The organism is Arthrobacter sp. 260 (genome assembly GCF_013116745.1).
Classification (GTDB): Bacteria; Actinomycetota; Actinomycetes; order Actinomycetales; family Micrococcaceae; genus Arthrobacter_D.
In genome coordinates this window covers 1-57,158 of sequence record NZ_JABFOE010000009.1, presented here as the reverse complement: position 1 = coordinate 57,158, position 57,158 = coordinate 1, and the positions used below count along the sequence as shown (strand labels likewise).

The 57,158-nt window shown below is 66.1% G+C and carries 56 protein-coding genes and 1 tRNA gene (1 of these 57 running past the window's edge); 46 read left to right on the top strand and 11 right to left on the bottom strand.

The window, feature by feature from the left end; translation table 11 throughout:
- Window positions 1-292, top strand: the 3' portion of a protein-coding gene (locus tag HMI57_RS11495; protein ID WP_171586155.1) for a hypothetical protein. The gene continues 161 nt to the left of window position 1, outside the view; only the last 292 of its 453 coding nucleotides appear in the window; its start codon lies beyond the left edge, outside the window; the stop codon is at window positions 290-292.
- A 93-nt stretch (window positions 293-385) separates the two neighbouring features.
- Window positions 386-1,225, top strand: coding sequence for an aldo/keto reductase (locus tag HMI57_RS11490; RefSeq protein WP_171586154.1), 840 nt, complete (start codon window positions 386-388; stop codon window positions 1,223-1,225).
- Window positions 1,226-1,286: 61 nt separating this feature from the next.
- Here HMI57_RS11490 and HMI57_RS11485 read toward each other — a convergent pair whose 3' ends face one another.
- The 4 genes from HMI57_RS11485 to HMI57_RS11470 are packed head-to-tail and all read right to left on the bottom strand — an operon-like array spanning window position 1,287 to window position 4,495.
- Window positions 1,287-1,715 carry a flagellar assembly protein FliW gene (locus tag HMI57_RS11485; protein ID WP_171586153.1) on the bottom strand — a complete coding sequence of 143 codons (429 nt, stop codon included), beginning with the start codon at window positions 1,713-1,715 and terminating at the stop codon, window positions 1,287-1,289.
- A complete protein-coding gene (flgL, locus tag HMI57_RS11480) occupies window positions 1,712-2,587 on the bottom strand; it encodes a flagellar hook-associated protein FlgL (RefSeq protein WP_171586152.1) in 876 nt (291 codons plus the stop codon). Before flgL ends, HMI57_RS11485 begins: the two co-directional genes overlap by 4 nt.
- 3 nt (window positions 2,588-2,590) lie before the next feature.
- A complete protein-coding gene (gene flgK, locus HMI57_RS11475) occupies window positions 2,591-4,000 on the bottom strand; it encodes a flagellar hook-associated protein FlgK (RefSeq protein ID WP_171586151.1) in 1,410 nt (469 codons plus the stop codon).
- 9 nt (window positions 4,001-4,009) lie between these two features.
- Window positions 4,010-4,495 (bottom strand): flagellar protein FlgN, encoded by a 486-nt coding sequence (locus tag HMI57_RS11470; RefSeq protein WP_171586150.1) that lies wholly within the window; start codon window positions 4,493-4,495, stop codon window positions 4,010-4,012.
- A gap of 180 nt (window positions 4,496-4,675) precedes the next feature.
- Here HMI57_RS11470 and HMI57_RS11465 point away from each other — a divergent pair, with 180 nt between their 5' ends.
- The 30 genes from HMI57_RS11465 (at window position 4,676) to HMI57_RS19555 (ending at window position 30,030) form a co-directional block, all read left to right on the top strand.
- Window positions 4,676-5,494, top strand: coding sequence for a sigma-70 family RNA polymerase sigma factor (locus HMI57_RS11465; RefSeq protein WP_171586149.1), 819 nt, complete (start codon window positions 4,676-4,678; stop codon window positions 5,492-5,494).
- A gap of 127 nt (window positions 5,495-5,621) precedes the next feature.
- Window positions 5,622-6,812 carry a flagellin gene (locus HMI57_RS11460; RefSeq protein ID WP_171586148.1) on the top strand — a complete coding sequence of 397 codons (1,191 nt, stop codon included), beginning with the start codon at window positions 5,622-5,624 and terminating at the stop codon, window positions 6,810-6,812.
- A gap of 161 nt (window positions 6,813-6,973) precedes the next feature.
- Window positions 6,974-8,362, top strand: coding sequence for a flagellar filament capping protein FliD (gene fliD / locus HMI57_RS11455; RefSeq protein ID WP_171586147.1), 1,389 nt, complete (start codon window positions 6,974-6,976; stop codon window positions 8,360-8,362).
- Window positions 8,359-8,787: a flagellar export chaperone FliS gene (gene fliS / locus HMI57_RS11450; protein WP_171586146.1), complete on the top strand. Its 429-nt coding sequence runs from the start codon at window positions 8,359-8,361 to the stop codon at window positions 8,785-8,787. The genes fliD and fliS overlap by 4 nt, the downstream gene beginning before the upstream one ends.
- Window positions 8,780-9,088: a hypothetical protein gene (locus tag HMI57_RS11445; protein WP_171586145.1), complete on the top strand. Its 309-nt coding sequence runs from the start codon at window positions 8,780-8,782 to the stop codon at window positions 9,086-9,088. Before fliS ends, HMI57_RS11445 begins: the two co-directional genes overlap by 8 nt.
- A 139-nt stretch (window positions 9,089-9,227) precedes the next feature.
- On the top strand, window positions 9,228-9,569 hold the full coding sequence (locus HMI57_RS11440) for a flagellar basal body protein (RefSeq protein ID WP_171586259.1): 342 nt from the start codon (window positions 9,228-9,230) through the stop codon (window positions 9,567-9,569).
- Complete coding sequence (locus HMI57_RS11435; protein ID WP_171586144.1) at window positions 9,569-9,961, top strand: flagellar basal body rod C-terminal domain-containing protein; 393 nt, start codon at window positions 9,569-9,571, stop codon at window positions 9,959-9,961. The genes HMI57_RS11440 and HMI57_RS11435 overlap by 1 nt, the downstream gene beginning before the upstream one ends.
- Entirely contained in the window at window positions 9,961-10,275 is a 315-nt protein-coding gene (fliE, locus tag HMI57_RS11430) for a flagellar hook-basal body complex protein FliE (protein ID WP_171586143.1), read from the top strand. Before HMI57_RS11435 ends, fliE begins: the two co-directional genes overlap by 1 nt.
- Window positions 10,275-11,891 carry a flagellar basal-body MS-ring/collar protein FliF gene (fliF, locus tag HMI57_RS11425; protein WP_171586142.1) on the top strand — a complete coding sequence of 539 codons (1,617 nt, stop codon included), beginning with the start codon at window positions 10,275-10,277 and terminating at the stop codon, window positions 11,889-11,891. Before fliE ends, fliF begins: the two co-directional genes overlap by 1 nt.
- A complete protein-coding gene (gene fliG, locus HMI57_RS11420) occupies window positions 11,888-12,928 on the top strand; it encodes a flagellar motor switch protein FliG (protein ID WP_171586141.1) in 1,041 nt (346 codons plus the stop codon). The genes fliF and fliG overlap by 4 nt, the downstream gene beginning before the upstream one ends.
- Window positions 12,918-13,517 (top strand): FliH/SctL family protein, encoded by a 600-nt coding sequence (locus HMI57_RS11415; protein WP_171586140.1) that lies wholly within the window; start codon window positions 12,918-12,920, stop codon window positions 13,515-13,517. The genes fliG and HMI57_RS11415 overlap by 11 nt, the downstream gene beginning before the upstream one ends.
- Complete coding sequence (locus HMI57_RS11410; RefSeq protein ID WP_171586139.1) at window positions 13,514-14,839, top strand: FliI/YscN family ATPase; 1,326 nt, start codon at window positions 13,514-13,516, stop codon at window positions 14,837-14,839. Before HMI57_RS11415 ends, HMI57_RS11410 begins: the two co-directional genes overlap by 4 nt.
- Window positions 14,836-15,267, top strand: coding sequence for a flagellar FliJ family protein (locus HMI57_RS11405; RefSeq protein WP_171586138.1), 432 nt, complete (start codon window positions 14,836-14,838; stop codon window positions 15,265-15,267). The genes HMI57_RS11410 and HMI57_RS11405 overlap by 4 nt, the downstream gene beginning before the upstream one ends.
- Entirely contained in the window at window positions 15,264-16,010 is a 747-nt protein-coding gene (locus HMI57_RS11400) for a C40 family peptidase (protein WP_171586137.1), read from the top strand. Before HMI57_RS11405 ends, HMI57_RS11400 begins: the two co-directional genes overlap by 4 nt.
- Window positions 16,010-17,407, top strand: a complete 1,398-nt coding sequence (locus HMI57_RS11395; RefSeq protein ID WP_171586136.1) for a flagellar hook-length control protein FliK — start codon at window positions 16,010-16,012, stop codon at window positions 17,405-17,407. The genes HMI57_RS11400 and HMI57_RS11395 overlap by 1 nt, the downstream gene beginning before the upstream one ends.
- A gap of 65 nt (window positions 17,408-17,472) precedes the next feature.
- A complete protein-coding gene (locus tag HMI57_RS11390; RefSeq protein WP_171586135.1) occupies window positions 17,473-17,901 on the top strand; it encodes a flagellar hook capping FlgD N-terminal domain-containing protein in 429 nt (142 codons plus the stop codon).
- Window positions 17,902-17,928: 27 nt separating this feature from the next.
- Window positions 17,929-19,113 (top strand): flagellar hook protein FlgE, encoded by a 1,185-nt coding sequence (locus HMI57_RS11385; RefSeq protein ID WP_171586134.1) that lies wholly within the window; start codon window positions 17,929-17,931, stop codon window positions 19,111-19,113.
- 91 nt (window positions 19,114-19,204) lie between these two features.
- Window positions 19,205-19,492 carry a flagellar FlbD family protein gene (locus tag HMI57_RS11380; protein WP_318779226.1) on the top strand — a complete coding sequence of 96 codons (288 nt, stop codon included), beginning with the start codon at window positions 19,205-19,207 and terminating at the stop codon, window positions 19,490-19,492.
- 3 nt (window positions 19,493-19,495) lie between these two features.
- Window positions 19,496-20,287: a MotA/TolQ/ExbB proton channel family protein gene (locus tag HMI57_RS11375; protein ID WP_171586133.1), complete on the top strand. Its 792-nt coding sequence runs from the start codon at window positions 19,496-19,498 to the stop codon at window positions 20,285-20,287.
- Window positions 20,284-21,075, top strand: a complete 792-nt coding sequence (locus HMI57_RS11370; RefSeq protein WP_171586132.1) for a flagellar motor protein MotB — start codon at window positions 20,284-20,286, stop codon at window positions 21,073-21,075. Before HMI57_RS11375 ends, HMI57_RS11370 begins: the two co-directional genes overlap by 4 nt.
- A gap of 229 nt (window positions 21,076-21,304) precedes the next feature.
- Window positions 21,305-22,213 (top strand): flagellar motor switch protein FliM, encoded by a 909-nt coding sequence (locus HMI57_RS19560; protein ID WP_318779227.1) that lies wholly within the window; start codon window positions 21,305-21,307, stop codon window positions 22,211-22,213.
- Window positions 22,210-22,914, top strand: a complete 705-nt coding sequence (gene fliN / locus HMI57_RS11360) for a flagellar motor switch protein FliN (RefSeq protein ID WP_171586131.1) — start codon at window positions 22,210-22,212, stop codon at window positions 22,912-22,914. The genes HMI57_RS19560 and fliN overlap by 4 nt, the downstream gene beginning before the upstream one ends.
- A complete protein-coding gene (locus tag HMI57_RS11355) occupies window positions 22,915-23,550 on the top strand; it encodes a flagellar biosynthetic protein FliO (RefSeq protein ID WP_171586130.1) in 636 nt (211 codons plus the stop codon).
- A gap of 95 nt (window positions 23,551-23,645) precedes the next feature.
- On the top strand, window positions 23,646-24,437 hold the full coding sequence (gene fliP, locus HMI57_RS11350; protein ID WP_346655199.1) for a flagellar type III secretion system pore protein FliP: 792 nt from the start codon (window positions 23,646-23,648) through the stop codon (window positions 24,435-24,437).
- The gene (fliQ, locus tag HMI57_RS11345) at window positions 24,434-24,709 is read left to right on the top strand and encodes a flagellar biosynthesis protein FliQ (protein ID WP_026551948.1); all 276 of its coding nucleotides are present in this window, start codon (window positions 24,434-24,436) and stop codon (window positions 24,707-24,709) included. Before fliP ends, fliQ begins: the two co-directional genes overlap by 4 nt.
- Before the next feature lies 1 nt (window position 24,710).
- Window positions 24,711-25,469 (top strand): flagellar biosynthetic protein FliR, encoded by a 759-nt coding sequence (locus tag HMI57_RS11340; RefSeq protein ID WP_318779228.1) that lies wholly within the window; start codon window positions 24,711-24,713, stop codon window positions 25,467-25,469.
- Window positions 25,469-26,575 carry an EscU/YscU/HrcU family type III secretion system export apparatus switch protein gene (locus HMI57_RS11335; RefSeq protein WP_171586128.1) on the top strand — a complete coding sequence of 369 codons (1,107 nt, stop codon included), beginning with the start codon at window positions 25,469-25,471 and terminating at the stop codon, window positions 26,573-26,575. Before HMI57_RS11340 ends, HMI57_RS11335 begins: the two co-directional genes overlap by 1 nt.
- The gene (locus HMI57_RS11330; protein WP_171586127.1) at window positions 26,575-28,626 is read left to right on the top strand and encodes a flagellar biosynthesis protein FlhA; all 2,052 of its coding nucleotides are present in this window, start codon (window positions 26,575-26,577) and stop codon (window positions 28,624-28,626) included. The genes HMI57_RS11335 and HMI57_RS11330 overlap by 1 nt, the downstream gene beginning before the upstream one ends.
- Complete coding sequence (locus tag HMI57_RS11325) at window positions 28,601-29,641, top strand: hypothetical protein (protein WP_171586126.1); 1,041 nt, start codon at window positions 28,601-28,603, stop codon at window positions 29,639-29,641. Before HMI57_RS11330 ends, HMI57_RS11325 begins: the two co-directional genes overlap by 26 nt.
- A gap of 23 nt (window positions 29,642-29,664) precedes the next feature.
- Window positions 29,665-30,030 (top strand): carbon storage regulator, encoded by a 366-nt coding sequence (locus HMI57_RS19555; protein WP_171586125.1) that lies wholly within the window; start codon window positions 29,665-29,667, stop codon window positions 30,028-30,030.
- 107 nt (window positions 30,031-30,137) lie between these two features.
- On the opposite strand, the gene HMI57_RS11315 is transcribed toward HMI57_RS19555, so the two are convergent.
- From HMI57_RS11315 to tmk, 4 genes are all read right to left on the bottom strand, one after another.
- Window positions 30,138-30,213, bottom strand: a tRNA-Thr gene (locus tag HMI57_RS11315).
- Between the two features lie 132 nt (window positions 30,214-30,345).
- Window positions 30,346-31,902: an alpha/beta fold hydrolase gene (locus HMI57_RS11310; protein ID WP_171586124.1), complete on the bottom strand. Its 1,557-nt coding sequence runs from the start codon at window positions 31,900-31,902 to the stop codon at window positions 30,346-30,348.
- Window positions 31,899-33,062 (bottom strand): DNA polymerase III subunit delta', encoded by a 1,164-nt coding sequence (locus HMI57_RS11305; protein ID WP_171586123.1) that lies wholly within the window; start codon window positions 33,060-33,062, stop codon window positions 31,899-31,901. The genes HMI57_RS11310 and HMI57_RS11305 overlap by 4 nt, the downstream gene beginning before the upstream one ends.
- The gene (gene tmk, locus HMI57_RS11300) at window positions 33,059-33,703 is read right to left on the bottom strand and encodes a dTMP kinase (protein ID WP_171586122.1); all 645 of its coding nucleotides are present in this window, start codon (window positions 33,701-33,703) and stop codon (window positions 33,059-33,061) included. The genes HMI57_RS11305 and tmk overlap by 4 nt, the downstream gene beginning before the upstream one ends.
- 118 nt (window positions 33,704-33,821) lie before the next feature.
- Here tmk and HMI57_RS11295 point away from each other — a divergent pair, with 118 nt between their 5' ends.
- The 3 genes from HMI57_RS11295 to HMI57_RS11285 all read left to right on the top strand — a co-directional run bounded on the left by HMI57_RS11295 (window position 33,822) and on the right by HMI57_RS11285 (window position 36,133).
- Window positions 33,822-34,985, top strand: a complete 1,164-nt coding sequence (locus HMI57_RS11295; RefSeq protein WP_171586121.1) for a PLP-dependent aspartate aminotransferase family protein — start codon at window positions 33,822-33,824, stop codon at window positions 34,983-34,985.
- A gap of 9 nt (window positions 34,986-34,994) precedes the next feature.
- Window positions 34,995-35,318, top strand: a complete 324-nt coding sequence (locus HMI57_RS11290; protein ID WP_171586120.1) for a DUF2516 family protein — start codon at window positions 34,995-34,997, stop codon at window positions 35,316-35,318.
- Between the two features lie 65 nt (window positions 35,319-35,383).
- Window positions 35,384-36,133: a phosphoglyceromutase gene (locus tag HMI57_RS11285; protein WP_171586119.1), complete on the top strand. Its 750-nt coding sequence runs from the start codon at window positions 35,384-35,386 to the stop codon at window positions 36,131-36,133.
- A gap of 96 nt (window positions 36,134-36,229) precedes the next feature.
- Here HMI57_RS11285 and phoU read toward each other — a convergent pair whose 3' ends face one another.
- On the bottom strand, window positions 36,230-36,889 hold the full coding sequence (gene phoU / locus HMI57_RS11280) for a phosphate signaling complex protein PhoU (RefSeq protein WP_171586118.1): 660 nt from the start codon (window positions 36,887-36,889) through the stop codon (window positions 36,230-36,232).
- A gap of 173 nt (window positions 36,890-37,062) precedes the next feature.
- On the opposite strand from phoU, the gene HMI57_RS11275 reads away from it, so the two are divergent.
- Window positions 37,063-38,331, top strand: coding sequence for an ATP-binding protein (locus HMI57_RS11275; RefSeq protein WP_171586117.1), 1,269 nt, complete (start codon window positions 37,063-37,065; stop codon window positions 38,329-38,331).
- On the top strand, window positions 38,328-39,008 hold the full coding sequence (locus HMI57_RS11270; protein WP_171586116.1) for a response regulator transcription factor: 681 nt from the start codon (window positions 38,328-38,330) through the stop codon (window positions 39,006-39,008). The genes HMI57_RS11275 and HMI57_RS11270 overlap by 4 nt, the downstream gene beginning before the upstream one ends.
- Before the next feature lie 3 nt (window positions 39,009-39,011).
- On the opposite strand, the gene HMI57_RS11265 is transcribed toward HMI57_RS11270, so the two are convergent.
- Window positions 39,012-39,557: a hypothetical protein gene (locus HMI57_RS11265; protein WP_171586115.1), complete on the bottom strand. Its 546-nt coding sequence runs from the start codon at window positions 39,555-39,557 to the stop codon at window positions 39,012-39,014.
- Window positions 39,558-39,823: 266 nt separating this feature from the next.
- Between HMI57_RS11265 and HMI57_RS11260 the strand changes: the two genes are divergently transcribed.
- From HMI57_RS11260 to glgX, 6 genes are all read left to right on the top strand, one after another.
- A complete protein-coding gene (locus HMI57_RS11260) occupies window positions 39,824-40,306 on the top strand; it encodes a CarD family transcriptional regulator (protein WP_026551934.1) in 483 nt (160 codons plus the stop codon).
- Window positions 40,307-40,450: 144 nt separating this feature from the next.
- Complete coding sequence (gene ispD, locus HMI57_RS11255) at window positions 40,451-41,140, top strand: 2-C-methyl-D-erythritol 4-phosphate cytidylyltransferase (RefSeq protein WP_171586255.1); 690 nt, start codon at window positions 40,451-40,453, stop codon at window positions 41,138-41,140.
- On the top strand, window positions 41,137-41,658 hold the full coding sequence (gene ispF, locus HMI57_RS11250) for a 2-C-methyl-D-erythritol 2,4-cyclodiphosphate synthase (protein ID WP_171586114.1): 522 nt from the start codon (window positions 41,137-41,139) through the stop codon (window positions 41,656-41,658). Before ispD ends, ispF begins: the two co-directional genes overlap by 4 nt.
- A gap of 32 nt (window positions 41,659-41,690) precedes the next feature.
- Window positions 41,691-43,145, top strand: a complete 1,455-nt coding sequence (gene cysS / locus HMI57_RS11245; RefSeq protein ID WP_171586113.1) for a cysteine--tRNA ligase — start codon at window positions 41,691-41,693, stop codon at window positions 43,143-43,145.
- A 92-nt stretch (window positions 43,146-43,237) separates the two neighbouring features.
- Complete coding sequence (gene rlmB / locus HMI57_RS11240; RefSeq protein WP_171586112.1) at window positions 43,238-44,224, top strand: 23S rRNA (guanosine(2251)-2'-O)-methyltransferase RlmB; 987 nt, start codon at window positions 43,238-43,240, stop codon at window positions 44,222-44,224.
- Between the two features lie 19 nt (window positions 44,225-44,243).
- Complete coding sequence (glgX, locus tag HMI57_RS11235) at window positions 44,244-46,316, top strand: glycogen debranching protein GlgX (RefSeq protein ID WP_171586111.1); 2,073 nt, start codon at window positions 44,244-44,246, stop codon at window positions 46,314-46,316.
- A 205-nt stretch (window positions 46,317-46,521) separates the two neighbouring features.
- Here glgX and glgP read toward each other — a convergent pair whose 3' ends face one another.
- Entirely contained in the window at window positions 46,522-49,134 is a 2,613-nt protein-coding gene (gene glgP, locus HMI57_RS11230) for an alpha-glucan family phosphorylase (RefSeq protein WP_171586110.1), read from the bottom strand.
- 166 nt (window positions 49,135-49,300) lie between these two features.
- Here glgP and HMI57_RS11225 point away from each other — a divergent pair, with 166 nt between their 5' ends.
- Genes HMI57_RS11225 through glgB form a run of 3 tightly spaced genes read left to right on the top strand, consistent with a single transcriptional unit; the run spans window position 49,301 to window position 56,834 of the window.
- Window positions 49,301-51,370, top strand: coding sequence for an alpha-1,4-glucan--maltose-1-phosphate maltosyltransferase (locus HMI57_RS11225; RefSeq protein ID WP_346655196.1), 2,070 nt, complete (start codon window positions 49,301-49,303; stop codon window positions 51,368-51,370).
- Window positions 51,370-53,136 carry a maltose alpha-D-glucosyltransferase gene (gene treS / locus HMI57_RS11220; RefSeq protein ID WP_171586109.1) on the top strand — a complete coding sequence of 589 codons (1,767 nt, stop codon included), beginning with the start codon at window positions 51,370-51,372 and terminating at the stop codon, window positions 53,134-53,136. Before HMI57_RS11225 ends, treS begins: the two co-directional genes overlap by 1 nt.
- Window positions 53,136-56,834: a 1,4-alpha-glucan branching protein GlgB gene (glgB, locus tag HMI57_RS11215; protein WP_171586108.1), complete on the top strand. Its 3,699-nt coding sequence runs from the start codon at window positions 53,136-53,138 to the stop codon at window positions 56,832-56,834. Before treS ends, glgB begins: the two co-directional genes overlap by 1 nt.
- Window positions 56,835-57,158 lie beyond the last annotated feature (324 nt).

The following is a 57,158-nucleotide window of genomic DNA, read 5'->3' as shown; positions in this document are numbered from 1 at the left end:
GCTCGCCAACGACCTCGGGCCGCTACTCGAACGGGTACGGGCGGTGTGCGTCACCGCCCAGGCGTCCTCCCCAAGCGAGGGGATGGATATCCCCGGCGCCCTCACCCCCGTGCACCGCGCTCTGTCGAGGGCTGGTAACGCCCTGGCCACCACGGCGGAGGCGGCAGCGATGGCACGGCTCGACGGCGAGCGGTGGGGACTTGCGTCAGCCGGCGTGGAGAACGTCAGGCGCCGGGCCGAGCTGGTGGAGGAAGACATTGCCGAGGCAGAGCGCCAGCTGGCTGCCAGCTAGCGTGAGTGATCAGAAGTAGGCTGACGAAATATTTGGGCGCGGGCGGCGGTTCACTTAATCACAGAGTATTTATTCGCACCGCGAAAGGCATACATGACTACCTCACCAAACCTCACCTTCCATGACGGCGTCACCATCCCCCAGCTGGGTTACGGGGTGTGGCAGGTTGACGACAACACCGCCGAGGACGTCGTCGGACGCGCCTTCAAGGCTGGCTACCGTCACATCGACACGGCTGCCGCCTACCAGAATGAGGCAGGCGTAGGCCGGGCCATCGCAAACTCCGGCCTCGACCGGAGCGAACTGTTCATCACCACGAAGCTGTGGAACGCGGACCAGGGCTATGAAAGCACCCTGAAGGCCTTCGACACTTCGATGGAGAAGCTCGGCCTGGAGAAGCTGGATCTGTACCTGATCCACTGGCTGCAGCCCAAGCAGGGCAAGTACCTCGATACCTGGAAGGCTCTCATCGAGCTGCAGAAGCAGGGGCGGGTGACCTCGATCGGTGTCTCGAACTTCACCGTTGAGGCGCTGCAGGAGATCATTGACGCGACAGGCGTGGTCCCGGTCATCAACCAGGTGGAAACCCACCCGTTCTTCAACCAGGCCCAGCTGCGGGCATTCCACGAGGACAAGGGCATCCTGCACGAGTCCTGGTCGCCCCTGGGTTCCGGCAAGGGACTCCTTGAGGACCCCACGCTGGTGGAGATCGCCGCCAAGCATGACGCCACCCCGGCGCAGGTTGTTCTGGCCTGGCACCTTGCACTCGGCAACGTCGTCATCCCGAAGTCAGTGACCGAATCGCGGATCGTCGAGAACTGGAACGCATTGGATGTCACCCTCGACGCGGGCGACCTCGACGCCATCAGCGCACTCGACAAGGGTGCCGAAGGCCGGATCGGCGCGGACCCGGCAACTGCCGACTTCGCCTAGTCACAGAATCATCAGCAGAAAAGAACAACCGGGTGGGAAAGTTTCCACCCGGTTGTTCTGTTTAAGTCATGGGGTCAGCCGCAACCACTGTGGCGGCGGGCCCGCTACTGGGGGCGTAGTCGGCAAGCTCGGCCCGGACCGGCCAGCCGCCCCGTTCAAGAATCACCTGGGTGCACCGCCCGGTGTCCTGGTTGACCACGATCGGGGCCATCAGGTTCACGGTGGTTCCGCCGTCGCCCGGGTTGGCGACTACCAGGAATGTCAGCTCCTGCGCGTCCGGCAGGTCAAGGGCGTCGGTGTGAGAGGCGGGGATGGCCGGATGGTAGTCCGGCAGGTAAACGGCCGTATCGAGCACATACAGCCGCAGCGACGCGTCATGGCTGGCCTGCAACGCGTACAGCCCGTCCGCTCCGTCGATCTTGTCCAAAGAAAAATCCACCAACGGATCCAGTCCGGGCGGCGGCGAAGTGAAGGTCAGTACCGCACTCACCTCAGGAAATCCATCAGGGTGGGCTGCAGGACCCGTGCCGTGACGGCAAGCGCCGACTGGTAGGTGACTTCCTGCAGCTTCATCTCCAGGATGACCGCTGCCAGGTCGACGTCCTCCACCCGGGCGCGCTGCGCCCCGAGCGACACTGACTTCTCCACATTGACCTCCTCGGAACGCAGGATCTGGGCGTGGCGGGTACCCGCTTCGGCCTGGTGGGAGCGGATCGCCGTGAGCCGGGTGTCCAGTGCTCCCAGATGGCGGGATACCTCGGCTCCCGACCGCAGATCAGCTTCAATGGTATCCAGAAGCTTGAATACCGAGGCGTCGCCGGTGCCGAAGATCGCTGCACCATCCGCGTCCACGCGCACGGTCACACCCGCGTCGATCCGGCGCTCCACCGCGCTGCCACCGGTGTGGTCCAGGTTCTCGGTGAAGGCCACCCCGGCATCGGAGTTGCCGGCAAAAATGGTCCGACCCTGATGCTTGGTGTTGGCCTGGGCAAGCAGTTGGTCCCTCAGGGCCGATACCTCAATGGCGAGCGCTTCGCGACCCGAGGCTGACAGTGATCCGTTGGATCCCTGCACGGTGAGGTCACGGACCTTGTTCAGGGTGGCGCCCGCCATGGTCAGCGAAGCATCGACGGCGGTGAGCCACCCGTCGCCGTCGGCGATGTTCCTGCCGTACTGGTCGACGGCGCGGAGTTCCGCGCGTACCCGGAGCGACTCGGCTGCCGCAGCAGGATTGTCCGACGCACGGGTGAAGGACTTCTGTCCCGATGCCTTGTCCTGCAACTCGGCCATCCGGGCGAGGTTGGTCTGCAGGTTGCGCTGGGCGGTCTGCATCATGGTCTGGTTGGTGACGCGGGTGATCATTGGTTACCTTCCCACTACGCCGGTGCGGTTGATCAGGGTATCGAGCATTTCGTCTATTGCAGTGATGACGCGTGCCGCCCCCTGGTAGGCATGCTGGTAGGCGAGAAGGCTCAGGTTTTCCTCATCCATGTCCACTGATGCGTTGGCTTGCTGGCGGCCAATTGACGACGACGACGCCAGGTCGGCGAGGACCGAGGTCTGCAAAGCCGCTTTCGTCTCCACACCGAGCTGGGTGACGAACCCGGCCCAGGCGGTGTCGGGCGCGTCGGCGCCAGCACCCAGCTGGGAGATCGCGTCGGCGTTCGCTCCGTTGAGACCGCCGGCCCCCGGCGTTCCCGCGGCAATGCCCGATGCGTCCACCGGTACGACTGTGAGGTTCAGTGCGGCGGGATCTCCGCTCACCCTGAAGAAGTCCAGACCGGTGGTCCCGTCCACGGTGGAACCCTGGGAATGGACCGCATTCACCTTGGCTGCCAGGTCTGCAGCAAAGTCGTTGTAGAAGGTGGCTGCCTCGGCGAGGGCGCCACCGCTGGTGGCGGGAGCCAGCGCCGCAAGGGCACCGGCGATCTCCCCGCCGTCGAGTCCCGCGGGGGAGCCAGGCCGGTGACTGAATTCAACTTGCACGGCGTCGGCGCTCGCCAGGTCCAGCCGGTTCGGACCGGAGACCGCAAGGGTGCGCACGGTGTCCCCGGAGACCAGCGGGTTGCCGCTGATCAGGACGTCGACGGTGCCGTCGCCCTGCTGGCGCATGCTGGCCCCGGTGAGCGCCGATATGCCCGCCACCAGGGTGTTGCGCTGGTCGATGAGCTCGTTGGCAGAACCGCCTGCTGCGAGGACCTTCCGCACCTGGTTGTTCAGCTCAGCGACCTGGGTGGCAGCAGTATTCACTTCCGCGACCAGCGTGGTGGCGTCCTGGCGAAGCGGTGACCACTGCCCCTCGACGGCCTTGTAAACCTGGGCCAGCCGGGACGCGAGGTCGGTCGCTTCGTGCAGCAGGACAGCGGTCGGAGCGCCGCCTCCGGCGTCGTTGGACAGGCCCTGCCAAGCGGACCAGAAGCCCTGTAACCGCGCCGAGAGCCCATTGTCGCCCGGCTCGGACAGCGATCCTTCGAGGGTGGAGAGTGTTGCAGCCTGCACCGAGGAGAACCCGGATCCGGCAACGGCGATACGCACCTGCGCATCGAGGTGGGCGTCGCCGAGCCGGGCAATGCCGTTCACCACCACTCCCTGGCCGGCACGGACGCCGGTCGAGAACAGGCCAGCGGCAGGTGCCCCGACCGAGCTGGTAGCAACCCGCTGGCGGGTGTATCCGTCAGTGTTGGCGTTCGAAATATTTTGGCCGACGACGTCGAGGCCGCGGCGTGCGGCGGTCAGGCCACTGAAGGCTGTATTCAGGCCGCTAAAGGTGCTCATGGGGTTGCCTCACAGATCCTTGTCAAAGAGGTGGGCGTTGTCGGACGGCGTATTGGAGGTGCCACGTGAATCGTAGAGTCCGGCGTCCGGGTTGAGCCGCGACAGTGTCTCCTGGGTGGATCGTGCAGCGGCGCGCAGGAACTGCTGGTTGGCATCGCGCAGGGTCCGGATTTCGACGGTCAGCTCGGTCATTGCTGTGAGGTGGGAAGTGAAGATATCGCCCCAGGGCCCGTCGGGTGCCTGGGCGGCGAGCTCGCGGAGGGTCGCATCAGGCTGGGTTCCCCATTCGCCGGCAAGAGCGGCAACCTCGACGGTGCGGGCCAGACCGGCTGCGCGAAGACGCTCAAGTACCGACTCCACCTCGCGGGTAGCGTGCTGCAGCCACCTGGTCTTACCGGTTGTCAGAAGTAACTGTTCTTCCTCCAACTTAAAGACCAATAACTCCAGCAATTCGCGTTCTTGCCAGAGCAGTGCGGACAACTCATGCGCTCCCACACTGCCGCCTTTCCATCCGAATCACGCGTCCAGCGTGGTCGCCTCTAACTATCGGCATTGCCAAACGCAATGTTAGTGGTATCTTTCATCTTGTAACCGTCAGCGCATGGGTAACAGGTTTCATTGCCCCAGTCAAAGTGCGTTGGCGACTCTCGCACGAAAAGAGTTGGGGAACTCGCCATGAATCGGTCTGACCGAAATAAGATTGTCGTGGACAATTTACCACTTGTAGGCTACCTCGTTTCTGAGTTGTGTGCTAAAGCAACTCACCTGTCCAGGGACGATTTGGCTTCCGTCGGTGCTATTGCACTGATCACTTCAGCAGAATCCTTTGATCCGTCACTGGGTGTACCTTTTGGTGCCTACGCACGACGCCGGATCACTGGCGCCTTCGCCGACGAGCTGCGCTCCATCGACTGGGCGCCTAGGTCGGCGCGCCGCCGGATCCGGGAGACCCTCGCGGTGCAGGAGACGCTCACTGCGTCCCTCGCGCGGACTCCCACGGTGGATGAGATCGCGTCCGTCCTCGGGGTCGAGCGCAGCGTCGCTGACGCCGCCCTGAGCGACGCCTCACGCACCGTATCCGCCCTGGATGACACCATGGTCGACCTGCTGGTCGCCGACAGCTCCTCTCCGGAGGCCACCCTGCTGGCGTCCGAGCGCCTGGTCTACCTGCGGGCAGCGGTGGCTTCCCTTCCGGAACGGATGCGCTGGGTGATCGAGCAGATCTACTTCGAGGATCGCTCAGTGAAGGATATTGCCGAGGAACTCGGCTCCACCCATTCGGCAGTTTCGCAGCAGCGGTCGGAAGCCGTGCGGTTGCTGCAGGACGGCTTGAGCACCCACTACGCGGACGAGCCAGCCGTCCGGCACGTACCCCGGTCCCGTATCTCACCCAACCGTAGGACCGCCTACCTCGCGACTCTCGCGGACCAGACAGCGGGCGGGATTACCCGGGCCCATCACCCGGCGCCCCTCCTGGATTCCGCCGCCTCATAAAGTGCAGTGCAGAAAGTCTTAAGTTCTGCTGGATTTTCTCTAACGCCCCCGATTCATCTTCCGATAGCTAAGGTTGCCAGCCCATGGATGGGCCGGCGCTTTATACCCACTCACGGAGGAATACATCATGGGTTTTCAGATCAACACCAACGTCTCGGCAATGAATGCCTACCGCAACCTGTCGATGACACAGAATGACATGTCCAAGTCGTTGGAGAAGCTGTCCAGCGGCCTGCGCATCAACCGGGCAGCTGACGACGCCGCCGGGTTGGCTCTCGCTGAAGGCCTGAAGTCGCAGGTGGGTGGCCTGACCGTTGCCTCCCGCAACGCACAGGACGGCATCGGCGTGGTTCAGACCGCTGAAGGTGCGCTGACCGAGGTCCACTCGATCCTGCAGCGTATGCGTGACCTGGCAGTTCAGGCCGGAAACGACTCGAACAACGCTGAGTCGCGTGGAGCGATCGCGACCGAGGTCGAGGGGCTGACCGCTGAACTGGGCCGCATTGCTGAGAACACCAACTTCAACGGCAACAAGCTGCTCAACGGCTCGACCCAGACCATGAGCTTCCAGGTGGGTGCTGGTGGGGATGAAAGCAGCCAGATCTCGGTCAACCTGTCCGGCGCCAATGTGAAGGCTGTTGCTGACACCCTTGGCGCAGTAGGCGGCGGCGGTACCCGGTTCGATATTGCCGCTTTTGACGGAACGACTGGTGCTCCAACCGATCTGGCCGAGGCTGAGTACAGCTTCAGTTCAGTCAAGGACGGTGTAACCACCACAGTTGCGGTTACCCCGGACGGCGGCACGGATAACGCCTTCACCAGCGTCGAGGAGTTCGCTGCAGCATTGAACGCGGATAGCGATTTTGCCTCCAACTTCACCGCATCGGTTGTGAAGAACGAGAACGGCACCGGTACCGGCATTCTGGTCAAGGCAAATGACGGTGGAGATGTCGATGTGACCGATCCAGCTGGTGGCGGACTCGGTGCAGGCACTGCCATTGCTACGGGAGCGGCCGGCCTCGATTTCTCCACCGCAGAAGGAGCGCGCGCAGCCATTGGCGCCATCGATGCCCAGATCAAGGACATCTCCTCCGCCCGCTCCGAGCTCGGTGCTGTGCAGAACCGTTTCGAATCCACGATCAAGAACGTCAACGTCTCGATCGAAAACCTCTCTGCGGCCGAGTCCCGCATCCGCGACACCGATATGGCGAAGGAAATGGCCGACTACACCCGGTCCAGCATCCTGTCCCAGGCCGGTACCGCGATGCTGGCCCAGGCTAACCAGATGAACCAGGGTGTCCTGCAGCTGCTCGGCTAGTCCGCAGCGCTAAAGGCTAAAGGTGCCGGGCGGTGAGGGGGAACGACTTGGACCTCACACCCTCCCACCGCCCTGCATTCCTTTGCCTGCGCCCTCTTCACCACGTAGAGACCCGCTCACAGAAACCATCACCAACTGCACGTCCAAGGGAGGACTAGACCATGGCACTCGGCATTGACGGCCTCGCCAGCGGCCTGGACACCACCACCCTGATCAATCAGCTCATGCAGCTGGAGGCCCGACCCCAGGCCCTCCTGAAGAACAAGGTCAGCGAATCGCAGACCCTCGTCTCGGCGCTGCAGCAACTGAACACCCGGGTGGCAACACTCGGTTCCGCCGCGGAGAAGGCAGCCCTTCCCGCAGCATTCAACGTTTTCAAAGCCACCAGCAACTCCACCGACGTCACGACGACGGCGGGCAGCACGGCGAGTGCCGGATCCATGGACATCACAGTGGACCGGCTCGCGCAGAACCAGGTCTCCGTCACCGCGGCGATGACAGCCTGGCCGGATTCCCCACCGGTCATCACTGTCACCGGCGCAGACGGCACGGCCACGGAGATCACCGCTGCCACGGCTTCGTTGGACGACATGGTCGCTGCCATCAACTCCTCGGAGTCGGGGGTTACCGCCCTGAAGGTCGCATCAGGGGTGGACGCCAACAACGAGCCGCAGTACCGGCTCCAGCTGTCCTCGGCTGACGCCGGAGCCAGCGGCGCGTTCACCGTGCACCGGGGCACCGCCGCCGACACCGCGGCAGGCACCGCCACGAATCTGCTCACCGTGACTGGGGCGGCAGAAGTCAGGGCGGCGCAGGACGCGCAGGTCACCCTCTGGGCGGGGACGGCCGCGGCTCAGGCCGTGACGTCGTCGTCGAACACGTTCAGCAACCTCTTGCCCGGTGTGGACGTGACGGCGGCCAAGGTTTCCACCGACCCGGTCACCATCACGGTCGGCAGGGACCAGGCAGCCACCACCAAGACCGCCAAGGATCTAGTGGATTCGCTGGCGGGGGTGCTGGGCTACATTGCCACGAACTCGTCGGTGACCACTTCCGAATCCACCGGCAGTTCGGTGGCCCGGGCGGGTCTGTTCACCGGCGACAGCGGGGTCCGCGGCATTTCCGCGCGGATCCTATCGGCCGCCACCGCGCCGGTCGACGGGCGGTCGCCCTCGGAATTCGGTATCACGCTGACCCGCACCGGAAGCGTCGAGTTCGACGCTGACAAGTTCGGGAAGGCACTGGCCGAGGATCCTGTTGCGGTACAGGGCATGCTCTCGGAGATCGCCTCCCGGGTGGCCGGTGTCGCGAAGGAAACCTCAGACAAGTTCGACGGCGCCATCACCTTGCGGATCCAGGGCCAGGAATCCGAGGTCAAGGAACTGAACACCCAGGTTGCTGAATGGGACCGCCGGCTGGAGACCCGGCGGTCAACCCTTGAACGCACCTACACCAACCTTGAGGTTCAGCTATCCCAGCTGCAGTCACAGGGTGACTGGCTGACCTCACAGCTTGCAAACCTGCCACGGATGGAGAGCTCGAAATCGTGATCACCCTAACCAGCGCCTCGGCACAACGGGCAGCCTACAACCGGGATGCCGTCCTGTCGGCGTCGCCCGCCCGGCTGCTGACCATGCTCTACGACCGCCTGATGCTGGACCTGGCCCGGACCGAAACGGCCCAGTTGGCGCAGGACTGGTCCGTCGCGTCGGAGAACCTGATCCACGCGCAGGCGATCATTACCGAGCTCAACCTCTCCCTCGACACCGGCAAATGGGACGGCGCCCACGGGCTGAAGTCCCTGTACTCCTACGTCATGACCACCCTCGTCGAGGCCAACATCAGCCGCGACGTTTCCCGGACCCGCGAGTGCATTGCCCTGCTGGAGCCGGTCCGGCAGGCCTGGCACGAGGCCGCCGCGCAGCTGCCGGTACCCGCACCCGCCGCCGGGACGGGAACCCTCGGCTTTGCCTGACCTCACCCACAACGAGTGGGAGGCTGTCCTTGACACGATGGAGCGGGGCATCGCCACGGCGGCGAACGCCCAGCACGACGACGCCGTGGACGCCTCACCCGGATGGCACCCGCCGTCGGACCCGGGCCCGCTCCCGGCGGACCTCGTGGGCAGGGCCCGCCGAATCCAGGCAGCTCAACGCAGCATCGTCGACCAGCTGCGCTCCGCGGTCCGGGAGAACCGGCAGCACCACGCCCTGCTGGGCGCAGTGAATGCGTCCACCGCACGTCCCGGAGCGGTCTACCTCGACGTTGCCGGATAACCGGCCAAAAACTTTAACCTCCCGTTCCCCTAACCAACTGGATTCGTCCTGCCGATAGTGGCAAATGAGCATGGATCGCTCACCCACCAGGCCATGGACCGGCCGCATTCGCCTCATCTTGATGAAGAGGGTTTCCGCCGTGTTCGATTCCGTGACCTCGGTTGCACTGGGCAGCGCTTTGGACGGGCTGTCCCTGCGACAGCGCGTGACCGCCAACAACATCGCCAACGTCAACACCCCCGGCTACCATGCCCAGCGGGTGAGCTTCGAAGACGCGTTGAAGCGATCGGTGGCGAACGGTGACGGCCGCGTGGTCAGCTCCACCGACCGGTCCCTTGAACCCACCCGTCTCAACGGCAGCAACGTCAACCTGGATACCGAAACGCTGTCCAACATTGACACCGTGCTCCGGTACCAGTTCGCTGCCCGCGCCGTCGAGGGCCAGTTCACCAGTGTGCGTACCGCGATGAGGAGCAACTGATGACCTTCGACGCCATCGGGATCGCCGGTACGGGTCTCACCGTGCACCGCAAATGGCTGGATACCGTTGCCGACAACATGGCCAACGCCAACACCGTCACGTCCACCGACGGCGCCGCCTTCCAGCAGCGCTACGTCACCGCCCAGGAAGGCCAGGGCGTCAGCGGCGTGTACGTGGCGGGAGCCCAGTTCGGTGATGCCGAAGGCCGTGTGGTCCACGAACCGAACCACCCCCTGGCCGATGCCGACGGCAACGTCAGGTATCCGGACATCGACATGGGGGCCCAGATGGGCCACCTCATCCTCGCCCAGCGCGGCTACCAGGCGAATGCCGCCGTCGTCGACCGCGCCAAGGCTACCTACGAAGCTGCACTCCAGATCGGACGCTCCTGATGCCCATTTCCGCCCTTCCCTCAGTGGGCTCCGTCCAACAGGTCACCGGCACCGGATACCTGCCCCAGACCCAGGCGGTCGCCTCGGACCAGGGTGCCGGATTCACCACCGCCCTCACCGGTGCGGTGGAGAACCTCCAGTCCCTCCAGTCGACGTCGAGCGCGCTGGCCGTCCAGGCGGTCACCGGAGACCTGAGTGACATCCACAACGCCACCCTCGCGTCCACCCGCGCCCAGGTGACGCTTGAACTTGTCGCCGCGGTCCGCAACAAGGGCGTCGACGCCTTCAACGAGATCATGAGGATGCAGGCCTGATGCCCCAGTCATTCAGTTCAGTCATGACCCGCCTGGGCGATGCGGTGAAAGCGTTCACCATCGCCCAGCGCACCATCGCGATCATTGGTGTGGCGGTCCTCGCCCTCGGCGTTGCCGCCCTCGTCACATGGTCCATGAAGCCCAGCTACACGCCACTCTTCTCCGGTCTGAACGGCGAGGACGCCTCGATCATTGTCGAGCAGCTGCGCACCGACAACATCCCCTACGAGATCTCCGGGGGCGGCGGCACCATCCTGGTGCCTGAGGAGAGCGTCTACGACCAGCGGCTGAAGGCTGCAGCGGCCGGGCTGCCGTCGTCGTCCACCGCCGGCTATTCACTCCTCGACGACATGGGAGTCACCTCCTCCGAATTCCAGGAGTCGGTGACCTACAAGCGTGCCCTTGAGGGCGAGCTCGCGGCGACCGTCTCCGCGCTGAGCGGCGTGAAGAACGCCTCGGTCCGGCTGGCCATCCCCGAAGAATCGGTTTTCGTCTCCGAGGCAGGCACCCCCACCGCTTCCGTGTTCATCGAAACGGACAGTGGAGTGACGCTCTCCTCCGAGCAGGTCCAGGCGGTTGCCCACCTCACCTCGGCCTCCATCGACGGAATGGTTCCCGAGAACGTGGCAGTGATCGACGCCGACGGCAACGTGCTCTCCGCCGTGGGCGTCGGTGCCACCGGCAGCGTCAACCAGCAGTCCTCCGACTACGAGGAGACAGTGCGCGCCTCGGTGCAGAGCATGCTCGACCGGGTAGTCGGGCCGGGCAACGCGTCGGTAGTGGTCGCGGCCGACATGAACACCGAGTTCGCTGAACGGGTGGAGGAATCCTTCACCACACCCGACGGCGACCCGGCCCTCAACGAATCCACCACCACCGAAGAGTACGAGGGAGCTGGGGGAGCCGCTGCAGGAGTGCTCGGGCCGGACAACATTGCCGGTCCCGACGACACCGGGGGCGAAGGCAACTTCAACTCGGAGACCAGCACCCGCAACAACGCGGTCAACAAGATCACCGAATCCACCACCATTCCCGCGGGCGCCATCAACCGTCAAACCGTTTCAGTGGCCCTCGACGAGGAAGCCGCCGGCGCTCTCGACCTGGCCGGTCTGACCGGCCTGGTTACCGCCGCGGCCGGGATCAATGAGGACCGTGGCGACTTGGTTACCGTCGAAGTGCTCCCGTTCAACAACGCCGGTGCAGCGGAGGCCGCCGAGGCGCTCGCCGCCGCCGATGAGGCCGCGGCTGCTGAGGCACGGGCCCAGTTGATGATGCAGGTCGGCGTGATCGCCGCCCTGGTGCTGCTGGCCATCATCATCGCCCTCGTGGTGTACGCACGGAAGTCCCGCCGGCAGCGGCGCGAACCCGTTGACCTGGGTGAGCTCCAGGAGGTCATTCCGGTCATCGGTGGCCCGGCGATCGGTGATCTGGGCCCCACCCGGATGGTCGAACCGGCCCCCGATACCACCTCGATTGACCTGAGCGCCATCGCCGAGTTGGGTCACGAAGACGCGATGAGCCGGAAGCGGGCCGACATCGAGGCCATGGCCGTCAGGGACCCGGCGAAGACCGCCGACTACCTGCGGAGCCTCATGGATGACAGGCAGCCGGTATGAGCGAGCTCGTCGCCACCCCCGCCCACCCCACGGCCGAGACGCTGACCGGAACGCAGAAGGCCGCGATGGTGCTGATGCAGCTCGATCCCGATCACGCTGCGATAGTGCTCCGCCAGTTCTCGGACAGCGAAGCCGAGGAGATCGTCTCCGAGATTGTCCGGCTGCGCCGGGTCGATGCATCGATGGCCGATGAGGCGCTGTCGGAATTCCACGAACTCAGCAGCAGCGGGCGACGCCGGCCGCGCGGTGGCCGCGACGTCGCCGCTGGCCTGCTCGAGGCTTCCTTCGGGGCCGATCGGGCAGCCGGCGTGATGGATCGCCTGGCCTCCTCCATGGCCGGCAAAGCCTTCGAGTTCCTGGACACGGTTGATCCCCGGCAGATCCAGACCCTGCTCGACGGCGAACTTCCGCAGACGGTGGCGCTGGTCCTGGCGCACCTGCGCCCGGAGCACGCCTCGGCGGTGGTGTCGGTCCTCGACGATCCGTTGCGGACCGACGTCGCTCAGTGCATCGCCACCATGGGAACTGCCACCCCCGAGGCCGTGGGAGTCGTCGCCGAAACCCTTAAGGTTCGCTCCGGCGCGATCGGCACCCCCCACCAGACCATTGCTGTAATCGGCGGGATCCAGCCCCTCGTCGACATCATCAACCGCGCCGACGTCTCCACTGAACGCGCCCTCCTCGCCGGACTCGACGACCGGGACCCGGAACTGGCCGATGAGGTGCGCGCACGGATGCTCACCTTCGCGGACATCGTTAACCTCGACCGCAAGGATGTGCAACAGGTGCTGCGCGGCCTTGATTCGGCGGTCCTTGCCTGCGCCATGAAGGGTGCCTCCACCCAGGTCATCGACATGATCCGCAGCAACGTGTCCGAACGCAACCGCGAGATCCTGGACGACGAAATCAAGGCGGCAGGACCGGTGCGCATTTCACTGGTCGAGGAGGCGCGTGCCCTGGTGGTCCGGGCCATTCGCGACCTGGAGGCGCAGGGAACCATCACCATCCAGCGCGACGAGGACGAGTATGTCTACTGACGCACCCGTGTTTGCGCATGCCTTCCCCTCCCTCGCCCTGCCGACGCATGGCAACGCGGACCGCAGCCATGCCCAGGGCCACGCGGCCGGGTATGCGGCGGGAATGCGTGCAGCGGCGGTCGAGGTGAGCCGTGTTGCGGCTGCCCAGGAGGCCGAGCTTGCCGCCTTCCAGCAGGATCAGCGGGCCCGCACCGATCAGGCGGTGCGAAGCCTGGAAGCTGCCGCGCGGGCCTTTACCGCGAGGGTGGCGATGATCGACGGCGCCTCCCAGCAGTTGGTGCACGCGGCCGCGCTGGACCTTGCCGAGGCGATCATTGGCGCACAGCTGCGCTCCGAGGATCCCGCGCGGCTCGCATTGGGGCGGGCACTGCGGGACGTGGACCCCGACGACGTTCAGCGCGTGCGGCTGTCAACCGCCGACTGGTCCAGCCTCGACGAGCAGACCCGTACGTCCGCCGGTGTCACCCTGGTGGCAGACCCGACGCTGGCGAACGGTGACGCGATGGTCGATCTGGCCGACGGCTACCTCGACGCCCGGATCGGATCCGCCCTGTCACGGGCGCGGCAGGCTTTGCAGGACCCCGCGTGAACGCCGTCCTCACCCAGCCTGCCGATCGCCTCAGGGCCGCCGTGTCGGCGGCCGCCCCGGTCCGGCTGGGGATGGTCTCCTCGGTGGTGGGTCTCGGCGTCGAAGTCGCGGGTCTGGACTGCGGGATCGGCGACCTTGTCACCATTGGTGAAAACCCGGGGGTCGACGCCGAAGTGGTGGCAGCCTCCCGTTCCTCCGTGCACTGCATGCCGCTGGGCCGGCTGGTCGGGGTCAACGCTGGAACCCCCGTCAGTTCCGCCGGGAAACCACTCCTGGTACCCACCGGCGCCGGGCTCCTGGGACGGGTCCTCGACGGTCTGGGCCGGCCCATCGACAACCTGGGTCCACTGCAGTCCGCCCGGATGGTCCCCCTGGACCATCCGACGCCTCCGTCGATGAGCCGCACCCGGATCACTGAGCCCCTGCAGTTGGGCGTCCGGGTGATGGACAGCCTGACCACGGTTGGCAAAGGCCAACGCATGGGCCTGTTCGCTGGCAGCGGCGTCGGAAAGTCCTCGCTGCTCTCGATGATCGCCCGGGGAACTGACGCTGCCGTCTCGGTAATCGCTCTCGTCGGCGAGCGTGGTCGCGAGGTCAGGGAGTTCCTGGAGGACGATCTCGGACCCGAGGGCCTGAAACGGTCAATTGTGGTGGTGTCCACCTCCGACGAACCCGCGCTGATGCGGCTGCGCGCTGCCTTCGTCGCCACCCGCATCGCCGAGGCGTTCCGGGACGAGGGGACCGACGTGATGCTGATGATGGACTCCCTCACCCGCGTCGCGATGGCGCAGCGGGAGATCGGCCTGTCGGTCGGGGAGCCCCCCGCCACCCGTGGGTACCCGCCGTCGACCTTCTCCCTGCTCGCCCAACTCCTGGAACGCGCCGGCACCGGCGAGCGCGGGTCGGTGACCGGCATGTACACAGTGCTGGTGGACGGGGACGACCACAACGAACCGATCGCCGATTCGGCCCGGTCCTTCCTGGACGGTCACGTTGTCCTGGACCGGAAGCTCGCTGTCGCCGGCCATTTCCCGTCAGTGGATGCGCTGGCGTCCATCTCCCGGGTTGCTTCGCGAGTCAACACCGCCGAGCACAGCAGGGCAGCAGCGTTTCTGCGGAAGGTCCTCTCGGCACGCCGGGCGGTCCAGGACCTGCTGGACGTGGGCGCCTATCAGCCCGGTTCCAACCCGCTGGTCGACGCGGCCATCCAGCACGAAACCGCCGTCAACACCTTTCTGCAGCAGTCCATGAGCCAGCAGACCCCCATTGAGCAGACCTGGGCGCAGCTCGAGAAGCTGGTCAGATTGCTCGGGGCGCCATGATGGCCCGGACCTTCCCGCTCGCTGGTCTGCTCCGGCTCCGCCAGATCCACCAGGACCAGGCGAAAGGTCAGCTCGCTGCGGCGAACGCTGCAGTGCGCGCACGGGCCCAGGACCGGGGGACAGCGCTGACCTCCCTCGACCGGTCGGGCAGCCGCGTCGACTCCGCGCAGGCGCTCGCCGCTGTCGCGGCCGCCCGCGCTTCCTCGCGCAGCATGCTGCGCGAGCTCGAAGCACTCGAAACCCGGAGCCGGATGGACCTGGAACGCGCGCAGGCGAACTTCGGTGCTGCGCGGGCACGGACCATCAGCCTGGAGAAACTCGAGGAAAAGCACGTCGCCGCGGTGCAGGCGGAGGATTTGTCGGCCGAGCAACTGGTGCTCGATGAAATTGCTGCCAATGCCCGGCACCTGAGGGGGAATCAGAGATGACAATCGTTGACACTGTGGGCCGGATCCAGCAGATCCAGTCCACCCTGACCCGGCTTTCCACGCCTGTCGCGGCTGCCGCTACCACCCCGGCGCCCGCGACCACGTCGACGTCGTCGTCCTCGTCGGCATCCACCGGGTCGGAGGGGCCCACCCGTGCGTTCGCGGACGCCCTGGCGGCTGCGGCGGCCGGTACGCCACCTGCCGCCTCCGTCCCCGCCACAGTCAGCACCGCGGCGGTCGCACCCGCCCAGCCGATGGCCACCGGAGAAGCTACCAGCTCCGACGTCGTCGCCGCAGCCAACCGGTACGTGGGCGTGCCCTACGTCTGGGGCGGTACCGATCCCGCCGTCGGAATGGACTGCTCGGGCTTCACCCAGCGGGTGTACCGGGACCTTGGCATCGAACTGCCCCGCGTGACCTGGGACCAGATGAAAATGGGCACCGAGGTGTCATCCCTCGCGGAGGCCCAGCCGGGTGACCTGCTGTTCAGCCTGGACGGGGGACATGTGTCCATCTACCTCGGAAATAACAAGGTCATCGACGCGCCGCAGCCCGGCCAGAACATCGCGGTCCGTGACGCCTGGGAGAACGATGGCAACCTGGACTCCATCCGCCGGATCGTGCCCACTGACTCCGAAGCATCCGAAATGTCAGCCCTGACTGAGGGTGCTGCCGCCAACGGCGCCGCGCTCGCGGATCTGGTCGCTGCAGCACAGGCTGCCTTCGTGTCGGGACGGCCCTGATGAGCTCGCTCGCCGCCGTCGGCGCCCCGGCGCCCAAGGGTGCGCCGTCGATGACGGCGAAGGGAGCGTCCGACGGCGGGGGAGCCTTTGGCCCAGCGCTCACACTGGCGCGCGGGCTGCTGGACCCTCCAGCCGTGAGGCCAGGTGCAGGATCGCGGGCCACCCCCGGCCCGGCTCTGCCGGTCGACCCGGCGGCGACCGCAACCGCCGCGGGAGAGACCGCGCTGGCGGCTTTTGGGGTCGTGCAGGGTGCGGTCCCTGGTTCATCGCTTGCCGCCACACCTATCGGCCTGTCCGTCACCGGTGCGAGAGGCACTCTGGACGGGGCTGACCCTGCGAACCAGGCGGAAGCCGGCACCATCCCTTCGGGATCCGCGCTCGCCCTGGGTCTGCCGGAGAACCGTGCCACCTTCCTGAGCCGGGCAGCTCAGGGTGCGCGGGTTGAGGAGTCGGCCGCGCATGTGCCGATAGAGGTGCCACCCGCCGGTGGGGAGCGCGCCCTGCCGCCAGCCGTCACTTCGTCAGGGTCCGCCACGGCTGCCACGCCAGTGGCCGGGTCTACGGTCCAGTCCGCTGTGCCCGGGTCCGCTACGGCCGCGTCCGCTCCGGCCGCGTCCGCTGTGCCCGGGTCCGCCCAGACCACACCGACCCAGCCCCCACTGGGCACTGCTCCCCTGACCGCCGCTTCACCGGCTGGTGCAGCACAGGCCGTCCCAGTACCGGGTGCCCCGCAGGGTGCGCCGGGTGCTGGTCCGCAGGGGATGCCACCCGCGCTGGCTGTCCCAGGTGCTGGATCACCGCGTTCGGCTATCCCGGCCGCCGAGCCGTCGGCCGCCGGCACGCTGCAACCGGTCGCACCAGCAGCGCAACCGCTGGCAATGCAGTCCGCAGCGGCCCAGACTGCAGTGTCAGCGCCACCCGCCCCACCCGCGCCTCCGGTCCCGCTGGCCACCCAGCTGTACAAGCCAGTGTTCAGCCTGGCCAGCGCCTCGAAGGGGGAACATCTGATCACCGTACGGGTGGCACCCGATGAGTTCGGTCCGGTGACCGTCCGGGCCCTGGTGACCGCGGAGGGCATGCGCGTCGAGCTGTTCGCTCCCACCGAAGCCGCACGGGAAGCACTCCGCGGGATGCTTCCGGATCTGCGCCGCGACCTTGCCGCCCCCGGCCTGCACGCCAGCCTGGATGTCTCCACCAAGGACCAGCCCGGAGGCGGGGATTCCGCCCGCAGCGACGCGGACGGCCAGGGGCCAGCCAGACAGGACCACGGCCGACCGGACCGCACCCGGGAGCCTCCTGCCCCGCCAGGCCCTCCCAGAAACGACCCCTCACCTGAGGAGTCCGGTCTCCCCGGCGGAACCTCCTGGAACCGGTCCACCCTGGACCTGCTCGCCTAAGCACCGACTGGCGCACCCGCCAAGACCCGTCTCGTACCCGCCCAGCCAACCAAAGGACCCACCCCGTGCCAATTGAAGCGGTCGAAGCCGCACTACCCTCCTTCCAGGGTGATCAGGTTCAGCGCGCCCCCAAACAGGCCATGGACAGCGAGGTGTTCATGTCGCTCCTGGTCAGCCAGCTCCAGAACCAGGACCCCAGCTCACCCATGGACACCAACCAGATGATCTCCCAGACCACCCAGCTGGCCATGATGGAGAAAATCACGGAAATGACCGGCACCATCGAGGAGAACTTTTTCCTGGAGATGCGCACGTCGGCTGCGACGCTGCTCGGCAAAGAGGTCAGCTACACCGACGACGCCGGTTCGACGGCCACCGGTATGGCGAGCGCCGTCTCCTTCGCCGGCCCGGTACCCACCGTCACGATTGGGACCGCATCCATCCCGCTCGACCAGATTTCCGGGGTTGTCACCCCGCCAACCGCAACCTTCTGACCCACCCTCCTCTCGAAAGGCCCTCCCATGCTGCGTTCGCTCTACTCCGGAATCTCCGGTCTCCGCTCCCACCAGACCATGCTCGACGTCACCGGCAACAACATCGCCAACGTCAACACCACCGGGTTCAAGGCATCCTCCGCCCAGTTCCAGGACACCCTGTCGCAGCTCACCCAGGGTGCCGGCGGACCCCAGCAGGCGGTGGGCGGCACCAACCCGGCCCAGATCGGCCTCGGGGTGCAGGTGGCGGGAATCTCCACCAACTTCGCCCAGGGGTCAGCCCAGGCCACCGGGCGGGCCACCGACATGATGGTCGCCGGTGAGGGCTTCTTTGTCACCCAGTCCGGTGGCGAAACCACCTACACCCGTGCCGGTTCCTTCGACTTCGATGCCGACGGACGGTTGGTCTCACCGGACGGGGCCATTGTTCAGGGCTGGGGAGCGGTCAACGGCCAGGTCGCCGGAGGCGGCATCGGCGACATTACCGTGCCGCGGGAGGCCATCTCCGCTCCCGTCCGGACGACGACGGCCAGCGCCACCGGCAACCTTCCCTCCGACGCCGTTGACGGCACCGAGGTCGTCCAGGACATGTCGGTCTTCAACGCGGCGGGCGAGGAACGCACCCTGTCGCTCACGTTCACCAAGAACGGGGACGCCTGGAACGTCGTCGGGCAGGACGAGGGTGAAGCCGGGGTCCCGGCGACCGGAAACGGCACCCTGACCTTCGACGCCAACGGCAACGTGACCGGAGGCGGAGCCCTGCAGGTAGGTGGCATCACCGTCGACCTGGCAGCGGTCACGGGTGTGGCCGAACTGTCGACCATTTCCCTGGCCGAGCAGAACGGCCGGTCCGCTGGCACCCTCGAATCGTTCAGCCTTTCGCCTGACGGCACCCTGATCGGCTCCTTCACCAACGGCGGCCGGGAGCCCCTCGGACGGATTGCCCTCGCCAACTTCGTGAACCCCGGCGGACTGGAGAAGGCCGGTGGATCGTCCTACCGCGCAACAGTGAACTCCGGTGAACCAGCAGTGGGCGCCCCCGGCACCGACGGCCTCGGGGAAGTGGCGGGAGGAATGCTGGAAATGTCCAACGTCGACCTTTCCCAGGAATTCACCAACCTGATCGTCGCCCAGCGTGGGTTCCAGGCCAACGCCCGGATCATCACCACCTCGGACGAAGTGCTCCAGGAACTGTCCAACCTGAAGCGCTAGATTTTCCGCTCCACTGAACTGAATAACACCAACGGCGGCCCCGAACCCTTACGAAAGGGCCGGGGCCGTCGATATGTACTACAAACGGCCGGTGACGGCCCCAATCTTGAGGAACCGGCCGATGATCGTCGTCACGCACCTGAATGGGTCGCAGTTCGCGATCAACCCCGATCTCATCGAGAAGATCCACGCCAACCCGGACACCACGCTGTCCATGGTGGACGGGTCCTTCGTGATCGTGCGCGAACCGCTCGAAGAAGTGATCGAGATCATCCGCGGGTACCGCGCTTCTGTACTCCGCATGGCCCGGGATCTGCCGGATCCCCCGCAACCGGTCGCCAAGCTCGCCGCCGTCCCTCCTCGTCCAACAGGAAAGTAACCCATGGATCCGGCAACAATCATCGGCATTCTGCTCGCGTTTGGCTCCCTCTACGCGATGATCTTCCTGGAGGGCGCCCACGTCCAGTCGGTCCTGCTGCCCGCCCCCATGATCCTTGTGTTCGGTGCCACCATTGCCATCGGCCTGGCCTCGTTCACCATGAGGGACACCATCTCGTCGTTCAAAGCCGTCGGACCCGCCATCAAAGGCAGCAAGATCAACCTTGATGAGACGGTCCAGGAGCTGGTTGGGTACGCCGAGACTGCCCGGTCCGAAGGTCTGCTCTCCCTCGAGCAGAAGGCCAACGAGGCCAAGGACCCGTTCCTGAAGAAGGCACTGCAGAACATTGCAGACGGTACCGACGGAGATGACCTCCGGACCATGATGGAAGACGAGATAGCCACCAAGAACAAGACGGGCCGGGGCAACTCAAAGTTCTTCGCCGCACTGGGTGGATATGCACCGACGGTCGGCATCGTTGGCACCGTGGTGTCCCTGACCCATGTCCTGGAAAACCTCAACAAACCGGACGAGCTCGGCCACATGATCGCGGCCGCCTTCGTCGCCACCCTCTGGGGCCTACTGTCGTCGAACTTCATCTGGCTACCGATCAGCAGCCGCATCGGTCGCCTGAATGAACTGGAGGTCGACAAGATGAACCTTCAGCTCGAAGGAATCATGGCCATCCAGGAAGGTGCCCAGCCAATGCTGCTCACTGAACGCCTCACCGCCCTGGTTCCCCCGGGCAAGGCGGCCAAGGGAAGCAAAGAGAAGACCGAGAACAAAGCAGCATGAGCAGGCCCCGAAGGAAGGCCGAACCGCCTGAGGAGTTCCACGTCGACGAACGCTGGGCCGTCTCCTACGCCGACATGGTCACCGTCCTGATGTGCCTGTTCATCGTGCTCTTCGCTATGTCCACAGTGGACCAGGCAAAGTTCGAGCAGCTGCGCAATTCACTCGCCACCGGTTTCGGGCAGGTCGAGGTGGGGTCAATCGACACTGCCGAGGGGGTAGTAGTCCCCGCAGAGCTGGTCAACCAGGACCTGGAGGGCTTGTCCGACCTTGAGCTGGCTGCCCAGGAGGTCGACGACCTGCGCGAGATCCAGCGCCGGATCGATGAGGGACTGCGGGAGAACGAGCTGCAGGAGTCAGTGCGGTTCGAACTGGATGAGCGGGGTCTGACCATCCGGTTGATCAGCTCCGAGACGTTCTTCCTGCCGGACCGGGCCGAACTCACCGAACGGACCGGTCAGGTCCTCGACTCGATCGGGCCGGTGTTGGCCAGCATCGACCGCGGCGTCTCAGTGGAGGGCCACACCGCCAAACTGCCCGAAACCTTCCTCGCACCGCGTGACTGGGAGCTGTCCACTGAGCGGTCGGTGAACGTCCTGCGGCACCTCGTGGAACAGGGGGGAGTCCCTGGCCCGAGCATCGCCGCCGTGGGCTACGGCGAGACCCGTCCGCTCGCTCCGGGGGTCACCGAGGAGGAATTAAAGCTGAACCGGCGGGTCGACATCGTGGTGCTCTCGGATGAGTCCGAGGCCGTCCGGGAGCTGATCCCCGAGGTCGCGGCCGGCACTTGACCGACCGCGCCTCACCCCGGCTTCACCCGGGGTCCCGTGGAGCCAGAAACGGCCCCCGCGGTAAGACCCGCCGCGTGCAACCGGCGGGTCTTGCCGCAGGGGCCGTTTCTGCGCTGGGGCCCGCGGGTGAGGGCCGGACCAGGGCTGAATCCACCGCCTGGCCGAAGGTTTCCGAGTCGTGACCTAAGTCTTCCTAACGGGACGCCATCAGGTGCCGATAGTTGCTGCTGTGACGGTCCAGGAACACCTTGTAATTGGCGTGCCCGCAGCGGCGGGACGCCAGGTGGATGTCTATGACTTCCGCCGCCCCACCACGCTGGCCCGTGAGCATTCCCGGGTGCTCGAACTGGCTTTCGAGACCTTCGCGCGGCAGTGGGCCACCCAGCTGACCGCCAAGGTGAGGGTCATCTGCCAGGTCACGTCCGAGCACGTGATGATGCAGTCCTACAACGAGTACGCGGCCTCCCTCCCGCACACCACCGCAATGGTGCTCTGCTCGATCGAGGACCTCGTGGCCAAGGCGGTGATCCAGTTCCCGACGTCGGCCGCCTTGTACTGGATCGACCACATGCTCGGCGGCCACGGCACTTCCGCAGCCCAGGATCGCAAGTTCACGCAGATTGAGCAGTCGCTGGTGCACCGCCTCATGGACGACGGGCTGGAGGGGCTGCACTACTCGTTGGGGTCGCTGCTCACCCGGCACATGACCGTCGACGCCATCCACTACAACTCCCAGTTCGCCCAGGCGGCGCCCACCGCCGACCTGATGATCGTGGCGGGCTTCGAGATCCGGGTCGGGGAGAGCAGTTGCCGTGCCACGGTGGCCATCCCCGCTGACCTCCTGATTCCCCAGCTCGGTGAGGCGAACCCCGCCTCGAACAGCGACGACGCCGGCGAGTTGATCCAGGCACAACTGGCCAACGTGCCGGTAGAGGTGGCGCTGCAGCTTGCCCCCGTCACGGTCAAACCCGGCAGGATCCTGGACCTTGCCGTCGGAGATGTTCTGCCCCTGCCCCACCCGCAACACCGGCCGCTGAACGTCATGGTCAACGGCAACTGGCTGGCCCACGCCGCGGCAGGGGTCAACGGCTCACGCCTGGCCTGCGTCGTTGTGAACACCGAGGAGAAATCATCATGATCACCACCAACCCTTCCCAGGCAGCAGCCGACGCGCTCGCCGAACTGCTGCCGACCTCGGTGCCGGTCCGGGCTATCAAGAGCAGCGTCCACCAGATGCCGGCAGGCCTTGCCACGGCGGCAACCTCGGGGTCCTTTGTCGGGGCAACCTCGGCCGACGTTGCGCTGGTCCTCCCCGCGGGCAGTGTCCCGGTGGAGGCCGCAGGAACCGACTCGCCGCTGGTGTCCGCGGCCGATGTTCTCCGCCCCGCCCTTGAAGCAGCGACCGCAGTTCTCGGTGCCGGTGTCCTCGGGGACACCCGCACCGACGATGCGACGGCGCTGTTCGCCGACCCGGAGGCTACCGTCTTCGAGCTCACCGCCAACGGCCGGCCGCAGGGCTGGTTTGCGATTCGGGTCCGGACCGGTGCCGCCAAGTCCGCCGGTGGTCCCTTTGCGGGCAGCACCGCTGCCGGGAAGCTGGGTCGGATCAACAACGTGGAAATGTCGATGACTGTCGAGATCGGCCGCACCCGGATGTCAGTCCGCGACGTCCTCGACCTGGAGCCCGGCGGAGTGATCGAACTCGACCGTTCCGCCGGCGCCCCCGCCGATGTGCTCCTCAACGGCCGCCTCATCGCCCACGGCGAAGTAGTGGTCGTCGACCAGGACTACGCAGTCCGGATCACCCGGATCCTCGACGTCGCTGAGGGATCCTTCTAGATGGACGCCGTGGTCCTCGGGCTGAGGGTCCTGCTGTCCCTCACCGTCGTGCTTGGACTGCTCTGGTACCTGCACCGCAAGGTGTCCCGGTACAACCGGACAGGGAACAAAGCTGATCCGGTAACCGTGGTGACCCGGCAGGGCATCAGCCCCAAGGCCTCGGTCGTGATGATCGAGGCCGAGGGCAAGCGCTTCCTCCTCGGCGTGACCGACCAGTCGGTGAACGTCCTGCACACCAGCACAGCACCGGGGCTCGTCTCCGTGCCCCCGCTGGCCGATAGCGACACCGGCGACGACGGCCGCACACATCGCAGCGACCGCCAGACCGGCGAGAGTACCGACGTCGGCGGCGCCACGTTCGCCCGGGTGTTGAGCCTCGCCACCGCCAGCACTGACACGGGCACCGACCGGGCGGCCCGGCGTCGTGCAGGCACCCACCCCATCGCCGAGACGGTACCCCCGGGACAGGGACCGACCACCCGCGCCGACCTGAAACGGTCCGGCCGACGTGCCGCCCGGCCGGTCGCCGCCCACACTTCTACACCCCGCCCCGCGTCGCCGCTGGCCGGTTCCATCCTGTCGCCCGATACCTGGAAGCAAACCGCCGCTGCGCTCCGGCAGGGACGGACCGGGTGAACCACGCCGTCCCCACCGGACGGTCTCCCCACAGCACCGGTCCAGGAGTCCCGGCGCGTCAGCAGTCCGGCGCTGCCCGCGTGGCAGTCGTCGTCGTGCTCACGGCCCTGCTGGTCGTCCTGATCCCTTTGCTGACCTCGATTGCTGCGTATGCCACCCCGATCGACCCGCTGCCGCCCGTTGACCCGGTGGACCCCGTGGCACCCGAAGACTCCGATGGCCTGTCGGTGGAGATCAACGGGGTCAACGGTGGTCCCAGCGGGGCGATCGTCACCCTGTTGGGCATCACCCTGCTCTCGGTGGCTCCTGCCCTGCTGCTGATGATGACCTCGTTCACCAAGATCTTCGTGGTGCTCGCCATGACCCGCAACGCCCTGTCCCTGCCGTCCATCCCGCCGAACCAGGTGCTCGCCGGGCTGGCGCTATTCCTGTCGCTGTTCATCATGGCCCCGGTGCTGACCGAGATCAACAACCTCGCGGTCCAGCCGTTCCTGAACGGTGACCTGCTGCTCGGCGAGGCGGCCGACATCGGCTCGGACCCCCTCCGCACGTTCATGCTTGGCAACACCCGCGAAGAGGATCTGGCCCTGATGACACGCGCCGCAGGCCAGGAGAACCCCGATGATCCGACGGGAGTGCCTTTGTCCACCCTGATCCCGGCCTTCATGATCTCGGAGCTGCGCGCTGCGTTCATCATCGGGTTCGTGATCTTCGTGCCGTTCCTGGTCATCGATCTGGTGGTCTCCGCGGCCCTGATGTCCATGGGCATGATGATGCTCCCGCCGGTGATGATCTCCCTCCCGTTCAAGATCCTGCTGTTCGTCCTCGTTGACGGGTGGGGGCTGATCATCACTTCGCTGATCGGCAGTTACCAGGTGGTCGGATGAACACGAGCGCCGTCCTCGACATCGGGCTCCAGGCGATCTGGCTCGCCGCCAAGCTTTCCGCGCCGATTCTGATCACCGCGCTGGTGGTCGGTTTCGCCATTTCACTGCTCCAGTCGATCACCCAGATTCAGGAGGTCACCCTCTCGTTCGTGCCGAAGGCAGCGGCGGTGGCGGTCGCCCTGCTGGTCTGTGGGCACTGGATGATCTCGGAGATGGTCTCCTTCACCCAGGAGATGTTCGAAAAGATCCCCGGCCTCCTGATGGGCGGCTGACGTGGAGGTGGTCCTGGACCAGGGCCGCATCGAAGCGACAATGCTCGCCGGGGTGCGGATGATCGCGTTCCTGGTGATCGCCCCGCCGTTCTCCTACAACGGCATCCCAGCGCGCATCAAGGCCATGCTCGCGATCGGACTGGCCCTGGCGGTGTCCGCGCAGGTCTCGGAAGGCTACGAGTCCCCGGGCACTGCCGGCTACATCACCGCGCTCATTCTCGAACTGGTGGTCGGAGCCGCGCTGGGGTTCCTGGTGCTCGTGGTGTTTTCGGCCATCCAGGCAGCAGGCAGCCTCATTGACCTCTTCGGCGGGTTTTCGCTGGCCCAGGGGTTCGACCCACAGTCCATGGTGAACGGAGCCCAGTTCACCCGGCTCTTCCAGATGACAGCCCTCGCCCTGCTGTTCGCCTCCGACGGCTACCAGCTGATCATCGCCGGGCTCACCCGCACCTTCAGCGCGCTGCCGATCGGCGGGGGGATCGACCTGTCCTCACCGGTCGAGGCCATCACCGGGTCCGTGACGAACATGTTCCTCGCCGCCGTGCAGATCGCCGGTCCACTGATCGTCATCCTGTTCCTGGCCGACGTCGGACTGGGGCTCCTGACCAGGGTGGCGCCCGCGCTCAACGCGTTTGCCCTGGGGTTCCCGCTGAAGATCCTGGTCACCCTGCTGCTCGCAGCCACGTTGTTCGTCGCACTGCCGCGGATCGTTTCGACCCTGGTCGATAACGCGGTACGCCTGGTGATGGGGGTGGGGTAATGGCTGACAGTGCCGAGGAAAAGACCGAGGACGCCACCCCGAAACGGATGAAGGAGGTCCGGTCCAAGGGCCAGCTCTCTAAGTCGGAGGACTTCACGGCCTGGATCGGGGTGGGGGCAGCAGCGGTGATGATCCCGTCCACCATCGCGCGGGCCGCCGACGCCGGCACGGACCAGGTGTTCACCTTTCGGGCCATCATCGCAAACCCCGAGCCCGCCCGGGCCGTCCAGGCGCTGGTCGACGGGCTGGGTTCCCTCGCGGACATCCTCATCCCCTTCCTCACCGTGGTGGTGGTGGCAGTGCTCGGGACCGCCGCGCTGCAGGGCGGTATCAACTTCAAGAAGTTCCGTGGGAAGTTCGAACAGTTCAACCTGCTGGCCGGCGTAAAAAGGACCTTCGGGGGGCAGGCCCTCTGGCAGGGAGTCAAGGCGCTACTGAAGACGGCGGTGGTCGGCACCGTCCTGTGGCTGGTGGTGCAATCGCTGCTGCCCGTCCTGATGTCCTCGGGCGGGATGCCCGTCTCCGCGCTCCTCGCCGCAGGGTCGGGCGGCGCGGTCACGCTGCTGCAGTCAGCCGTCGTCGCCGGTCTTGCCCTGGCGGCCCTGGACGTCCTCGTGGTGCAGCGGCGGAACCGCAAGAAGACCCGCATGACCAAGAAAGAGGTCAGGGACGAGAACAAGAGCGCCGAGGGTGACCCGCTGATCAAATCCCAGCGCCGGTCCCGCCAGTTGGCCATGAGCAGGAACCGGATGATCGCCGCCGTCGGCGACTCCGACGTGGTGCTGGTCAACCCCACCCACTTCGCGGTGGCCCTGAAATACGAGCCGGGGAAGTCGGCACCCCGCGTCGTCGCGAAGGGGGCGGGGATCATGGCGGCCCGGATCCGCGAGGAAGCCGAAACCCGCCGAGTGCCGCTGGTCAAGGACGTGCCCCTGACCCGTGCCCTGCACGCCGCCTGCGAGCTGGGGCAGGAGATTCCCGCCGACCACTACAACGCCGTCGCCCGCGTCCTCGCCTTTGTCATGTCACTAAAGACCCGTGGTTCCATCAGGGGCCACCACACACTGCCACCCGTAGCCACTTCCACCTCCAGCGGAGCGTACTGATGAACCGGTCACTGTCGAAACTCTTTGTGCCCATCGGTGTGGTCGGCATCATCATGCTGCTGGTGGTGCCGATCCCGGCACCGATGCTCGATGTGCTGATCATCGTCAACATCCTGCTCGCCCTGGTGATCCTGCTGACCACCATGTTCGTGCGCAAGCCGCTGGACTTCTCAGTCTTCCCGTCGCTGCTGCTCGTCGCCACGCTGTTCCGGCTCGGCCTGAACGTCGCCTCCACCCGCCTGGTGCTCGGTGACGGGTACGCCGGTCAGGTGATCGAGGCGTTCGGCCACGTGGCGGTGGGCGGTTCACTGATCATTGGCGCGGTGATCTTCCTGATCCTCATCGTCATCCAGTTTGTGGTGGTCACCAAGGGTGCCGAACGGGTGGCGGAAGTGGGCGCACGGTTCACCCTCGACGCGATGCCCGGCAAGCAGATGGCCATCGACGCTGACCTGAACGCAGGGTTGATCACCGACATCCAGGCACGGGAACGCCGAGCCGAGGTCTCCGCCGAGGCCGACTTCTACGGCGCGATGGACGGTGCCTCCAAGTTCGTCAAGGGCGACGCGATCGCAGGCCTGATCATCATCATCATCAACGTCATCGGTGGCATCGCGATCGGCATGCTGCAGCGAGGCATGGCCATCGGCGACGCCGTCAACACCTACAGCCTCCTCACCATCGGCGACGGTCTGGTCACCCAGATCCCGGCCCTGCTGATGGCGGTCTCCACCGGCATGATTGTCACCCGGTCCAACGCCGAGTCCGACATGGGCTCCACCGCCTCCGCCCAGCTCGGCCAGTCACGCACTGCCCTGCGGATCGCTGGCGGTGCAGCAGTGGTGATGGCCCTGATCCCCGGGATGCCGGTGATGCCGTTCGTGCTGGTGGGTGCGGGACTGATCTTCATCGCCCAGCGGATCAAGAAGGACGACGACGCCAAACGGGAGAGCGACGACGCCGCCGCAGCCGCGCTCGCGGCTCCCAGCGGGACGGACACCACCGAGGAGCTCATCGAACAGATGCGGGTCCACGCCCTCGAAATCCTCCTTGCCCCGGATCTGGTGGACGTGGTGACCGGATCCTCGGACGACCTGCTGGGCCGAGTGCGGGCGCTCCGCCGAAAGATCGCGCTGGACCTGGGCGTAGTGGTTCCGCCGGTCCGCACCCGGGACAGCCTTGACCTGCCGCCAGCCACCTATGTCATCCGAATCGCCGGCGTCGAGGCGGGACGTGGTGAGGCTCCCCGGGGGAAGGTCCTCGCGCTGGGCGACAACCTTGCCTCCCTGCCCGGCACCACCACTGTGGAGCCGGTCTTCGGGCTGGCCGGCAAGTGGATCCCCGCCGAGCTGCGCCACAACGCTGAGATGACCGGCGCCACGGTGATCGACCGGGTATCGGTTCTGGTCACGCACCTGTCCTCGATCATCACGGGGAACGCCGCGCGGCTGCTGACCCGCGAGGACGTGAGGGTGCTGACCGACGGGGTCCGGGAGGTCAGCCCCTCCGCAGTGGAGGAACTCATCCCGGGGATGCTCTCCCTCGCCGAGGTACAGCGGGTCCTCCAGGGCCTGCTCGCCGAACAGATCCCCATCAACGACCTCCCACGGATCTACGAGTCCCTCACCCTGCGGGCCAAGGTGTCGGCGGAACCCGAGGGTCTGATCGAAGCAGCCCGCCACGCTCTGGGCCCGGCGCTGACCGCCCAGTACCAGGACGGGAACCTGCTGCGGGTGATCATGATCGACCCGCTGCTGGAACAGTCGATGCTCGAAGGGCTGCGGCCCTCCGACCAGGGCAGCCAGATCCTGCTGGACGCAGCGCGCACCGAAGCGGTGCTCACCTCGGTGAAGGACGCCGTCGCTGCAGCCGAAGCCAACGGCCACTCGGCCGTGCTGGTGTGCGCCCCGGCGCTGCGCCCAGCGATCCGCCGGATGGTCTCCGCGCCGTCGGGCGGGTTGCCTGTCCTCTCCTACCAGGAAGTCACCAGCGCCAACGTGAATATCGAGACAGTGGGTGTGGTGCGTGGAAACGCAACGATTTCGTCTTAGAGGACCGTCCCTGGAGGCACTGCGCTCGCAGGCGTTCGCCGAGCATGGCCCGGAGGCGCGCATTACGTCGGCCGAACTGGTTACCATCGGCGGGATCCGCGGCTTCTTCGCCCAGCGGCACTACGAGGTGACGGTCGAGGTACCCCCGATGCTTCAGGTTCCTCCCCGCACCGGGCGGCGCAGCGCCGGCCGTCCAGCCCCCGCGCCACGCAGGGAGTCGGGGATCGCCGCACTGCTGGCGGAGGCCGACGACGCCGAAGCCTCCCTGCACGGTGTCCAGATGCCGGAGCCGCTGGTGTCGACCGACAGCAATCTCTTCGCCGCCCTGATGGACGATCTCATCTTCAACACTGACGCGGCAACAAAGGTCACGGCGAAGCAGCCGTCGCCGGTCCCGATCCCGTCTCCGGCGACCCGGCCGGGGGACCTGACGGTCGTCGTCGGGCTGGGTGCTGATCCCCTGGGGGTGGCCCGGTCGATGGCTGAGGAACTGGTGGCAGACCGTCATCGCCGGTCTGCGGTGCGGGCACTGGGCGACCCGGGGGCCGGTTCGGGGTTCGGCGGCGCTGGCGCGACTGCGTCGGCCGGGTTTGAGTCCCGTGGACGCCGCGCCGCGGGGGACAGCGGAGCCGACGACGCCCTCGGGGGTTCCCGTGGCGGCCAGGTGACCGACCGGATGGCAGCTGCGGCGTTGCGTGCCGCGGGAGTGGAGGGTGGCTTCCCGGTGTTCGTCGCCGTCGGGCTGGAAGCGGTGGGGCAGGGAGCCAGTGGGAAACATGGTGCGAGCCTGGCGACCGTCGCAGCGTTGGGCGCCGATCAGGTGTGGATTGTGGTGGACGCCAGCCGCAAGCCCCTGGACACGGCGGCCTGGGTGACCGAGGTGGCCGACGAGGTCAGCGTGACCGCTCTGGCGGTGGTGGCTACCGCGGCAACATCGTCCCCGGAGAGCGTGAACACGCTCGGAATTCCGGTGGGCTGGGTGGACGGGCGGCGCGCCAGCTCGCCGGTGCTGTGACCGTGCTGGGATAGAGTACAAGGGTGCTGGTGCTAACACGCAAAATAGGGGAGCAGATCCTGATCGGGGACGACATTGTTGTCACCGTGCTCGATTCGCGCGGCGAAGGAATCCGGATCGGCATCGATGCGCCCCGGGGAGTGAAGATCCAGCGGGAGGAAGTGCTGCGCGCAGTCGTCGAGGCCAACCTTGCCGCCGCCCAGCCCGATCCCGAGGCCGAAGCGCGGATCAAGGCCCTGCTGGGGATGACTGCTGCACCCGCGGCGCCGAATGACGCCGAGCAGGCCCGGGCGAAGCCTGCCGAGACTGGGGCTGAGCCGGCCGATGCTGAGCGAACCGAGGCGAAGTCTGACCCGAAAGACGCACCGAAACCGGGCGAGTCCGCCTAAAACCCGTTCTGGTGAGGAACCTGGACATCGGTTAGATGCATTTCACTCACGAATGTCCACCTTGCTGACGCGTGTCCAGCTTGCTCACGGTTTCCCGGTTAAAAGAGTGGAGCCTCCTGCCAGAGTCGAACTGGCGACCTTCTCATTACGAGTGAGACGCTCTACCGACTGAGCTAAGGAGGCTAAAGCTTCACGGGACACGCTTCAGCGCGGCCCAATCCACAAGCGTCAACTCTATAAGAGCAGCACTCGGAAGGTCAAAAGCGCACCCTCGGCGAGTTGTGCGCCCTCACAACGGAGACAGCCCGTCGCGGGCTAGCCGCAGGTGACGCCGTCGTCGGGCACTGTCCCGTCGATGAAGTAGGAATCCACCAGGTCCCCGATACAGTCGCCTGCCCGGCCGTAGGCGGTGTGCCCCTCGCCCTCCCAGGTGACGTGCACCGCGGTCTCCAGCTGGTCGGCCAGCGCCAGCGACCAGTCGTACGGCGTCGCGGGGTCACCGGTGGTCCCGATGACGACGATCGGTGCGGCATCAGGCGCCGACGCCGCCGCGGGCTCGAGCACCGGGCCGTACTCCCAGGCGTCGCAGGTGACGCCGCCGTAGGCCAGGTACGGGCCAAACGTGGGGGAGACCTCCTCCAGTTCGTCGGCGTCGGCGTTGAGCTCGTCGAAGTCACTGGTCATGGGGTAGTCGAGGCAGTTGATGGCGATGAAGGCTGAGTTGCTGTTGGTGGCGTAGACGCCATCGGGCCCGCGATCGGCGGCGAGGTCAGCGAGTTCCAGCATGGCCGTGGGGTCGCCCTGCAGCGCCTGGTCGATCGCGGCGGACAGCAGCGGCCAGTTGTTGTTCTCGTAGAGCGGCAGGATGAAGCCGGAGAAGAAGGTGCCGATGGTGACGAGGCGCCCGTCCGACGCCGTCATCGGGCTTTCCTCCACCGAACGGAACAGGTTCTGGATCACCGCGACGCCCTGGTCCACCCCGGAGGGCAGGGGACACTCGCTGGACAGCTGGCAGTCGGCGACAAAGGTGCGCAGGGCCGCTTCGAAGCCGCGGGCCTGACCCAGGGTGATCTCCTCGTTGCTCAGCGACGGATCCACGGCACCATCGAGGACCAGCCGGCCGGTGTTGGTGGGGAACAGTTCGGCGTACGCGGTGCCGAGCGCACTGCCGTAGGAGAAGCCCAGATAGTTCAGCTGCTCGTCACCCACCACGGCCCGCAGGATGTCCAGGTCGCGGGCTGCACTGTCGGTGTCGATGTAGCCCAACAGTTCGCCGGTCCGCTCGGCGCACTGTTGGGCGAAGTCCTCCGCCTCGGCGGCGAGCGTCTCGTAGGCCTCGGCATCGGAGATTCCCGGCTCCAGGAACTCCAGCCGGTCTGCTTCGCGTTCCTCATCGGTCAGGCAGTCGACGGCGCTGGACTGTCCCACGCCGCGGGGGTCGAAGCCGACGACGTCGTAGTGCTCACGCAGCCGGTCGCTGGTGATAAACGGCAGCGCATCCCTGACGATGTTGACGCCTGACCCGCCCGGGCCGCCCGGGTTCACCAGGACGGTGCCCTGCGCGTCACCCGTGGCGTCGCTGCGGATGACTGCGACGTTGATCGACTCACGTGCGGGGTCGGCGTAGTCCAGCGGCATCTCGACCGTGGCGCATGCGAACGTCTCCTCGCACAGTTCCCATTCGACTTCCTGGGTGTAGAAGCTCTCAAGATCCACAGGGACCTCGCCCACCACCTCCGGGGCGGCTGACTCCACCCCGACCTCAGGGGAGTCACCGGACCCGGGGGAGAGCAGCTGACAGCCCGAGAGCACCAGTGCTCCGGAGAGGACGACGGCGGCAGTGGCCAGGCGGCGGGGTGAAAAGCTTCTCACGCGGTGTAATCCTTTTCGGGCAGGAGACTGACGGCCATCGCCTCGATGGCCAGAAGCGGGGCAACGTTGGTGTTAACGATCCGGTCCCGCACTTTGTTGATCGACTCGATCCTCGTCAGCGTCCCTTCGGGGGTCCCCCCGCGGGCAAACGCTTCCAGCTCGGGGCGAAGCGGCTCATTCACGAGGTCCCTGCCGCTGGAAACCTGCAGCATCAGTACATCCCGGTAGAACGAGGTCAGATCGGTCAGCGCACGGTCAAAATAGTCGTTCTTGGACCGTTTTGCCCGGCGGGTCTGGTCATCCTCAAGCCGTTTGACCTGCCCACGGATGGCGGGCGGAAGCGTCCCGCTCTCGGGTGCGCCCAGGGTGGCCAGCAGGGCAGCCTTCTCCTGGGCATCCCGCTGTTCGAAGGAGCTCTGCGCCTCCGCCTCGGCGAGCTTCACCAGGTCCGCTGCGGCCTTCATCGCGCCGGCCACACTCTTCAGGTCCAGGGGCAGCCGGACGATCTGGTTCCGCCGGTCCCGTGCGCCGTCGTCCGTGGCCAACCGTTTTGCGACGCCGATATGGCTCTGCGCCGCCCGCGCTGCGGCCTCCGCAGTCGCCGGGTCGATCCCGTCGCGGCGCACCAACAGGTCGGCAACATCCTGTACCGGGGGCAGCCGCAGGTTCACGGCGCGGCACCGGGACCTGATGGTCACCAGCACGTCGCCGGGGCTCGGCGCGCACAATAGCCAGATGGTCCGGGGCGGTGGCTCCTCGATCGCCTTGAGCAGCACGTTGGTGCTGCGCTCCTGCATCCGGTCGGCGTCCTCGACGATGATGACCCGCCAGCGCCCGGTGGAGGGCTTGTCCTGGGCCTTGCGGACCAGTTCCCGCGCCTCGTCGATGCTGATAGTCACCTTCTCCGTGGTGACGTTGGTGATGTCCGCGTGGGAGCCAGCGAGCGCTGTCCGGCAGGCCCGGCACGCCCCGCAGCCCCGCTCGTCCAGGGACTCCCGCTCGCACAGCAGTGCCGCAGCGAACGCGCGGGCGGCGTTGGAGCGGCCCGATCCGGGCGGGCCCGTGAACAGCCAGGCGTGGTTCGGCTGGTCGGCGGACGCCGCGCGGCGCAGCTGCTCGACCACCGGTTCCTGACCCATCAGGAAGGTCCACACGCTCATCCGAGACGCTCCTCGACGGCCGCGAGGATCGCCGTCGCCAGCTCCTCGACGGGCTGTCGGGCGGGCAGCACCAGATACTGTGCCGGGTTCGCTTCGGCCCGGTCCAGGAACGCGCCCCGGATCAGGGAGTGGAAAGCATCGGGCTCGGACTCCAGCCTGTCCTCAGCGCCGTTCTGGATGCGACGACCCCGGCCCTCGACCGGCTCGACGTCGAGCAGCACCGTGAGGTCCGGCTGCAGCCCCTCGACGGCCCACAGGTTCACCTCAAGGACGCTGTCGGTGCCCAGCCCCCGGCCGGCCCCCTGATACGCAACCGAAGAGTCGATGTACCTGTCGCAGACGACGACGGCGCCACGGGACAGGGCGGGAAGGATCGCCTGATGGACGTGGGCGGCCCGGGACGCGGCGAAGATCAGGGCCTCCGTGCGGGGGTCGATCTCACCCTGCCCATGGTCGAGGACCAGGGACCGGAGCTTCTCGCCGATGGTGGTGCCACCGGGCTCGCGGGTGCGCAGCACCTCCAGGCCACGCTCCTGCAGGGCAGCAGCGAGGAGGCCGGCCTGGGTCGACTTGCCGGCGCCGTCGCCGCCCTCAAAGGCAATGAACAGCCCGGACGTGCGGCGCGGGGAAGGTGTAGTCACCTGCCCAGCCTATCGAGTCTCACCGACCTCCCGGGCAGCATCTCGGCGCCCCGATCCGGGGCGGCCGGGGCGAGCGGTCACATTTCACCCGGTTGCCACAGCCAACTACCCTGAATCCATGACCCACCACGCTGACCACGAGCTCGCCCAGGACACCATCGTGGTGGCCTCCGGACGCCCCCCGAGGGAGCATGACGCCCCGGTGAATCCGCCGATCATCCTGTCCTCCACCTTCCACGAGGCAGTCGACCCGACTGCGGGGGACCGGATCTACGGTCGCATGTCCAACCCCACCTGGGACCCGTTCGAGGAGGCTCTTGGCACGCTGGAGGGTGCTGCCCTGCCCGCCCTGGTGTTCAGCTCCGGTCTCGGCGCCGCGGCGGCCGCACTGTCACTGGTGCCGACCGGTGGCGTCGTCGTCATGCCCCGCCATGCCTACGCCGGTTCCCTCAGTCTCGCCGACGACGAGGCGGCGCGCGGCCGGTTCACCCTCGTCCGGGTGGACGTCGCCGATACCGAGCAGGTGCTCGCCACGCTGGAGCAGGCCGACCTGCTCTGGCTGGAAAGCCCCACCAACCCGATGCTTGAGGTCGCTGACCTGCGCGCCCTCATCGCCGCCGCGAAAGCCGCCGGAGTGACGGTGGTGGTCGACAACACCTTCAACACGCCGCTGGTGTGCAAGCCACTGGATTTCGGCGCCGACGTCGTGCTGCACTCGGTCACCAAATACCTGGCGGGCCATTCCGACGTCGTCCTCGGCGCCCTCGCCACCTCCGATGCCGCAGTCCGGACGGATCTGCTCAAGCACCGCACCCTGCACGGCGCCATCGCCGGCCCGTTCGAGGTGTGGCTGGCACTCCGGGGGCTACGCACGCTGGCGCTGCGGGTGGAACGGTCCCAGGCGAACGCTCTCTACCTGGCGCACAAACTTGAGCAGCATCCCGCCCTCACCAAGGTCCGCTTCCCCGGGCTCGCGACCGACCCCGGGCACCAGCGCGCCGCCGACCAGCTGAACGGCTTCGGCTCGATCATCAGCATCGAACTGGCTGACGTTGCCGCTGCCGAAGCCCTCGTTGACGCCGTGCGCCTGTGGCTGCCGGCCACCTCCCTGGGCGGCGTCGAGTCCCTGATTGAACGACGACGGCGGCAGACGGGCGAGCCAGGCACCGTCCCGGAGGCGCTGGTCCGGCTGTCGGTCGGGATCGAGAATCCTGAGGACCTGTGGGCGGATTTGGAGCAGGCCCTCGACGCCCTGCGACCAGGCGGCGACTCCACCCGATAAGCTTGAACCGTGGACATTGCATATGACATTCGGAACTATCTGTACCTGGCGCTCGGTCTGGTGGCGCTGGGCATCGAGATCTGGGCCCTCATCGACTGTGTGAAGCGTCCCGCGGCCAACTTCGAGGCCACGATGAAGCGCACCAAGGGCTTTTGGACGGCGATGACCGGTGGCGCTGCCGCCGTCGGCGCGCTCACCGTGCTCGTGACGTCTACTGGGCTCTTCGGGCTGCTGCAGATCGTCGCCGTGATCGCCGCCTGCGTCTACCTGGCCGACGTGAAGCCTGCCGTCTCAGAGGTCCGTGGCGGCAGCGGTCCATACGGACCCTGGTAACCGTCCACCGGTAACAGAACCGCGCCACAGGTGAACCTGCGGCGCTCATGCGGCAGACTGAACCTATGACTTCCTACAAAGTGATCCTGCTCCGCCACGGCCAAAGTGAGTGGAACGAGAAGAACCTGTTCACCGGCTGGGTCGATGTCCCGCTGACCGAACAGGGCCGAGCCGAAGCCATCCGCGGCGGGGAACTGCTGGTCGAGGCCGGCCTGCTCCCGGACATCGTGTACACGTCCCGGCAGAAGCGGGCCATCATCACCGCGAACCTGGCCCTCGAGGCTGCTGACCGCAGCTGGATTGACGTCAATCGCCACTGGCGGCTCAACGAGCGCCACTACGGCGCCCTGCAGGGCAAGGACAAGGCGCAGACCCTCGCGGAGTTCGGCGAGGCCCAGTTCATGGAGTGGCGCCGCTCCTACGACACCCCGCCACCTCCCATCGAGGACGACAGCGAATTCTCCCAGGCCAACGATCCGCGGTACGCGGACCTCGGCGACGCCATCCCCCGCACCGAGTGCCTCAAGGACGTCCTGGACCGGTTCCTCCCGTACTGGGAATCCGACATCGCACCGGACATCAAGGAGGGCAAGACGGTACTCATCGCAGCGCACGGCAACTCCCTGCGCGCATTGGTGAAGCACCTGGACGGCATCAGCGACGGCGACATCGCCTCCCTGAACATCCCGACCGGCATCCCCCTGATCTATGAACTGGATGAGAACCTTGTTCCGGTCAAGGCTGGCGGCACCTACCTGGACGCTGACGCCGCAGCGGCAGCGATCGAAGCCGTCGCCAACCAGGGCAAGCACTAGCCCTCAGAGCCACCAGCTCACCACCCCACGAACGACGACGGCCGGCCCCTCAGGGGACCGGCCGTCGTCGTCGGTGGTGTGTGTTACCAACCGGGGTTAGTTCAGCGGAGCGCTGGGCTGCCATTCGCCGGTGACTAGGTAGGTGACCTTGCGGGCGACGGAGACGCCATGGTCGGCGAACCGCTCGAAGTAGCGGCTGGCCAGCGTCACGTCCACGGTGATGGGTGCTGACACATCCCAGTCCGGGGCGGCGATTGCCTTGAAGACCCCTGCATGCAACTCGTTGATCCGTGCGTTGTGCGCGTAGATCTCGTTGCTGAGCTGCAGGTTCCGGGTTTCGAGCAGTTCGTTCACCTTCTTGGCGATCTGCTGATCCAGCTCGGCCATTTCCTCGAAGGTGGGGCGGATGGCCGCCGGGATCACGTGTTCGGGGTACCGCAACCGTGCCAGCTGGGCCACATGGCGGGCCAGATCGCCCATCCGCTCCAGCGAGGCGCTCATCCGCAGCGCCCCCACGATCATCCGCAGGTCGCTGGCGACAGGGCCCTGGAGGGCCAGAATGTCGATGGCACGCTCGTCCAGATCATTCTGGAGGAAATCGATGCGTGCGTCGGCGGCGATCACATCCTGGGCAAGTTCGGTGTCAGCGGTCTCGAACGCGGTGGTGGCTTTGCCCAGCGCCTCCGCGACCAGCTGCGAGATTTCGATGAGCTGTTCACCGATCTGGTGAAGCTCTGCCTGAAAAACCTTCCGCACGGGAGGCATCCTTTCCATAGAGATGACTGCGTACGTCTATGCACAGTCCCACACAGCACATTCTCAGTTGGTGATGAACTGTTATGCACCTTTGAGTGAACGTTAGTTGAACCACTTCCCTATTGCCACCGGAACACCCTTCCCGGCACCGTTGGTACGCATAAGCTAGGCATGTGGATCCCGTCCTTCTCATTCTCATTGCCGGGCTGGTCGGCGTCGCCCTGGGCACCGCCGGCATGGCCGCTTTCCGGCTGAGCGAAATCCAGCGCCGTTCGCTCCTCTTCGTCGATGAGCCAACCCTGCCCGAGGGGGCGGCCGAGGTGCTCTCCATCATTGGCCGCGCCTACGTGGTGGTCGACGCGATCGACGGCGTGGTGCGGGCCAGCCCCGCCGCGTATGCCTTCGGCCTGGTCCGCGGCCACACGGTGGTGCACTCGGAACTGCTTGAGCTCACCGCCAGGGTGCGCCGTGACGGTGTGATTGAGCAGAAGCAGCTGGAGTTGCCCCGTGGCCCCCTGGGCCAGGGGACGATCATCGTGCTCGCCCGGGTGGCGTCCCTGGGGGAGGAATACGTCCTGATCCTCGCCGATGACCGGACAGAAATCACCCGCACCGAGGAAATCCGCAACGACTTCGTGGCGAACGTGTCCCACGAGCTCAAAACCCCAGTGGGTGCCATCTCCCTGCTCGCTGAGGCGCTCGACGACGCCGCGGAGGACGAGGAAGCCGTCCGCCGGTTCGCCCGCCGGATGCACAAGGAGTCGGCACGCCTGTCAGCCCTGGTGCAGGACATCATCGAACTGTCGCGGCTGCAGGGTGCCGACGTGGTGCGCCGCGGGCGCCCCGTGGACATCAACACGGTCATCGCGGAGGCGGTGGACCGCAACCGGCTTCCCGCGGAGAGTAAGCAGATCGACATCGTAGTCGGTGGGCGGATTGACGAACCGGTCTACGGTGACCCCGACCTGCTGATGACGGCGTTCAGGAACCTGATCGACAACGCCATCCGCTATTCGCCCGAGGGCACCCGGGTGGGGGTGGGGCTGCGCTCCCGGGATGGTCTCGCCCAAATCTCCGTCACCGACCAGGGCATCGGGATCACCCCCGAGGAACAGGAACGGGTCTTCGAGCGGTTCTATCGGATCGATGCGGCCCGCTCGCGCCAGACCGGTGGCACCGGGCTGGGCCTGAGCATCGTCAAGCACGTGGTCTCCAACCATGGTGGCGAGGTGACCGTCTGGTCCCAGTCCGGCCAGGGGAGTACCTTCACCGTGCGGCTGCCGGAGATGGAAGCGGACAGCGATGCCGCGGACGGGCTCGCGGCCACCGAGAAACGCACCGACCGGCGCGTTGAAGCGTCGACCGGGAAGTCCGGGAAATCCGGTCCGTCCGGCGAGAAACAGGGCGGACCGTCCGCCCACGAACAAGGAGTGAGCGTTTGACCCGCATCCTGATGGTGGAGGACGAAGAATCCTTCAGTGACCCGCTGTCCTACCTGCTGGGCAAGGAGGGATTCGAGGTGTCGGTGGTGGGCGACGGCAACGAGGCGATCGTCGAGTTTGACCGCGCTGGCGCCGACCTGGTGCTGCTGGACCTGCAGCTGCCCGGCCAGTCGGGGACCGAGGTCTGCCGGCAGCTGCGCCAGCGCTCCAGTGTGCCGGTCATCATGCTCACCGCCAAGGACTCCGAGATCGACAAGGTGGTCGGTCTGGAGCTGGGAGCCGATGACTACGTCACGAAGCCCTACTCCTCACGGGAGCTGGTGGCAAGAATCCGCGCGGTGCTGCGGCGGCAGGCCGAACCCGAGGAACTGATTTCGAACACTGTGCAGTCAGGGCCGGTGCGGATGGACATCGAACGGCACACGGTCAGCGTGAATGGCGCCCCGGTCGCGATGCCGCTGAAGGAGTTCGAGCTGCTCGAAATGCTGCTGCGCAACGCTGGCCGGGTGCTGACCCGGGGTCAGCTGATCGACCGGGTCTGGGGTTCGGACTACGTCGGTGATACCAAGACCCTTGACGTGCACGTGAAACGGCTCCGCGGGAAGATCGAGGCGGACCCGTCCAACCCCAGCCACCTGGTGACGGTGCGCGGCCTGGGCTACAAGTACGAGTCCTGAAGGTTACTCTTCCTCTTCGCCTGTTTCTACGGGCGTCGGGGTGGGCTCGGGGGTGTAGCCGCCGGGAACGTATTCGCGGTACTCGGCCAGGGTGCCGTCCAGCACGGGAACCCGCAGTTCGACGGTCTCGGAGTTCACCACGAAGTTCAGGTCGACCAGGGCACCGGGGATCTCGCTGACACCCTCAAGTACGCCGTCGTCGGTGGTCTCGTCCTCGAAGACCCACTTCCCTTCGGCCTCAACGGTGATGTCCACCGTTGAGTTCTCGCCCTCAATGGTCAGCTGCACTGCCGAGTCGGTGGGGTTGAACACTGTGCCGAGGATGGTGCCCGGCTCGCCCTCCTCCGAGGTGATGATCAGGATGTTGCGCAGTTCCAGGGGACCAACCTCGTCGACGATTCCGTCCGAGGCCGCGTACTGGATCGTGGTGGCCTGCTCACTGGTCACACTGCAACCGGTGGCACCGAGGAGAGCGACCAGTGCTGCACCGGCAGCCAGGCTCCGCGTCGCCCGGGTGTGCTGCAGGGGGTTGATTCGGTCACTCTTCACAGCGCAAACTCCTACGGTGGTCGATCATCTGGTGGGGAACTGCCAGTTCAAACTTTCCCTACAGCCTATCGGGAAAAGTTACCCGGTGAGGGAGCGCTGCGGCTCACACGCAACACTTTCGACGCGACGTGGATCACTAAAACCCAAATCCGTCAAGGGGCGAATCATAGCCAATCCCCTTCACATGTCCCTGCTGACCTGCGTAAACACGCCTTCGGCGTGTCGAATTCGTGATAAACTGATCTGCGGGAAAGGGGAAAGTCCACATGGTTTTTGAGGTCGGCGAAACAGTAGTTTATCCTCACCACGGCGCAGCGAAGATCGAAGAGATCAAGATGCGCGTCGTCAAGGGCGAAGAGAAAATGTATCTCAAGCTCAAGGTGGCTCAGGGTGATCTAACCATTGAAGTTCCAGCAGAGAACGTTGACCTCGTTGGGGTGCGCGATGTAGTGGGCAAGGAAGGTCTCCAGCACGTCTTTGATGTGTTGCGGGCCGAGTTCACTGAAGAGCCCACCAACTGGTCACGACGCTACAAGGCAAACCTGGAAAAACTTGCCTCGGGTGACGTGATCAAGGTTGCGGAAGTAGTCCGCGACCTGTGGCGCCGTGATCATGACCGTGGGTTGTCAGCAGGGGAGAAGAGGATGCTCGCCAAGGCGCGGCAGATTCTGATCTCGGAACTGGCACTCGCAGAGAAGACCGATGAAGAGAAGGCCGCGAGCGTTCTCGACGAGGTACTGGCTTCCTAGCTCTTCAGGAACGCATCCTGAAGGACATCGAGTTTGATAAGGGATCGCCCGGGTGGGCGGTCCCTTTTTCTTGCCCTGACGTAGGGTAATCAGGTGTCGCGAACCTACCCCGAATCCCAGACCAGCCCCACGCCCGACGCCGGGGTGCGGGTCGGCGTCATCATCGTGGCCGGTGGGGCAGGGCAACGGTTGGGGCTTGGCATTCCGAAGGCCCAGGTCCAGGTGGCAGGCCGCAGCATCCTCGATCATGCCCTCCAGGGGGTGCTGGACGCCGGCGTCGCCCATGAGATCTGCGTGGTGGTCCCCGCCGCCGACACCGCCCTCCGTGCGGCCGTCGCGGAGGTGGTCACTGAGATCCCGGTACTGCTGGTCGCCGGAGGTGCCACCCGGCCGGACTCCGTCAACGCCGGCCTGGCCGCACTGTCCCAGGACATCAGCCATGTCCTGGTGCACGACGCCGCCCGCGCCCTGACCCCACCCGCCGTCTTCCAGCGTGTTGTTGCAGCACTGCGGGCCGGCGCCGAAGCGGTGATTCCCGTGATTCCCGTGGTCGACACCATCAAGACCGTCGACGGCGGTCTGGTCACCGGCACACCGCGGCGCGACACCCTCCGGGCGGTCCAGACACCCCAGGGATTTAACGTCGACACCCTCCGCCTCGCCCACCAGACCCCCGGCGCCGCAGTCACCGACGACGCCGTGCTGCTGGAACGCCTCGGCATTCCCGTCCATGTGGTCGACGGCGACGACGCCGCCTTCAAGGTCACCACCGCCCAGGACCTCCGCCTCGCGGCCATCCTCGCTCCTACCCCCACCGGAAAGACACAACCATGAACCTGCCCCGCACCGGCGTCGGCGTCGACGTGCACGCGTTCGCCCCCGAGGACGCTCCCCGCCCGCTGTGGGTGGCCGGGCTGCTCTGGGATGGCGAACGTGGCCTGAGCGGACACTCCGACGGCGACGCGGTGGCCCATGCCGCAGCTGACGCACTGTTCTCCGCCGCAGGCGTGGGCGACCTCGGCACCCACTTCGGCACTGACCGCCCGGAATTCGCTGGCGCCTCCGGGGTCAGCCTGCTGGCCGAGGCCGCCCGGATCGTGCGTGCTGCAGGCTTTGAAATCGGCAACATCGCGGTGCAGCTGGTCGGCAACCGCCCCAAGTTCGCGCCGCGCCGGGCGGAAGCTGAAGCGGTCCTGACCCTCGCTGCGGGCGCACCCGTCAGCGTGTCAGCGACTACCACCGACGGGTTGGGCTTCACCGGACGGGGGGAGGGCATCGCGGCGGTGGCGACTGCCGTCGTCGTCAGCGTCACACCCCCTGCCGCTGACCCTAGCTCCGGCGACGCCAGATGAAGCAGCTCACCGCGACCGGCTAATCTGGAGCGGTGAGCCTGAGATTCTATGACACCGCGACCGCCCAGATCCGCGACTTCGTTCCCCTCAAGCAGGGTGAAGTGGGACTGTACTACTGCGGTGCCACTGTGCAGGGGATGCCGCACGTGGGGCACATCCGCTCCGCAATCGCGTTCGACCAGCTCAACCGCTGGCTGAGCGCCAGCGGTTACAAGGTCACCACGGTCCGCAACGTCACCGACATCGACGACAAAATCCTGGCCCGCGCCAAGGAATCGGAGCACGACGACGCCTTGCCCCGCGAGCTGCGCGGCGAACAGTGGTGGGCGCTGGCCTACCGCTACGAACTGGAATTCCAGCGGGCCTACGACACCCTCGGCGTGCGCAGGCCCACCTACGAGCCGCGCGCCACCGGCCACATTCCCGAAATGCACTCCCTGATCCAGCTCCTCATCGACCGGGGGCATGCTTACCCGGCCAACGACGACTCCGGTGACGTCTATTTCGATGTGCGTTCATGGAAGGGGTACGGCTCCCTCACCCGGCAGAACATCGACGACATGCAGAGCGCCACCGACGTCGAACCCGAATTCATCAACCGGAAGCGCGATCCGCGAGACTTCGCTCTCTGGAAAGGGTGGAAAGAAGGCGAGCCGGACACCGCCGCCTGGCCCAGCCCGTGGGGACCCGGCCGGCCGGGCTGGCACCTCGAGTGCTCGGCAATGGTCACCAAGTACCTCGGCACCGAGTTCGACATCCACGGCGGCGGCCTGGACCTGAGGTTCCCGCACCACGAGAACGAAATGGCCCAGTCGCAGGCCGCGGGGCACCCCTTCGCCCGGTACTGGATGCACAACGGGATGGTCACCTTCGAGGGTGAAAAGATGTCCAAGTCGATCGGCAACACGGTCAGCCCCACCGAGATGCTCGACCTCGCCAGCCCCCGCGTCGTGCGGTACTACCTCGGGCAGGCGCACTACCGGTCGGTACTCGACTACCGGCCCACCTCCCTGCAGGAGGCAGCTGCCGCCGTCGAACGCATCGACGGGTTCCTCTCGAAAGCCGCCGCCCGGGAATTCCCTGACGGGTACGGCTTCGTTGCCGGTCCCGCACCGCAGGCATTCATCGAAGCGATGAATGATGACCTCAACGTGCCCCAGGCGCTGGCCGTCCTGCACGACACGGTCCGGGCTGGGAATACCGCCCTGGCCGCTGGAGACAGTGAGGCCACCAAGAAGGCCTTCATCGATGTCATGAAAATGACAATGGTGCTCGGACTCGACGACGTCCAGGACCCCGGCAAGGGTCCCCGCGGCCCCGAGTACATCGCCCTGGATGCGCTGATCAAATCCCAGCTGCAGCAGCGCACGACCGCCCGGGAAACGAAAGACTGGGCGCAGGCCGACGCCATCCGTGATGCCCTCACCGCTGCCGGAATCGTCATCGAGGACACTGCCGACGGTGCCTCCTGGACCCTGAAAAGCTGACCAATGCCGCCATACAGCAGACTCCGGTGAAGTCTGCTGCGTTACCCGCGTAAACTGAGGTGACCAATCTTCTACCCAAAGGTGTTTTCCCCATGGCCACTCACGGACGTCCCGGCGCTGTGCGCAAGAGCAAAAAGGGCCCCTCGGGCGGAACCGGAGGCCTTGGACGCAAGGCGCTGGAAGGCAAGGGTCCCACCCCGAAGGCCGAGGACCGCCCGTACCACAAGGCACACAAGAGCAAGCAGCTCGCCGAACGGTCGGCGGCCAAGCACTCAGGCAACCGCAACCCCGGGTCGTCCCGCAACACGCGCGGCAAGGGCACCGAAGAAATGGTCACCGGCCGCAACGCGGTCGTCGAGTCCCTCAGGGCTGGCATCCCCGCGAAGGCGCTGCACGTGGCCATCCGGATCGAAATGGACGAGCGGATCCGCGAATCGCTGAAGCTCGCCACCGAGCGGGGCATCCCGCTGATGGAAACCGGCAAGACCGAGCTGGACCGGATGGCGGACGGCTCGGTGCACCAGGGCATCATGCTGCAGATCCCGCCCTACGAGTACGTCGACGCCGTGGACCTCGCCACCGAGACCATCCAGAAATGGAAGAAGGGCCACATCAACAACGCACCGTTGTTCGTCGCCCTGGACGGCATCACCGACCCGCGCAACCTCGGCGCCATCATCAGGTCACTGTCCGCGTTCAGCGGCCACGGCGTCATCGTTCCCGAGCGACGGTCCGTCGGGATGACCGCCTCGGCGTGGAAGACCAGTGCCGGCGCTGCCGTGCGGGTCCCCGTCGCCAAGGCCGGCAACCTGAACTCCACCCTGAAAGCCTTCAAGGACAAGGGCATCTTTGTGCTGGGCCTCGACGGCGACGGCGACGTATCCCTCCCTGACCTGACGCTCGGCCGCGAACCGGTCTGCCTGGTCGTGGGTTCCGAAGGAAAGGGCCTGTCCCGCCTGGTCCGCGAGAACTGCGACCAGATCGTCTCGATCCCCATCGACTCAGCGATGGAGTCGCTGAACGCGTCGATGGCAGTTGGGATCAGCCTGTACGAGATCTCGCGCCAGCGTTCCGCCTGACCGCAGCCGACCACCCGCCATGAGCGTCTCCCTCGAACTGAGCCCTCCCTCCAGTGAATTCCCGCTGGGAGTGCACCGCTCCCACGCGCGCACCACCGCGGCGGACAGCGTGAACGTCGCCGTCTATGCGCCGGGAGTGTCGGCCCTGGCCGTGCACTACCAGGGGCGGGACGGCGCCTGGCACTCAAAGGCCCTGGCTGACTACACCCACGGGGTGCACCACGGCGTGGTGGAGGGGCTCGCCGACTCGGTGCGCTACGCGTTCTGGCCGGTCGAAACCGCCCTGCCGGATACTTCCCAGCTGCTGCTCGACCCGTATGCGCGGGCCATCGACACGGTGGATACCGAATCCGGGCCGGTCTACTGGTCGGTCTACGTGGAGGACGGCGGCTTCGACTGGGGAACCTCCGCACCACCCCGGACCCACTGGCGCGACACAGTGGTCTACGAGGCGCACGTCAAGGGGCTCACCCAGCTGCATCCGGATATCCCGGCGGACCTGCGGGGCACCTACGCGGGGCTCGCGCACCCGGTCATGATCCGGTACCTCAAGGAGCTGGGCGTGACGGCGGTGGAATTGTTGCCGGTCCACTTCCACATCGACGAGCCGCACCTTGGCCCACTGGGGCTCACCAACTACTGGGGCTACAACACCCTCGGCTACTTCGCCCCGCACCCGGGCTACGCCACCGAAGCTGCCCGCGCCACGGGGCCCCGGGCCGTGCAGGACGAATTCAAGGGGATGGTGAAACTCCTCCACGAGGCGGGCCTCGAGGTGATCCTGGATGTGGTGTACAACCACACCGCCGAGGGTCCACCGGATCTGCCCGCGCTGAGCTGGCGTGGGCTGGCCGAGCAGCAGTACTACCGGCACGGCGATCACGGACGCTACCTGGACACCACCGGGTGCGGTAACACCCTGAACTTTGCCCATCCCCGCGTCGTCGCCCTTGCCCTTGATTCCCTGCGGTACTGGGTGGAGGAATTCCACATCGACGGCTTCCGCTTCGACCTCGCCGTGTCAATGGCCAGGGACGAAACCAACACCTTCACGCCGCGTCACCCTTTCCTGGTTGCCGCCGGAGCCGACCGCGCCCTGCGCGGCGTCAAAATGATCGCCGAACCCTGGGATATCGGGATGGGCGGCTGGCAGACCGGTAACTTCCCGCAGGGCTGGGCAGACTGGAACGACCGCTTCCGCGACACCGTGCGCGACTTCTGGCTGACCGATCAGGCGAGCCTCGCAGTTGGCGGCGGTGCGGGGTCAGTGGCCCGGCTGGCCGGTTGCCTGAGCGGTTCCACCGACCTTTTCGCTCCCTCGGGGCGGACCTCAGTCGCGAGCATCAACCTCATCACCGCCCACGACGGGTTCACGCTCGCCGACCTGACCTCCTACAGCCGCAAGCACAACGAGAACAACGGCGAGCAGAACCGTGATGGTCACAACGACAACCGCAGCTACAACCACGGCATGGAGGGCCCCACCGACCAGGAGGCCATCTCCGCGGCGCGGTCCCAGACCGCCCGCAACCTGATGGCTACCCTGCTGCTCTCCCTCGGCGTTCCCATGCTCACCGCCGGGGACGAGTTCGGCAGGTCGCAGCGCGGCAACAACAACGCCTACTGCCAGGACAACGAGCTCGCCTGGCTGCACTGGGATCACGACGACGATGCCCGCCACCTCCTGGAGCACACCCGCTCCTTGCTGCGGATCCGGCGGGAGTTCCTGGCGCACCAGCCGCACGGATACCCGGCGCGGGATGACAGTTCCTACCTGCACTGGTTCAACCCGGCCGGCACCGCCATGACCCAGGAGCAGTGGACCGACCCCGGATCGCGGACGGTGCAGCTGCTCCTCGGCTCCCCGGACGGCGTCCTGGACGGGCTGGTGGTGATCAACGGCAGCATGGACGACGCCCGGATCACGCTGCCCGCCCGCACCGCACTGGAAGACAGTGGCCTGCCGTCGATCAAACGGTTCGAGCTGCGCTACACCACTGCTGGCGACCAGGACCGCCGCCGCGGTGCGAGGGTGGGCTCGGGCGAGACCGACGTCGTCCCCGCTAACTCCATCAGCGTGTACCGGGTCTAAACCCGGGCACCTCAACGGTCCACGGGTCTTCGGCCGCCCAGGGGCTTCCCTGTGCGCAGCCCTTTCACGAGGCTCAGTCCCCTGTTGGGGCGATGTCCTCGCTGGCGTGCGGTTTCGCGGGCACGCAAAAGCGGCAGCAACACCAGGAAACTCTGGCGCGACTGCCGCTCATGCTGAACAGGCGCTGGGCCTGCAAGTTGATGTCCTACGCGTTGGCGACCAGTCCGAGTTCGGACTTCGAGGCCAGGCTGACGTGCTTCGGCAGGACCCGGACGGTGTACCCGAAGGACCCTGAGTGGTCGATCGTGATACTTCCGGAGAACAGGTACCGGCCCGCGCCGAGGTTCTCGGAGACCTCGAGGTTGGCCAGGGCCACCTCGCTGAGCTCGTCGTTCTCGGAGGCCCGTCCGTAGGCCACCTCAACGGCGACGTCGTCCGGAGACAGGGCCCCGAGTGACACGTACGCGTTGACAATCAGCGAGTCACCGATCTGGGGATCCTCGGCGACGCCGATCGAGTCCACATGTTCCACCTGGACGGCTGACCAGCCGTCGTTGATGCGCGAACGCCAGGCGGCGGTGTGCTTCGCTGCCGTGTAGTCCGACTCGGCAGCCAGGCGACCGGCCCGCCAGGCGGGCTGGTACAGGTGGCTGACGTAGTCCTGCAGCATCCGCTCGGCGGACACAGCCGGCCCCAGGTTCGCCATGGTGTGCTTGATCATGGCGACCCACTGGTGCGGGACGCCGTCGTGGGAAAGTTCCGACGGTCCGGCAGCGCCGGCGCCTTCCGAGCGCACAGTGCTGTAGAACCGTGGTGCCACCTGCTCCTCGAGCAGGTCATACAGCGCCGAGGCCTCAATGTCGTCGCGCTCCTCGGGGGAGGCGTCATTGTTCGCCGTCGGGATGGCCCAGCCGTTGTCGCCGTCGTACATCTCGTCCCACCAGCCGTCGAGCACCGACAGGTTGAGTCCGCCGTTGATGGCCGACTTCATGCCCGACGTGCCGCAGGCCTCGAGGGGGCGCAGCGGGTTGTTCAGCCAGACATCGCAGCCGGGGAACAGGGTACGCGCCATGGCGATGTCGTAGTTCGGCAGGAACACGATCCGGTGGCGTACCTCCGGGTCGTCGGTGAACCGGACCAGGTCCTGGATCATCCGCTTGCCCTGCTCGTCGGCCGGGTGCGACTTGCCGGCAATGACCAGCTGGATCGGGTTGTCGGGGTGCAGCAGCAGTGCCTTCAGGCGGGCTGGATCCCTGAGCATGAGGGTCAGCCGCTTGTAGGTGGGCACCCGGCGGGCGAACCCGATGGTGAGGATGTCCGGGTCAAGGACGTTGTTCGTCCACGCCAGCTCAGCGTCAGCCGCGCCCCGCTTCTTCCACGAGGATCGCAGGCGCTGCCGGACGTCGTCGATCAGGTTGGACCGCATCCGGCGGCGCAGGGCCCAAATGTCCGAGTCCTCGACGTCGTACACGTTTGACCACTGCGGGTCGAGCACCGACTCGGCGCCGAAGCGTTCCCGGGCGAAGTCGGCGATCAGCGGGTCAACCCAGGTGGGGACATGGACGCCGTTGGTGACCGAGGAGATGGGGACCTCGCTGGTGTCGAAGCCCGGCCACAGCCCGGAGAACATACCGCGGGACACCACACCGTGCAGCTTGGCCACACCGTTCGCACGCTGGGCCAGGCGCAGGCCCATCACCGCCATGTTGAACTTGTTGGGGTCGCCGCCCTCGTAGTTCTCTGCGCCGAGGGTGAGAATTTTCGCCGTCGGGACCGACGGGGCCAGACCGGCGTCGAAGAAGTGCTCGATCTGGGACTTTTCGAACCGGTCGATCCCTGCAGGCACAGGGGTGTGGGTGGTGAACACGGTGCAGGAGCGCCCCGCGGTCAGTGCCTCTTCCCAGCTCATCGGGGACGGGTTGGACGGGTCCATCAGTTCCCGGATCCGTTCGATGCCGAGGAATCCGGCGTGACCCTCGTTGGTGTGGAACACCTCGGGTGCCGGGGTGCCGGTCAGCCGTTCGAAGATGCGCAGCGCCTTCACGCCGCCCATGCCCAGCAGCAGCTCCTGCTGCAGGCGCTGGTCGCCGCCGCCGCCGTAGAGGCGGTCGGTCACGTTGCGGGCGGCCTCGTCGTTGCCGGCCACGTTGGAGTCGAGGAGCAGGAGGGGGACACGGCCGACGTCGGCGCGCCAGATGTGTGCGATCAGCTGCCGTCCGGCGGGCAGGGGGAGGACCACCTTCGCTGGGCTGCCGTCCTCCTCGCGGAGGAGCGTCAGGGGCAGGCCGTCAGGATCGAGGACCGGGTAGGTTTCCTGCTGCCAGGCGTCACGGGAGAGCGACTGCTTAAAGTACCCGGCCTGGTAGAGCAGGCCGACACCGATAAGCGGGACACCCAGATCGGAAGCCGCCTTGAGGTGGTCGCCGGCAAGGATGCCGAGGCCGCCCGAGTACTGGGGGAGGACGGCGCTGATGCCGTATTCAGGGGAGAAGTAGGCAATGGAGCGAGGTGCGTCGTCGCCAAGGGACTGGTACCAGCGGGGTTCGGTCAGGTACCGGTCCAGGTCGCTGCCCAGTTCAGCGATCCGGGCGACCAAGCGCTCGTTATCGGCGAGCTGGCTGAGCTGCTCGCGGGTGACCGAGCCGAGGAATGCGACGGGGTCCTGACCGCTCGCCTCCCACGCCACAGGGTCGAGGTCCCGGAACAGACGGGTGGTCGGCAAATGCCACGACCACCGCAGGTTGCCTGCCAGTTTGCCCAGCGGGGCGATGCTTTCGGGGAGAACGGTACGGACTGTAAATCTGCGGATTGCCTTCACCCGGGAAAGGCTAGCGTACTTTCCCGGGCGTAGGTGGGCGTGTGACCGCCGATGAGAGCAACTGGGAGTAAACGTTTGCGTTATCGGTCTACTCAACAGTTAAATGCGCCCATGTTACGTCCGCGCGCCTTAGCAATCTCGGCAAATACTCGCTAACGTCTAACCTGTGACGACTTCAATAGAGCCACCACGTAAGGGACGTACCGCCAGGAAGCCGATAGACGGCAAAGATCTGCGGTTCGGACGAATTCCAATTACCAACATTGCGCCAGTGGTGGACGGCGGTGCCTTCCCGTCCAAAGCGATCCCCGGATCGGACATCACGGTCGGCGCGACGGTGTTCCGTGAGGGGCACGACCAGCTGGGCGTCTCAGCGGTCCTGCTCTCCGGGGCAGGGGTTGAGGTTCAGCGGGTGCGCCTGAAACCGGTAGGCCTGGGCCTCGACCGGTACGAGGGGCAGCTACGCCCGCCGTCGGTCGGTAACTACACCTTCGTCATCGAAGGGTGGGGGGACCTGTACGGGACCTGGCACCACAACGCCGAAGTGAAGATCGCCGCCGGGGTGGACGTTGAATTGATGCTCGCGGAAGGCGCAGCCCTGTTCACCAATGCGGCGAAGTCCCGCCCGGGCCAGGACGCAGAGGCCTTCATCGCTGCCGCCAGCATCCTCGCCGACACTGAACTCCCAGTCGGTGAGCGGTTGGCCGCCGGCGAGTCAGCCGACATCCTGGCCGCCATCGACCGCGAACCGCTGCGCGACCTGGTGACCGTATCCCAGCCCTACCGCATCCTGGTGGAACGCGAGCTCGCCGGGCGTGCGGCCTGGTACGAGTTCTTCCCCCGCTCCGAGGGGGCTACCTACGACCCGGCCGCCGCGCAGTGGACCTCGGGTACCTTTGTTACCGCCGCCGAGCGGCTGCCCGCCGTCGCGGATATGGCGTTCGACGTCGTCTACCTCCCGCCAATCCACCCGATCGGGCGCACCCATCGCAAGGGACCCAACAACACGCTCATCGCCGGCCCCGGCGATCCCGGATCACCCTGGGCCATCGGCGCTGCGGAGGGTGGCCATGACGCGATCCACCCCGACCTGGGCACCTTCGACGACTTCGACGCCTTCGTGGCCCGCGCCAACGAGCTGAACCTGGAAATCGCCCTGGATCTCGCCCTGCAGGCGTCCCCGGACCACCCCTGGGTCACTTCCCATCCCGAGTGGTTCACCACCCGGGTGGACGGGTCCATCGCCTACGCGGAGAATCCGCCGAAGAAGTACCAGGACATTTACCCGATCAACTTCGACAACGATCCCGACGGCCTCTCGAACGAGGTACTGCGCATCGTTCTGCTGTGGATCAGCCACGGGGTGAAGATTTTCCGGGTGGATAACCCGCACACCAAACCGGTGGTGTTCTGGGAATGGCTCATCCGCGAGGTCAACCGCAAACACCCCGAGGTGGTCTTCCTGGCCGAAGCTTTCACCAGGCCGCCGATGATGCACGCGCTGGGCCGCGCCGGATTCCAGCAGTCCTACACCTACTTCACCTGGCGCAACACCAAGACCGAGCTCGAGGAGTACTTCACCGAGGTCAGCAAGGTCAGCGCGCCCTACTTCCGCCCCAACTTCTTCGTCAACACCCCCGACATTCTCACCGAGTTCCTCCAGTACGGTGGACCGGCGGGATTCAAGATCCGGGCGGTGCTCGCCGCCATGGCCAGCCCGCTCTGGGGTGTCTATTCGGGCTACGAGCTGTACGAGCACGTCGCCCGGCCCGGCGCCGAGGAATCGATCGACAACGAGAAGTTCGAGTATCGTCCCCGTGACTTCAAGCGCGCCGAGGCCGAGGGGCGCAGCCTGGCGCCGTACCTGACCAGGCTCAACCACATCCGCCGGGACCACCCGGCGCTGGGCGATCTGGAAAACCTCACCCTGCACCACAGCTCCGACTCGGAAACCCTCGTGTTCTCCAAGCACAAGGACAACGTCGGCGGTGACAGCTCCGCCAAGGACACGATCATCGTGGTGGTCAACCTCGATCCGCACGGGGCCAGGGAAAGCACCGTTTCGCTGAACCTCGATGCCCTCGCCCTTGACCCCGAGGACTGCAATGAGGACGGCACCTTCTGGGTCGACGATCTCATTACCGGCCAGAGCTGGGTCTGGGGCACCCACAACTACGTCAGGCTGGACCCGCATGTGGAACCAGCACACATCCTTTACCTCAGGAGGAAGCCCTAGTGGCCAACCCGTTTCAACTCAACGCACCAGGTCTCGCGCATGACCCACACTGGTACCGCAAGGCCGTATTCTACGAAGTTCTGGTGCGCGGATTCGCAGACGCGAACGGCGATGGCTCAGGCGATTTCTCCGGCCTGATCGACAAACTGGACTACCTGCAGTGGCTTGGGGTGGACTGCCTGTGGCTGCCGCCCTTCTTCAAGTCGCCGCTGCGCGACGGCGGCTACGACATCGCCGACTACTACAACGTCCTCGACGAGTTCGGCACCATCAGTGACTTCAAGCGGCTGGTCGCCGAGGCGCACGCCCGCGGCGTGCGGGTCATCATCGACCTGCCGTTGAACCACACATCGGACAAGCACCACTGGTTCGAGGAATCCCGTAACGATCCCGACGGTCCCTACGGCGATTTCTACGTCTGGAGCGACACCGACGAGAAGTACGAGGACGCCCGGATTATCTTCGTTGACACCGAGGAGTCCAACTGGACCTTCGATCCGGTCCGCCGGCAGTTCTTCTGGCACCGCTTCTTCTCCCACCAGCCGGACCTGAACTTCGAGAACCCCAAGGTGATCGAGGCATTGTTCGACGTCGTGAAATTCTGGCTCGACCAGGGCATCGACGGTTTCCGTGCGGACGCCATCCCCTACCTGTTCGAAGAGGAAGGGACCAACAGCGAGAACCTTCCCCAGACGCACGCGTTCCTCAAGGACCTGCGCACCATGGTGGACGAGAACTACCCCGGCCGCATCATCGTCGCGGAAGCCAACCAGCTCCCGGACGAGGTGGTCGAATACTTCGGCGACGCCGACGGCCCTGAATGCCACATGTGCTTCCACTTCCCGATCATGCCGAAGCTCTTCTACGCACTGCGTGACCAGAAGGCCGGTCCGATCATCGAAACGATGGCCGAAACTCCCGACATTCCCGCGGGCGCCCAGTGGGGCACCTTCCTCAGGAACCACGATGAGCTCACCCTCGAAATGGTCACCAACGAGGAACGCGAAGCGATGCTCGGCTGGTACGCCCCGGATTCGAGGATGCGCGCCAACGTGGGTATCCGTCGGCGGCTGTCCCCGCTGCTCGATAACTCACGTGCCGAAGTCGAACTCATCCACGCCCTGCTGCTCTCCCTGCCGGGCAGCCCGTTCCTGTACTACGGGGACGAAATCGGGATGGGTGACAACATCTGGCTCGACGACCGCGACGCGTCGCGTACCCCGATGCAGTGGAACCCTGATCGCAACGCCGGGTTCTCCACGGCCGACCCGGGAAAGCTGTACCTGCCGGTTGTGCAGTCGCTGGTCTACCACTACAACCACGTCAACGTGGAAGCCCAGTTGGCCAGCTCCAGCTCCCTGCTGCACTGGATGCGGCAGATGCTCGCCGTCCGGCGCACTCACCCCGCGTTCGGCCTGGGGTCCTACCGCAACGTACCCACCGAGGCGGAATCGGTCCTGGCCTTCATCCGCGAAGTGGCGCCGGGCAACGACGAGGGCGAGCAGCCCGAGGTGGTGCTCTGCGTGTTCAACCTCTCGCAGCACCCGGTGGCCGCCGAACTCCACCTGCCCGAATACGCCGACCGGGGTCTGCGGGACCTCTTTGGCGGTACCCCCTTCCCCGCGTTCGGTAGCGACGGTTCCCTCACCCTGACACTGGGCAGCCACGACTTCTACTGGCTGCGCCTGCGCTCGGCCAGCTCAAACACGGCTTCGCCGCACACCGAAGCACTGCCCGTCATCCAAGCCCCGGAGGCCGCAAAGTAATGCCCAAAATGACGCCGACCTTTCCAGAACTTCTTGAAACCTGGCTTCCTGGTCAGCGGTGGTTCCCCGCCACAGGCCGCGAGTTTGAACTTCGCCGGGTCGGTGGCATCCGGCTGGAGGACCCCAAAGGCGAGGTAGGGCTCGATGTCCACCTGATCGCCGTCGACACTGGCACCCGCCAGGACATTGTGCAGGTTCCGCTGAGCTACCGGAAGGCGCCCCTGCGGGGTGCCAAGGCCGCACTGATCGGTGAGGCCGAGCACTCCGAACTTGGTCACCGCTGGATCTACGACGCCACCCACGACCCGGTGTTTGTCACCGCGTGGGTGGAGTTGATGCGCTCCGGAGGGGTGACCGAGGACGGACGCACGCATGGTGTTCCGCAAGGGTCCTTCGGCGATCAGAAGCGGTTTGTCAGGTCTCTCAAGTTGACGGTCCTCAAGGGTGAGCAGTCCAACACCTCAGTGGTAGTCAAGACCCCAGCCGGATCAATGATCGTCAAGTTCTTCCGCGTGCTGGCCCCGGGCGAGAGCCCCGACGTCCAGGTCAGCGCCAAGCTGACCGACGCTGGATCCGTTGATGTCCCGGCCACATATGGCTGGGTCACCGGCAGCTGGGAAGACACCACCGCCAAGGGGAAGTGGCTGACCGGCCACCTCAGTGTGCTGCGCGACTTCATCGACGACAGCACCGACGCCTGGCGGACCGCCTCAGCCGCGGCGGCAAGCAACACCGATTTCACTGCCGAGGCAGCCGAGCTGGGCCGGGTGACTGGACGCATCCACTCCCAGCTGGGGGAGGCCTTCGGCAGCCGTGCGGCAAGCGACGCCGAACGTGCCGAGTTCATCGAAACCCTCGTCCAGCGCATCGAGTGGGCCTGGGAAGAAGCCCGCGGAGTCGTCGGACCGCTTGAAGCCGAAGTGGCGACAGTGGTGGAGCGCGTCCGCGCCGTCACGACTCTGCCCGAGCTGCAGCGCATCCACTCCGACTACCACCTGGGGCAGGTCCTCAACGCGCCTGACGGATCGTGGCTGGTCCTGGACTTCGAGGGTGAGCCACTACGCCCAGCGGCTGAGCGCTCTGTGCCCGATGTGGTGCTGCGCGACGTCGTCGGCATGACCCGTTCGCTCGAGTACGCCGGCGCGGCGGCAGCCCACGGCAACGACGCAGCCATCCCGGCTGCCGACCAGTGGACAGCAGCGTCCGCCGCCGCCTTCGCTGCCGGCTACCAGGAGCAGACCGGCACCCCCATCGACCGGGCGGACCCCCTGTTCCTTGCCCTCTGGCTGGACAAGGCGCTGTATGAAGTCGTGTACGAGCTGCGCAACCGTCCGGAGTGGGTGGACATCCCCGTCAGGGATGTGCGCCGTGCCCTCACCGGGCAGGCGGAGTCCGCCTCAACTGAGACTCCGGCTGCTGTTCCCGCGTCCGCGGGCCCGATCGATCCGGTGATCGCCGTCGACCCCGTGGCAACCTCAGCAGCAGTTGCCGCGACCAGTGGTGGTTCGGCCGTCAGCGGCCGGATCAACCACCCGGAGGATGTCCTCCAGGCTGTTTCCGAAGGGCGCTACCACCAGCCGCACGCTGTCCTGGGTGCGCACCTTGAGGGTCAAACCCAGGTGACGATCCGGACCCTGCGACGTCTGGCACAACGGGTCACAGTGGTGACCGCCAGTGGCCGGGTCGAGCTGGAGCATGAACACAACGGCATCTGGGTGGGAACCGTCGAAGCGGAGACCCCCGGGCACGTGCCCGACTACCGGCTTGAAGTGACCTATGACGGCAGCCCACAGCTGGTCGACGACCCGTACCGGTTCCTGCCCACCCTGGGTGAAATCGACATGCACCTGCTGGCGGAAGGGCGGCACGAGACCCTCTGGACGGCTCTCGGCGCCCATGTCCGTCACTACGCATCAGTGCTCGGCGATATCGACGGTGTCAGCTTCGCTGTCTGGGCGCCCAACGCCCAGGCTGTGCGCGTCAAGGCGGATTTCAACGGCTGGGACGGCTCGATCAACGCGATGCGCGCGCTGGGCAGTTCAGGTTTCTGGGAAATCTTCATTCCCGGCGCCGAGGCAGGATCCCGCTACAAGTTCGAGATCCTCGGCAGCGACGGCCAGTGGCGCGAGAAGGCCGACCCGATGGCGCGTGGGACCGAGATCCCACCGCTCACCGGTTCGCGCGTCGTCGAATCCCGGTACACGTTCCAGGACGACGAGTGGATGACGGCGCGCGCTGCCGCCGATCCCCACAACGGGCCCATGAGCGTCTACGAGGTGCACCTCGGCTCCTGGCGGCTTGGACTGAACTACAGGGAGCTTGCCGAGCAGCTCACCGAGTACGTCCAGTGGCAGGGCTTCACCCACGTCGAGTTGATGCCTGTCGCTGAACATCCCTTCGGTGGCTCCTGGGGTTACCAGGTGACCTCGTACTACGCCCCCACCTCGCGGTTCGGTCACCCGGATGACTTCAAGTATCTGGTGGACAAGCTGCACCAGGCGGGCATCGGCGTCATCATGGACTGGGTGCCAGCCCACTTCCCCAAGGACGACTTCGCCTTGGCCAAGTTCGACGGCGGTACCCTCTACGAGCACGGCGACCCCTTCCTTGGGGAACACCCCGACTGGGGAACGCTGATCTTCGACTTTGGTCGTCGTGAAGTGAGGAACTTCCTCGTCGCCAACGCGCTGTACTGGCTGGAAGAATTCCATATCGACGGGTTGCGCGTGGACGCTGTCGCCTCGATGCTCTACCTGGACTACTCCCGTGAGGAGGGCCAGTGGACCCCGAACCGCCTCGGCGGGAGGGAAAACCTTGAGGCAATCGGTTTCCTGCAGGAGGTCAACGCGACAGCCTACAAGCGGGTACCGGGCATTGTGATGATCGCTGAGGAATCCACCTCGTTCCCCGGAGTCACCCGTGCCACCAGCGGCGGCGGGCTCGGATTCGGGTTGAAGTGGAACATGGGCTGGATGCACGACTCGCTCGAGTACATGGCTGAAGATCCGATCAACCGTGGCTACCACCACGGCAAGGCCACGTTCTCGATGGTCTACGCCTACACGGAGAACTTCCTCCTGCCGATCAGCCACGACGAGGTTGTGCACGGCAAGGGGTCCCTGTTGCGCAAGATGCCGGGCGACCGGTGGCAGCAGCTCGCAAGCGTGCGCGCCTACCTGGCGTTCCAGTGGGCGCACCCCGGCAAGCAGCTGATCTTCATGGGCACCGAGTATGCGCAGGAATCCGAATGGTCGGAGCAGCACGGTCTTGATTGGTGGCTCTCCGACACTCCCGCCCACAAGGGCGTGCAGCATTTGGTGCGGTCGCTGAACGGCATCTACCGGAATACGCCGGCGCTTTACCTGCGGGATAATGATCCGTCCGGTTTCCAGTGGATTGACGAGAACGACGGCGCACGCAACACGCTGTCCTTCATCCGTTGGGATGGCCAGGGCAATCCGTTGGTCTGTATCGCGAACTTTGCCGGTGCGCCGCACGAAGGATTCAGGGTGGGACTCCCATGGTCCGGCGATTGGGAGGAAGTGCTCAACACCGACTCCGAGGAATTCGGTGGTTCGGGTGTGACCAACTTCGGCGGAGTGACTTCCGTCGAAGGACCGTGGAGCGGCCAGCCGGCTTACGCCGATCTCCGTGTCCCACCTCTCGGTGTCGTCTACCTGGCACCGAAAAGGGCCTAGATCCGCGTGGGGCCGGGCTTTTTCAGCCCGGCCCCGATGCCGATTTACAACCTCGGCCGAAGGGTGCTAGAGTTTATATCCGCGCTGGTCGAGGGAATTGACCGGCTGACAACCCCCAGAACTTCGGTTCGTCTCAGAGTGCAGTACAGCTCAGAGATTGGAAGGATCAGCCGATTTGACCCGAAGATGATTAGCCGGTAAGTTTGAAAAGTTGCTCCGGAGCGATGATGGAACTGTTTGGTTCTGTTTGGTGCCGGGTGTGTCTGTTGTTTGAGAACTCAATAGTGTGCCATGTTTGTTGATACCGATTGTTTTATTGATTGG

What these genes read in the sequence shown, in the direction of transcription:
- HMI57_RS11435 (WP_171586144.1), top strand. Translation starts at nt 9,569, where the DNA reads ATGACCTTCGACGCCATCGGGATCGCCGGTACGGGTCTCACCGTGCAC.
- fliF (WP_171586142.1), top strand. Translation starts at nt 10,275, where the DNA reads ATGCCCCAGTCATTCAGTTCAGTCATGACCCGCCTGGGCGATGCGGTG.
- HMI57_RS11405 (WP_171586138.1), top strand. Translation starts at nt 14,836, where the DNA reads ATGATGGCCCGGACCTTCCCGCTCGCTGGTCTGCTCCGGCTCCGCCAG.
- HMI57_RS11260 (WP_026551934.1), top strand. Translation starts at nt 39,824, where the DNA reads ATGGTTTTTGAGGTCGGCGAAACAGTAGTTTATCCTCACCACGGCGCA.
- fliD (WP_171586147.1), top strand. Translation starts at nt 6,974, where the DNA reads ATGGCACTCGGCATTGACGGCCTCGCCAGCGGCCTGGACACCACCACC.
- fliQ (WP_026551948.1), top strand. Translation starts at nt 24,434, where the DNA reads ATGAACACGAGCGCCGTCCTCGACATCGGGCTCCAGGCGATCTGGCTC.
- HMI57_RS11370 (WP_171586132.1), top strand. Translation starts at nt 20,284, where the DNA reads ATGAGCAGGCCCCGAAGGAAGGCCGAACCGCCTGAGGAGTTCCACGTC.
- glgB (WP_171586108.1), top strand. Translation starts at nt 53,136, where the DNA reads ATGCCCAAAATGACGCCGACCTTTCCAGAACTTCTTGAAACCTGGCTT.
- HMI57_RS11335 (WP_171586128.1), top strand. Translation starts at nt 25,469, where the DNA reads ATGGCTGACAGTGCCGAGGAAAAGACCGAGGACGCCACCCCGAAACGG.
- fliG (WP_171586141.1), top strand. Translation starts at nt 11,888, where the DNA reads ATGAGCGAGCTCGTCGCCACCCCCGCCCACCCCACGGCCGAGACGCTG.
- HMI57_RS11295 (WP_171586121.1), top strand. Translation starts at nt 33,822, where the DNA reads ATGACCCACCACGCTGACCACGAGCTCGCCCAGGACACCATCGTGGTG.
- ispF (WP_171586114.1), top strand. Translation starts at nt 41,137, where the DNA reads ATGAACCTGCCCCGCACCGGCGTCGGCGTCGACGTGCACGCGTTCGCC.
- HMI57_RS11465 (WP_171586149.1), top strand. Translation starts at nt 4,676, where the DNA reads ATGAATCGGTCTGACCGAAATAAGATTGTCGTGGACAATTTACCACTT.
- fliE (WP_171586143.1), top strand. Translation starts at nt 9,961, where the DNA reads ATGCCCATTTCCGCCCTTCCCTCAGTGGGCTCCGTCCAACAGGTCACC.
- HMI57_RS11490 (WP_171586154.1), top strand. Translation starts at nt 386, where the DNA reads ATGACTACCTCACCAAACCTCACCTTCCATGACGGCGTCACCATCCCC.
- HMI57_RS11400 (WP_171586137.1), top strand. Translation starts at nt 15,264, where the DNA reads ATGACAATCGTTGACACTGTGGGCCGGATCCAGCAGATCCAGTCCACC.
- flgK (WP_171586151.1), bottom strand. Translation starts at nt 4,000, where the DNA reads ATGAGCACCTTTAGCGGCCTGAATACAGCCTTCAGTGGCCTGACCGCC.
- HMI57_RS11415 (WP_171586140.1), top strand. Translation starts at nt 12,918, where the DNA reads ATGTCTACTGACGCACCCGTGTTTGCGCATGCCTTCCCCTCCCTCGCC.
- HMI57_RS11395 (WP_171586136.1), top strand. Translation starts at nt 16,010, where the DNA reads ATGAGCTCGCTCGCCGCCGTCGGCGCCCCGGCGCCCAAGGGTGCGCCG.
- fliN (WP_171586131.1), top strand. Translation starts at nt 22,210, where the DNA reads ATGATCACCACCAACCCTTCCCAGGCAGCAGCCGACGCGCTCGCCGAA.
- HMI57_RS11375 (WP_171586133.1), top strand. Translation starts at nt 19,496, where the DNA reads ATGGATCCGGCAACAATCATCGGCATTCTGCTCGCGTTTGGCTCCCTC.
- HMI57_RS11285 (WP_171586119.1), top strand. Translation starts at nt 35,384, where the DNA reads ATGACTTCCTACAAAGTGATCCTGCTCCGCCACGGCCAAAGTGAGTGG.
- glgX (WP_171586111.1), top strand. Translation starts at nt 44,244, where the DNA reads ATGAGCGTCTCCCTCGAACTGAGCCCTCCCTCCAGTGAATTCCCGCTG.
- HMI57_RS11385 (WP_171586134.1), top strand. Translation starts at nt 17,929, where the DNA reads ATGCTGCGTTCGCTCTACTCCGGAATCTCCGGTCTCCGCTCCCACCAG.
- HMI57_RS11330 (WP_171586127.1), top strand. Translation starts at nt 26,575, where the DNA reads ATGAACCGGTCACTGTCGAAACTCTTTGTGCCCATCGGTGTGGTCGGC.
- rlmB (WP_171586112.1), top strand. Translation starts at nt 43,238, where the DNA reads ATGGCCACTCACGGACGTCCCGGCGCTGTGCGCAAGAGCAAAAAGGGC.
- HMI57_RS11355 (WP_171586130.1), top strand. Translation starts at nt 22,915, where the DNA reads ATGGACGCCGTGGTCCTCGGGCTGAGGGTCCTGCTGTCCCTCACCGTC.
- HMI57_RS11305 (WP_171586123.1), bottom strand. Translation starts at nt 33,062, where the DNA reads ATGAGCGTGTGGACCTTCCTGATGGGTCAGGAACCGGTGGTCGAGCAG.
- flgL (WP_171586152.1), bottom strand. Translation starts at nt 2,587, where the DNA reads ATGATCACCCGCGTCACCAACCAGACCATGATGCAGACCGCCCAGCGC.
- HMI57_RS11460 (WP_171586148.1), top strand. Translation starts at nt 5,622, where the DNA reads ATGGGTTTTCAGATCAACACCAACGTCTCGGCAATGAATGCCTACCGC.